Origin of the sequence: Actinocrispum wychmicini (genome assembly GCF_004345645.1) — a bacterium.
Classification (GTDB): Bacteria; Actinomycetota; Actinomycetes; order Mycobacteriales; family Pseudonocardiaceae; genus Kibdelosporangium; species Kibdelosporangium wychmicini.
In genome coordinates this window covers 57,672-115,342 of the sequence record NZ_SLWS01000021.1, presented here as the reverse complement: position 1 = coordinate 115,342, position 57,671 = coordinate 57,672, and the positions used below count along the sequence as shown (strand labels likewise).

At 69.0% G+C, this 57,671-nt stretch carries 38 protein-coding genes (2 of these 38 cut by a window edge); 20 read left to right on the top strand and 18 right to left on the bottom strand.

Going from position 1 to position 57,671, the window contains the following annotated elements; genetic code table 11:
• The 4 genes from EV192_RS51805 to EV192_RS51790 form a co-directional block, all read right to left on the bottom strand.
• Positions 1 to 439, bottom strand: partial view of an FtsX-like permease family protein gene (locus EV192_RS51805; protein WP_132126210.1) — the 5' end (the start) only. It extends 1,985 nt beyond the left edge of the window; only the first 439 of its 2,424 coding nucleotides appear in the window; the start codon lies at positions 437 to 439; the stop codon falls past the left edge of the window.
• Between the two features lie 208 nt (positions 440 to 647).
• Positions 648 to 1,292 (bottom strand): response regulator, encoded by a 645-nt coding sequence (locus tag EV192_RS51800; RefSeq protein WP_132126209.1) that lies wholly within the window; start codon positions 1,290 to 1,292, stop codon positions 648 to 650.
• The gene (locus EV192_RS51795) at positions 1,280 to 2,530 is read right to left on the bottom strand and encodes a sensor histidine kinase (protein WP_132126208.1); all 1,251 of its coding nucleotides are present in this window, start codon (positions 2,528 to 2,530) and stop codon (positions 1,280 to 1,282) included. Before EV192_RS51795 ends, EV192_RS51800 begins: the two co-directional genes overlap by 13 nt.
• A gap of 32 nt (positions 2,531 to 2,562) precedes the next feature.
• A complete protein-coding gene (locus EV192_RS51790; RefSeq protein WP_165961047.1) occupies positions 2,563 to 4,677 on the bottom strand; it encodes a non-ribosomal peptide synthetase in 2,115 nt (704 codons plus the stop codon).
• Between the two features lie 435 nt (positions 4,678 to 5,112).
• On the opposite strand from EV192_RS51790, the gene EV192_RS51785 reads away from it, so the two are divergent.
• The 12 genes from EV192_RS51785 (at position 5,113) to EV192_RS51730 (ending at position 29,187) form a co-directional block, all read left to right on the top strand.
• A complete protein-coding gene (locus EV192_RS51785) occupies positions 5,113 to 5,979 on the top strand; it encodes a hypothetical protein (protein WP_165961046.1) in 867 nt (288 codons plus the stop codon).
• Entirely contained in the window at positions 5,976 to 7,331 is a 1,356-nt protein-coding gene (locus EV192_RS51780; RefSeq protein ID WP_132126205.1) for a DUF6002 family protein, read from the top strand. Before EV192_RS51785 ends, EV192_RS51780 begins: the two co-directional genes overlap by 4 nt.
• Positions 7,331 to 8,869, top strand: a complete 1,539-nt coding sequence (locus EV192_RS51775; protein ID WP_132126204.1) for a beta-ketoacyl synthase N-terminal-like domain-containing protein — start codon at positions 7,331 to 7,333, stop codon at positions 8,867 to 8,869. The genes EV192_RS51780 and EV192_RS51775 overlap by 1 nt, the downstream gene beginning before the upstream one ends.
• A complete protein-coding gene (locus EV192_RS51770; RefSeq protein ID WP_132126203.1) occupies positions 8,866 to 11,136 on the top strand; it encodes a lantibiotic dehydratase in 2,271 nt (756 codons plus the stop codon). The genes EV192_RS51775 and EV192_RS51770 overlap by 4 nt, the downstream gene beginning before the upstream one ends.
• Entirely contained in the window at positions 11,133 to 13,397 is a 2,265-nt protein-coding gene (locus EV192_RS51765) for a lantibiotic dehydratase (RefSeq protein ID WP_132126202.1), read from the top strand. The genes EV192_RS51770 and EV192_RS51765 overlap by 4 nt, the downstream gene beginning before the upstream one ends.
• Positions 13,397 to 16,741, top strand: a complete 3,345-nt coding sequence (locus tag EV192_RS51760) for a non-ribosomal peptide synthetase (protein WP_132126201.1) — start codon at positions 13,397 to 13,399, stop codon at positions 16,739 to 16,741. The genes EV192_RS51765 and EV192_RS51760 overlap by 1 nt, the downstream gene beginning before the upstream one ends.
• A complete protein-coding gene (locus tag EV192_RS51755) occupies positions 16,738 to 22,068 on the top strand; it encodes a type I polyketide synthase (RefSeq protein ID WP_132126200.1) in 5,331 nt (1,776 codons plus the stop codon). Before EV192_RS51760 ends, EV192_RS51755 begins: the two co-directional genes overlap by 4 nt.
• Positions 22,068 to 22,253, top strand: a complete 186-nt coding sequence (locus EV192_RS51750; protein WP_132126199.1) for an MbtH family protein — start codon at positions 22,068 to 22,070, stop codon at positions 22,251 to 22,253. Before EV192_RS51755 ends, EV192_RS51750 begins: the two co-directional genes overlap by 1 nt.
• Before the next feature lie 3 nt (positions 22,254 to 22,256).
• Entirely contained in the window at positions 22,257 to 26,597 is a 4,341-nt protein-coding gene (locus EV192_RS51745; RefSeq protein WP_132126198.1) for a non-ribosomal peptide synthetase, read from the top strand.
• Complete coding sequence (locus EV192_RS51740; protein WP_132126197.1) at positions 26,587 to 27,864, top strand: MFS transporter; 1,278 nt, start codon at positions 26,587 to 26,589, stop codon at positions 27,862 to 27,864. Before EV192_RS51745 ends, EV192_RS51740 begins: the two co-directional genes overlap by 11 nt.
• Before the next feature lie 28 nt (positions 27,865 to 27,892).
• Positions 27,893 to 28,780, top strand: a complete 888-nt coding sequence (locus EV192_RS51735; RefSeq protein WP_165961045.1) for a TauD/TfdA family dioxygenase — start codon at positions 27,893 to 27,895, stop codon at positions 28,778 to 28,780.
• A 149-nt stretch (positions 28,781 to 28,929) separates the two neighbouring features.
• On the top strand, positions 28,930 to 29,187 hold the full coding sequence (locus EV192_RS51730; RefSeq protein ID WP_132126195.1) for a hypothetical protein: 258 nt from the start codon (positions 28,930 to 28,932) through the stop codon (positions 29,185 to 29,187).
• Between the two features lie 28 nt (positions 29,188 to 29,215).
• Here the strand turns inward: EV192_RS51730 and EV192_RS51725 are convergent, their stop codons facing one another.
• The 3 genes from EV192_RS51725 to EV192_RS51715 are packed head-to-tail and all read right to left on the bottom strand — an operon-like array spanning position 29,216 to position 39,412.
• The gene (locus EV192_RS51725; RefSeq protein ID WP_132126194.1) at positions 29,216 to 35,773 is read right to left on the bottom strand and encodes a non-ribosomal peptide synthetase; all 6,558 of its coding nucleotides are present in this window, start codon (positions 35,771 to 35,773) and stop codon (positions 29,216 to 29,218) included.
• The gene (locus EV192_RS51720) at positions 35,770 to 37,722 is read right to left on the bottom strand and encodes a beta-ketoacyl synthase N-terminal-like domain-containing protein (protein WP_132126193.1); all 1,953 of its coding nucleotides are present in this window, start codon (positions 37,720 to 37,722) and stop codon (positions 35,770 to 35,772) included. Before EV192_RS51720 ends, EV192_RS51725 begins: the two co-directional genes overlap by 4 nt.
• Positions 37,715 to 39,412: a non-ribosomal peptide synthetase gene (locus EV192_RS51715; protein ID WP_165961044.1), complete on the bottom strand. Its 1,698-nt coding sequence runs from the start codon at positions 39,410 to 39,412 to the stop codon at positions 37,715 to 37,717. The genes EV192_RS51720 and EV192_RS51715 overlap by 8 nt, the downstream gene beginning before the upstream one ends.
• 297 nt (positions 39,413 to 39,709) lie before the next feature.
• Here EV192_RS51715 and EV192_RS51710 point away from each other — a divergent pair, with 297 nt between their 5' ends.
• Both EV192_RS51710 and EV192_RS51705 read left to right on the top strand, forming a co-directional pair.
• Positions 39,710 to 40,729 carry a class I SAM-dependent methyltransferase gene (locus tag EV192_RS51710; protein ID WP_132126191.1) on the top strand — a complete coding sequence of 340 codons (1,020 nt, stop codon included), beginning with the start codon at positions 39,710 to 39,712 and terminating at the stop codon, positions 40,727 to 40,729.
• A 200-nt stretch (positions 40,730 to 40,929) separates the two neighbouring features.
• Entirely contained in the window at positions 40,930 to 42,573 is a 1,644-nt protein-coding gene (locus EV192_RS51705; protein WP_279496284.1) for a serine/threonine-protein kinase, read from the top strand.
• Here EV192_RS51705 and EV192_RS51700 read toward each other — a convergent pair.
• The 4 genes from EV192_RS51700 to EV192_RS51685 form a co-directional block, all read right to left on the bottom strand.
• Positions 42,458 to 42,895, bottom strand: coding sequence for an iron chaperone (locus EV192_RS51700; protein WP_132126190.1), 438 nt, complete (start codon positions 42,893 to 42,895; stop codon positions 42,458 to 42,460). The genes EV192_RS51705 and EV192_RS51700 overlap by 116 nt on opposite strands.
• Before the next feature lie 115 nt (positions 42,896 to 43,010).
• The gene (locus EV192_RS51695; protein ID WP_132126189.1) at positions 43,011 to 43,634 is read right to left on the bottom strand and encodes a VOC family protein; all 624 of its coding nucleotides are present in this window, start codon (positions 43,632 to 43,634) and stop codon (positions 43,011 to 43,013) included.
• Positions 43,635 to 43,724: 90 nt separating this feature from the next.
• Entirely contained in the window at positions 43,725 to 44,411 is a 687-nt protein-coding gene (locus EV192_RS51690; protein WP_132126188.1) for an SUKH-4 family immunity protein, read from the bottom strand.
• A 102-nt stretch (positions 44,412 to 44,513) separates the two neighbouring features.
• Positions 44,514 to 45,290 carry a hypothetical protein gene (locus EV192_RS51685; RefSeq protein ID WP_132126187.1) on the bottom strand — a complete coding sequence of 259 codons (777 nt, stop codon included), beginning with the start codon at positions 45,288 to 45,290 and terminating at the stop codon, positions 44,514 to 44,516.
• Positions 45,291 to 45,463: 173 nt separating this feature from the next.
• Here EV192_RS51685 and EV192_RS51680 point away from each other — a divergent pair, with 173 nt between their 5' ends.
• The gene (locus tag EV192_RS51680; RefSeq protein WP_132126186.1) at positions 45,464 to 46,372 is read left to right on the top strand and encodes a hypothetical protein; all 909 of its coding nucleotides are present in this window, start codon (positions 45,464 to 45,466) and stop codon (positions 46,370 to 46,372) included.
• Positions 46,373 to 46,374: 2 nt separating this feature from the next.
• Here EV192_RS51680 and EV192_RS51675 read toward each other — a convergent pair whose 3' ends face one another.
• Complete coding sequence (locus EV192_RS51675) at positions 46,375 to 47,337, bottom strand: LuxR C-terminal-related transcriptional regulator (protein WP_132126185.1); 963 nt, start codon at positions 47,335 to 47,337, stop codon at positions 46,375 to 46,377.
• Between the two features lie 140 nt (positions 47,338 to 47,477).
• Between EV192_RS51675 and EV192_RS51670 the strand changes: the two genes are divergently transcribed.
• Positions 47,478 to 48,506: a helix-turn-helix transcriptional regulator gene (locus EV192_RS51670; RefSeq protein WP_132126184.1), complete on the top strand. Its 1,029-nt coding sequence runs from the start codon at positions 47,478 to 47,480 to the stop codon at positions 48,504 to 48,506.
• A gap of 43 nt (positions 48,507 to 48,549) precedes the next feature.
• Here EV192_RS51670 and EV192_RS51665 read toward each other — a convergent pair whose 3' ends face one another.
• Positions 48,550 to 49,416 (bottom strand): carbohydrate-binding protein, encoded by an 867-nt coding sequence (locus EV192_RS51665; protein ID WP_132126183.1) that lies wholly within the window; start codon positions 49,414 to 49,416, stop codon positions 48,550 to 48,552.
• A gap of 517 nt (positions 49,417 to 49,933) precedes the next feature.
• Positions 49,934 to 50,899, bottom strand: a complete 966-nt coding sequence (locus EV192_RS51660; protein ID WP_132126182.1) for an Lrp/AsnC family transcriptional regulator — start codon at positions 50,897 to 50,899, stop codon at positions 49,934 to 49,936.
• A 117-nt stretch (positions 50,900 to 51,016) separates the two neighbouring features.
• On the opposite strand from EV192_RS51660, the gene EV192_RS51655 reads away from it, so the two are divergent.
• Together EV192_RS51655 and EV192_RS51650 are read left to right on the top strand one after the other, a co-directional pair.
• Positions 51,017 to 52,456 (top strand): FAD-dependent monooxygenase, encoded by a 1,440-nt coding sequence (locus EV192_RS51655; RefSeq protein WP_132126181.1) that lies wholly within the window; start codon positions 51,017 to 51,019, stop codon positions 52,454 to 52,456.
• 69 nt (positions 52,457 to 52,525) lie between these two features.
• On the top strand, positions 52,526 to 53,266 hold the full coding sequence (locus EV192_RS51650) for a hypothetical protein (protein WP_132126180.1): 741 nt from the start codon (positions 52,526 to 52,528) through the stop codon (positions 53,264 to 53,266).
• A 47-nt stretch (positions 53,267 to 53,313) separates the two neighbouring features.
• Here EV192_RS51650 and infA read toward each other — a convergent pair whose 3' ends face one another.
• The 3 genes from infA to EV192_RS51635 all read right to left on the bottom strand — a co-directional run bounded on the left by infA (position 53,314) and on the right by EV192_RS51635 (position 55,137).
• Positions 53,314 to 53,538 carry a translation initiation factor IF-1 gene (gene infA / locus EV192_RS51645; protein ID WP_132126179.1) on the bottom strand — a complete coding sequence of 75 codons (225 nt, stop codon included), beginning with the start codon at positions 53,536 to 53,538 and terminating at the stop codon, positions 53,314 to 53,316.
• 30 nt (positions 53,539 to 53,568) lie between these two features.
• Positions 53,569 to 54,348 carry a GNAT family N-acetyltransferase gene (locus EV192_RS51640; protein WP_132126178.1) on the bottom strand — a complete coding sequence of 260 codons (780 nt, stop codon included), beginning with the start codon at positions 54,346 to 54,348 and terminating at the stop codon, positions 53,569 to 53,571.
• Positions 54,349 to 54,522: 174 nt separating this feature from the next.
• The gene (locus EV192_RS51635; RefSeq protein WP_132126177.1) at positions 54,523 to 55,137 is read right to left on the bottom strand and encodes a TetR/AcrR family transcriptional regulator; all 615 of its coding nucleotides are present in this window, start codon (positions 55,135 to 55,137) and stop codon (positions 54,523 to 54,525) included.
• A 63-nt stretch (positions 55,138 to 55,200) separates the two neighbouring features.
• Between EV192_RS51635 and EV192_RS51630 the strand changes: the two genes are divergently transcribed.
• Positions 55,201 to 55,698, top strand: a complete 498-nt coding sequence (locus EV192_RS51630; protein ID WP_132126176.1) for a DUF1453 family protein — start codon at positions 55,201 to 55,203, stop codon at positions 55,696 to 55,698.
• Positions 55,699 to 55,702: 4 nt separating this feature from the next.
• Here EV192_RS51630 and EV192_RS51625 read toward each other — a convergent pair whose 3' ends face one another.
• Complete coding sequence (locus EV192_RS51625; RefSeq protein WP_243727624.1) at positions 55,703 to 56,830, bottom strand: alpha/beta hydrolase family protein; 1,128 nt, start codon at positions 56,828 to 56,830, stop codon at positions 55,703 to 55,705.
• Between the two features lie 132 nt (positions 56,831 to 56,962).
• Here EV192_RS51625 and EV192_RS51620 point away from each other — a divergent pair, with 132 nt between their 5' ends.
• Positions 56,963 to 57,671, top strand: the 5' portion of a protein-coding gene (locus tag EV192_RS51620) for a sensor histidine kinase (protein ID WP_132126175.1). Its footprint extends 347 nt past the window's final position; only the first 709 of its 1,056 coding nucleotides appear in the window; the start codon lies at positions 56,963 to 56,965; the stop codon falls past the right edge of the window.

The following is a 57,671-nucleotide window of genomic DNA, read 5'->3' as shown; positions in this document are numbered from 1 at the left end:
AGTCGTCGACCACGACCTGGTCCGGACCGGCCGGCGTCGTGCCCGTGACGAGCCGCGACGGGCCGAGTTGGGTCGCGGACCAGCCGTGGGCCACGACCGGGGTCCAGTTTCCCGCGAAACCCACCGCGACTCGGGCGGTCACGTCGGTGATCACGCGTGCGTCCGCGGGGACGTGGCGGCGGATCGTGTCCACGACCTCGGGCGGCACTGGGCGAGGTCCGGGCAGGTCGACTGTCTTGTCCTTGCCGGACCTGTGGACGACGGCCGAACTGTTGCCGCCCACCACGATCGGAGCGCCGGCGTACCGCTGCGGCGGGATTTCGTTGGCTCCCGCGGCCAGCAGGGAGCCGGACATCCCGAGCAGGACACTGGTCGCGATCAGGGCGACGAGCGTGGCGCCGTTGCCGCCGAGCCTGCGCAGGGCCAGCAGGAGCGTCATACGGTGAGCGCCACGTTGATCGCGATCCCCACCAGGAGCACCACCAGCAGAACCCACGGCCAGATCCGCCGCGGTTCCTCGTGTCGGTCGGCCATTGTTCGTCCCTCCATGTCGTGTGCGATCTCGACACTAGGAACGCCGGCCGCGCCGCACAGCGGTGTGCGAACGCTTGTCGGGGGTGTAGTTCAGTGCACCATGGTGGTGGTGCTCAGTCGTGCTGCCGCAGGTAGGCCAGTACGGCCCGGACCCGTCGATGCCCGGCGCCGGTGGGCGCCAGGTCGAGCTTGGTGAACACGTTCCCGACGTGCTTGAGCACCGCCCGTTCGGTGACCACGAGCCGCTCGGCGATCTCGACGTTGTCCAGTCCCTCGGCCATGAGTGCGAGCACTTCGCGTTCCCGAGGGGTCAACGCGGCCAACGGGTCCGGCCGGCTGCGCGCGACGAGTTGGGCCACGACCTCGGCGTCGATCGCGGTGCCGCCTTCGGCCACCCGCCGTACCGACCGGACGAACCCCGCGACGTCGCCGATCCGGTCTTTCAGCAGGTACCCGACACCGCCCTGACCGTCGGACAGGAGTTCCCGCGCGTACTCCTTCTCCACATAGGACGACAGCACCAGAATCGGCAGCCCCGGGTACTTCTGGCGGGCCGCGACCGCGGCCCGCAGGCCCTCGTCGCGAAATCCGGGCGGCAGCCGGACATCGGTGACCACCACGTCCGGACGTTCGTCGGCCAGCGCGGCGGTGAGCGCTTCCGCGTCCCCGACGGCGGCGACTTCGAACCCGTTGCCGCTGAGCAGCAACGACAGGCCGGCTCGCAGCAACGGCTCGTCCTCCGCGATCACCACACGCACGGCAGTTCCATCCTCACCTCGGTCGGGCCGCCGACCGGACTGACGACAGTGAACTTACCGTCGAACGCGCGCAGCCTGGTCTGGATCCCCGCCAGGCCGGTGCCGGTGGCGCCGTCGCGCAGCACGTCCTCCAGGCCGCCGATCCCGTCGTCGGCGACCCGCACGACCAGGACATCCGGGGACCGCTCGACGGTGATCCGGACCCGCGTCGGACGAGCGTGCCGCACCGCGTTGGTCAACGCCTCGCTGGCGCCGAAGTACGCCGCCGACTCGATGGCCGCCGGCAGGTCACCGACATCGTCGGCGACCAGCTCGCACGGCATCGCGCTGTCCGCCGCGATCGACCGCAACGCGCCGGTCAGCCCCCGGTCGGACAGGATCGGCGGGTAGATGCTGCGGACCACCGCCCGCAGGTCGGCGAGCGCGGCCTGGATCTGGCCGCGGGCCGGCCCGGCGAACTCCCGCGCCGGATGCCCCTGTTCCAGCGCCTGGTCGATGAGTCCCAGGTAGACGTTCGCATTGACCAGTTTGGACTGCAGCCCGTCGTGCAGATCCCGTTCGATCCGCCGCAACTCGGTGCCGTGCGCCTCCAACACCTCGGCACGGGTACGTGACAGGAAGTCCACTCGCTCCGCCAACTCCGTCGACGGCGCCGGGGACAACACGCGCGCGCCGAACCGCGCGTAGATGCCCGCCACCGGAGGCGTGTACAGCAGCAGAGCCAGATACGCGAACCCGACCAGCGGCACCGCTGCCGCCCGCCACCAGTTCGTCACCGCGACCCCCGGCAACGGCGTCACCGGATCCCCCGGCGCCAGCACCCACCACCACAGCGGCACCGTGATCGCGTTCACAGCACCCAACGCGAGATACGCCACCGCGGCCCCGAGCCCCACCCCCACAGTGGCCGCGACCAGCAACCAGCCGACATCCCGCCAGGTCGCCGAGTCACCCACAAGGGTCTTCACCCGCGCCACCACAGTCGCGTCCGGTGGTTCGCGATACCGCTGCGGCACCACCCGGCCCAGCACCCGCCCCAACCGCCGCCGCTCCCACCCGGTGACCCTCCTGGTCACCCCGGACACCGCCAGCAGCAGCGGAAGACCGATCCCCACCACACTCAACACAGCCGCCAGCACCCACGTCAGCACCAGGACCACCGCTCCCAGCCCGACGGCCAGCCCGGTCAGCAACGTGCCTGCTGCCCGGGCCGCCTCCCGGACCCTCTGGGTGATCACGTCACCAGTGTGCCCGCACCGCCGGGATGTGCTCAGGTGGGCCGGCGGTGGGCGTCCCGGGCGTTGCCTCGTTGGCGGCGGCGGGTCATTCGGTCGGTGATGGTGGCTGTGGCGGTGGTGGGGCCGCCGGTCCGGAGGTAGTCGGCCAGGGTGGCGATGGTGGGGTGGGCGTAGATCGCCGTGAGGGGGATGTCTCGGGTCAGGACCTTGGCCAGTCTGTGGTGGACGGTCGCGGCCAGCAGGGAGTGGCCGCCGACGTCGAAGAACCGGTCGTGCCGGCCGATTTCGGCGCGGCCCAGCACGTCGGACCAGACTTCGGCGATGACACTCTCGAGTCCGGCGGTGGGTGGCGGTGTGGTGTCGCTGGGGGGTTCGAGGGCGAGAAGAGCTGTGTGGTCGGCTTTCCCGGTTGGGGTCAGCGGGATGTGCGGAACCACGGTCACGGCGGTGGGCACAAGGTAGTCGGGCAGGGTGTGGGCCAGTGCGGCACGGACGTCGTCGCCTCGCAGTTCGTTGCCGGTGACGAACGCACGGAGTGTGTGTTCGACGCCGGTGACGACGGCTCGGGTGACGCCCGGGATCGCCTCGATGGCCAGCTCGACCTCGCTGGGTTCGACCCGGTGGCCACGGATCTTGACCTGGCGGTCGCGCCGTCCCAAGTAGACCAGTTGGCCGTCGGGCAGTCTGCGGGCGATGTCGCCGGTTCGATATCGGCGCCGACCCCGGTGATCGGTGTCGAACTTGGCCGAGTCAGGATCATCCGCATAGGACCCCAGATATGAACTGCTGACGGCGATCTCGCCCACCACGGCGGACGGCGAGCCGTCGGCGGCGAGCAGGCTCACGTGCATGCCGTTGAGCGGTCGGCCGATCGGCAGCACGCCGATGTCCTCCGCTGTCATGGGCATGTGGTTCTGCACGGCGAAACTGACCTCGGTCGCGCCGTAACCGTTGACGAGAACCCCTTGGGGCGGCATGTGTTCTCGGCACCGTTCCAGATCCGCGTGGGTCACTGGCTCGCCGCCGAGCACGACCACGCGCAGGTCGGGCAAAGGTGTGAGACAGTCCGTGAGGTAACGGAAAACCGTTGGTGTCGAATGGTAGATCGTGACCCGATGTCGGCGGAGCGCGTCCGCGAGTCCGGTGAGGCCCGCCGCGCGGACGTCGACCAGCACGCTGCAGGCGCCGGTCAGCAGCGCCGAGAACATGTCGGTGACCGCCAAGTCGAAGCTGAACGAGGACACCACGCTGACTCGGTCGGCCGGGGTGATCGCCAGGTTCGTCCGATGGAGACGGACCTGGTGCAGGACGTTGCGATGGTTCTGCACGACACCCTTGGGCGTGCCGGTCGAGCCGCTGGTGTACAGGATGTACGCGGGCGCGCCCGGTTCCAGCGCGCGAGGAATCGGACGATCGGCGCGGACTGGTGCGTCGGCGAAGTCCAGCACAGGGACGTCCGCCAATTGGCCCGCCAGATCCCGGTGGGCCGACTGGGTGACGATCACCGAAACCTTGGCCATCGCGGCCAACCGTGCCCGTGGATAGCGTGGATCCAACGGGACGTAGATCCCGCCGAGCGTCAACGTGGCCAGGATGGCGACGACGGTGTCCGGGCCGTGATCCAACAGCAGACCGACTCGCTGTCCCGGCTGGACATCGCGCAGCAGCGAGGCGCAGCACGCCACACGCGCACCGAGTTCGCCATAGGTGAGCGCGACATCGCCCGCGATCAGTGCCGGCCGCGAGGGATCAGAGTCCACTTGGGCCCAGAATGCCGCCGGAATGGACTGGTCTGCCTCAATGGGCAGCGATGGCCACCTGTTGGGCGGCCGTTCCGTTGCCGGTTCGGGCAGGATGTCGCCGCCGGTCAGGGCAGGGTTCACGCGCAGCCGGGCCAGCGCGACGGCGAGATCCTCGGCCATCCGGTCGGCGAACGGCACAGGTGTGGTGAACCGCAGCCTGAGCTGGCCGTTAACGGTCGCTAACGTCGCTTCCGGTGGGATTCCGCTGAACTGGGCGAAGGTGTCGTCGACGTCGGCCGAACTGGTCGAGACACGGCCGTAATGCCGCACCGAGACCTTGGACGAGCCGCTGTAGCAACGCAGAACAGCCAGTGCGGCGGCGATTTCCGACTCGCTCGAAGTCACCGTGCTCCCACCCGTCGCTCCCCAGCTCAAGCCAGCGTACACCGGTGGGGAAGTAACCAAAAGCGCAACAGTGTTGTCGTTCCCGGGGGTTTCGGGTGCCGCCGTTTCGTGGGTAGCATCGGGGAGCCAACGCCGACCAACCCCCTTCGTGTGGGGACGACTGGTGGCTCTGGCTGGGGGGAGTCCGCGGGTTGTTCGTGCGCTGATCCATGAATTCTGTTCGTAGGGGGAGGCGCACCCAGATGTCCCGTACCAGACTGAAACCGACCGTTGACCGCTAGGCACAGGCTCGCCGTGGTCGGCACAGGCCGATTGGCGCGTGCGGTGTGTTACTCGCTGGCAGTGCTGTGCGGCACGCCCGTCAAGGTGATCGTCATCGGTCGTGACGCGGGCAAAGCTGCACAACTGTGCTATATCGCGAACACACGCGCGGCCGTGAGCGGGAGGCCGCTGATCACGTTTGAGCCGTGGGACGACGACATTCCCGAAGTCGACGGCGTGCTGGTGTGCGCGTCCAGCCAGTCGCCGTGGGAGCATTCGGTGGCGCCGTCGGCATGGACTGCTCTGGTTCGCCGGGCCGGTTTCGGGATCACACTGCCGTTCCAGGCCGAGCCCGCGGTCCGGATCGGACGGTTGCTCGCCGGCCGTGACGACGGTGCCTGGCTGATCAACGCGTGTTTCCCGGACGCGGTCAACCCGCTGCTGGCGGCACTGGGTGTGCCTGTGCTGTGCGGCATCGGCAACATCGCGTTGCTGGCCGCGAGTGCCCAGGCCGGGCTGGGACTGCCCGACCAGAGCCGGTTGCGACTGCTGGCCCACCACCGGCACCTGCGTGAACCAGGACCGGACGAGCAGGAAGTGTTGGCATGGCAGGACGACCAGCCGATCGAGGATGTCCGCTCGCTGCTCGCCGCGCAACGTGCCACCGGCCGGGCCGAGCTGAACGACGTGACCGGGCACGCCGCTGCCTTGCTGGTGACCGGCATGCTCGCCGGGAAAGTGGTGGACACGAACTTGCCGGGCCCGCTCGGCATGCCTGGCGGATATCCGGTTCGGTTGCACGGCACCGAACTGACATTGCGCCTGCCGGCCGGGGTCAGTGAATCCGAGGCGGTGGCTTACAACCAGCGCGCGGCGGCGGCCGACGGGGTCGTGGTCGCCGACGGCGGAGTCACTTTCGGCGTCGAACTCGCCGGCTTGGCGCCCGAGCTGGCGGACGGCTTCGGCGTCGACGAACTGCCTGCGGCGACAGCCGCACTGTACGCACTTCGAGAGCGTCTACGTGGGGAGAAACCAGGGTGAAGGCGGACTTCGCGACGCTGGACCGGCCGGACGTCACCGGGAACCTGCTGGCCGACTTCTACGACCTGCTGCCACGGGCGGCCGAACCGTCGATGCTCGACCCGGCGGTGGCCGACCCGGCCGCCTTCTCGCCCGGCTTCGCCCTGCCGGAACTGGATTCCGACGTGCTCGGGTTCCTGTCGGTGGCGACGGCTCGCTGGCGGCCGTTGGGCGAGTACGCCGGCCACCGGATGACCATGCTGGACCTGACCGGCAACCCGGGCACGGGGACCACCAAGACGTTCGCGTCGCTGCTGATCGTGGCCAGGGCCGTGGCGTACATCCGGCGGACCGGCGAGCCGGTCGTGATCTTCTCACCGACGTCGGCCAACAAAGGCGTGGCCCTGCGCGACGCGGTGTTGCGGGCGATCGACGCCGGGCTGGTCACGCCGAGTCAGCTGCGGGTCGTCGTACTCGCACCGATGTCGTGCGCACACAAGATGCGCGCCAGCAGACTGTCCACGGACGAGTACCTGCGCGCGCTCAACCCGCTGTTGCTCTACAGTGGACCAAAGGCGGAGGACGTCAAGGCGCTCGGTCGTGAGTTCGTCGACCGGCACGCGGCGGCACTGCGCCGGGACCGCGGCATCAACCTCTGGTTCACGTTGGAGTTGCGCAACTACATCGTCGCGGACACCGCACGGGCGTTCTTCGAACACCAGGTCGCGCCGGTCGGCGACACACCGAGGGTGCATGCGCACGCCGTGTCCAGCGCGTTCGGCCTCCTCGGCTACCACCGCGGCCGGGAAGTGCTGGAGGACATGGGCTCGGTGGACCGGGCCAGCCGGCCGGCGAGCCTGCTGGTGCAGCATCTCGGCGCCCCGGACATGGTGGTCAACCTGCGGCACGGGGACTTCGCGGAGACCAGGCGGCCGGAGTACCGGCTGGACCCGGAGACCGGCTTGTACCGGCAGTCCGCGGACATCCGGTTCCCGCAGGTGACGTACGACCCGGCCGAAGTGCTGGACCCCACGTTCTACACCCGCGCACCGGCGACGTCGCCCGCGATGAACGACCTGATCACGAGGCACGGCGGGGACGGCGTCGTGGTCTCGCTCGCCGAATGCGTGGCCCGGTATCCCGCGCTGCGCCTGATGGTGGACCACCTGCCTGCGGACTTCCGGGAGCTGCGGGAATGGTCCCTAGTGATGGCGTTGACCGGTGTGCTCAACGCGATCGACCGCGGTCTGGTCGAAGCGGGCCGGGAGGTCGTCGTGCACGGTTCGGGGTGTTACACCGCGACCGACTACGAGCTGCCTGAGTCGACGGTCCCGGTCCGAACCGTCGACGACATCGCCGGGGTGCTGGCGTGATGACGGACTACAACGGCGACGAGATCGCAATCGTCGGTCTGGCGGGCCGGTTCCCGGGCGCGCCGGACGTGCCGTCGTTGTGGCGCAACCTACTTGACTGTGTCGACGCGGTCGATGGCCACATCGAAGTCGCCGATTTCGACGCCGAGTTCTTCGGCGTACCGGACGACGAAGCGCTGGACATGGACCCGCAGCACAGGATCTTTCTGGAGGAGTCCTGGGCGGCCTTGCAGGACACAGGTTTCGACCCCGACCGGGACCAACGCGCGGTCGGAGTGTTCGCAGGTGCCTCGATCAACCGGTACTTCCTGCACCGGCTGGCGCGGCGGGACTGGGCGGAGTGGCCGGCGAGCCGCTGGGCACCGGACTACCTGCCGGCGCAAGTGGCGTACCGATTGGGCCTGACCGGACCCGCCATCGCGGTGCAGACCGCCTGTTCCAGTTCGCTCGTGGCGGTGTGCACGGCCGCGCAGAGCCTGCTCGACTTCCGCTGCGACCTAGCGCTCGCGGGCGGTGTCGGGGTCACCGAGCCCCGGTCGCGATTTGTCCAAGGTGGACTCGTGTCGCCGGATGGCCGATGCCGGGCGTTCGACGCCGCCGGCCAGGGCAGCGGATACGGCAGCGGCGCCGCCGTGCTCGTGCTCGAACGGCTCGCTGACGCGGTTGAGCGCGGCGATCAGGTGTACGCGGTGCTGCGAGGATGGGCGGTCAACAACGATGGAGCCGCACGCGCGGGATTCGCCGCTCCGGGGCTGGCCGGCCAGGCGGCTGTCGTTGTGGAGGCGTTGGCAGGCGCGTCGCTCACCGGGGCGGACATCGGTTACGTCGAAGCGCACGGCAGCGGCACGCTGGTGGGCGACGCCATCGAGGTGGCCGCGCTGACCGAGGCGTTCGGCGCGCTGACGGAATGCGCGTTGGGTTCGGTGAAGACCAACCTCGGCAACCTGGACGCGGCCGCCGGCGCGGCTGGGCTGATCAAGGCCGTGCTCGCCGTGCGGGACGGCATGATCCCGGCTAACCTGCACTACCAGACGCCGAACCCGGAGATCGATTTCGGCCCGTTCTTCGTCCCGGTCAAGACCACGCAGTGGCGTCAGCCGGTCCGTCGCGCCGCGGTCAGTTCCTTCGGGCTAGGCGGCACGAACGCGCACGTCATCGTGGAGCAACCGCCGCCGCAGTCGCCTCGACCGGAGGCAGCCGGTCCGCACGTGCTGGCGCTTTCGGCTCGGACGCCGGAAGCGCTCCGCGAGTTCGCGGGCCGGCTCCGGCTGTCGGCGCTGCGGCTGGACGACGTCGCGTACACCCTGGCCATGGGCCGCCGGGCATATCCGCACCGAGCCGCGGTCGTCTGTGCCGATGAGACGGAAGCGCTTGCCGCCCTTGACCGGATAGCCGCGGGTGAGCCGTCCGGTCCGTCGGGGGACAGCCAGGCGGACGCGTGGGCCGCGGGTGCCGACTGGGCTGGCCGGTCCGCCGGTCGCGTGGTTTCCCTGCCGCCGCACCCGTTGCGGCCACGTCGGTATTGGACAGAGGCATGAGCGACCACCTCGTGCCCCTCGGCCGCACCGGCTGGTCGGTGTGGCGGGACGCCGTCCTCCGAAGCGCCGGGTTTCCGTTCGACGGCCTGGTGCGGTTCGCCGCGCAGGAATGTGCCAAGGCGGCGGACGCGTTCCTGGACGGCGAACACGACCGGTTCGAGGAGCTGTTCGAGCGGGCGCTGGCGGATGGCGCGGCCACGTGCCGGGAGTTGGCCGGCGATCCGCGGTTCCGGGAAGCCGTTACCTGGCAGAACCCGAACGCGCTGACCGCGCTGAACGGCTTGCGGTCGCGGGAAACGCGCCGCAACAGCAAATGGCGGCTGCGAGAGCGCCTGGTGGCCGCGTACTGGCAGCGGTACTGCGCCAAGAACGAGACGATTGGCTTCTTCGGCCCGACCGCCTGGATCACCGTCGACCCGCGGGCGTCCGCGATCACGTTCCAGCACGGCCGCGATGTCGTCCGCGACCGCGCGGTGGACTTCGAGTACTGGGCGTTGGCCGCGTTCTCCGGTGAGATGGCCGCAGACCCGCAGGTCCGCGCCTGGCTGCCGGCGTCGCTGCCGCCGCATCTCACGTTCGACGCGGCGGGCCGGCGGGTGTTCCGGCCGGCGCTGGCACCCTTGTCCGTGTCTGCGGTCGAAGCCGCCGCGCTGGCCCGTTGCGACGGCCGTGGACCGGCGAACGCCGTGGTGGCTGAGTTGGTCGCGACCGGCATGGTCCGCACTGAGTCCGACGGGTTCCTGGTGCTGGAGCGGCTCGCCGAACGGGAACTGTTGAACTGGAACGGCGAGCTGCCGATCGGGCTGCACGCCGAGCGGGCGCTGCATGGGCTGATCGCCGGGATCGGTGACCCGGCCGTGCGGGACCGGGTGTCCGGCCGGTTCGCCCGGCTGGCGTCCGCCCGGGACGACGTCGCCGGATCCGCCGGTGACCCGGACCGGCTCGGCGAGGCGTTGGGCCGGCTCGCCGACGAGTTCACCGCGGTCACCGGGTCACTGCCGACCCGACGCGCGGGCCAGGCGTACGCCGGGCGCGGGCTGTGTTTCGAGGAGACCAGCCGGGACGTCGACATGGTCGTCGGCGGCCGGCTGCTGACCGACCTCGCCGAGCCGTTGGCGCTGGTGCTGCGGGCCGCGCGCTGGTTCACCGCCGAGCTGGCGCACACGTATTCCGTGGCGTTGCGCGAGGTTTACGACGACCTCAGCGGCGGTGAGGTCCGGCTGGCCGACATGTGGTACCTCGCCCAGGGCCTGCTGTTCGGCACCGGGGAGCGGCCGGTGGACGGGGTGACCCGGGAGTTCGGCGCCCGGTGGGCGAAGCTGTTCGGACTGGACGGTGGCATGCCGGGGCGCTTCACGTCGGCCGAACTCGCCGAGACGGCCGTGGCCGTGTTCCCGGCCGAGCGCCCCGGGTGGTCCGCGGGCCGGTTGCACAGCCCGGACCTGATGATCTGCGCGGACAGCGCCGACGCCGTCGAGCGCGGCGACTACCTTGCGGTACTCGGGGAAATGCACACCGCCTGGCCGGCCTTGGACGGCGCCTTCCTGACCCGTTGGCACCCCCGGCCGGACACGTTGATCCGTGCGCTGGCCGAGGACATCGGCGACCGCCGGATCCGGCCGCTCTACCCGGCTGACTGGCCGCGTTACTCCGGCCGGCTCTCGCACACCCTGGACGGTCCGAGCGACCGGCAGCTCGGGTTCGCGGCCGCACCTGGAGCCGACCCGGACCGGCTGCTGCCCACCACGTCGGTCGTGGTGCGTGAGCATGCTGGCGAGCTTGTCGCCGTCGCGCCGGACGGGCAGAGCTGGCCGCTGTTGGAGATGTTCTCCGCGTTGCTCGCCATGCACACCGTCGACGGGTTCAAGCTCGGCCACTCCGGCCCGCACACTCCGCGCGTCACCGTGGACAACCTGGTTGTCGCCAGGGAAACCTGGCGGTCCACCGTGGACGTACCGGGGCTCGTTGAGGTGCGCGACGAGCGGGCCGGGTACCTGGCGGTCCGTGGCTGGCGGCGGGAACTGGGCCTGCCGGACCACGTCTTCGTCAAGTTCCACGCCGAAACCAAACCGGTCTACTTCGACCTCACCAGCCCGGTCTACGCCAGCCTGCTGTGCGTCATGGCCCGTGCCGCCCTGGAAGCCGGTGACGGGGCGATGACCGTCACCGAAGTGCTCCCGGTCCGGCATTGGCTCACCGACGCCGCCGGCCACCGGTACACCAGCGAACTGCGGATGCACGTCGTCGACCCGGAGGTGTGCCGATGAATCACCTTGTCCCGTTGGGGAACACCGGCTGGTCGGTGTGGCGGGATGTGGCCGTGCGCAGCACCGGGTTCCCGATCGACGGCCTCGCGCGGTTCGCCGCACCAGACTGCGCCAAGGCAGCCGATGCGTTCCTGGAAGGCGTCGCGGACGACTTCGAGCGGCAGTTTGAGCTCGCGGTGGCTGCGGGCGCGGAGACCTGCCGGGAACTGGCCGGCGACCCGTTGTTCCATGAAGCCGTGGCGTGGCAGAACCTTGCCGCGCTCGGCCCGTTGGACGGACTACGGTCCCAGGACATCCGCCGCACCAGCAAATGGCGTCGGCGGGAACGGATGGTCGCGAGCTACTGGCAGCGCTACTGCGCCAAGAACGAGACCATCGGGTTCTTCGGCCCGGCCGCGTGGGCCACGGTCGACCCGGCGGCCACAGGGATCAAAGTCACCGTGGGTGACGGCCTGCTGCGGACGCGGGCGGTGGACTTCGAGTACTGGCCGCTGGTGACGCTCGCCCGGCAGATGGCCGCTGACCCGGCGATCCGCCCCTGGCTGCCGCCGTCGCGGCCGGCCCATCTCACGCTCGACGGTCGGCAGGTCTCGCGGCCCGGGGCCCGGCCGGTGCCGCTGTCCGCCATCGAGGTCGCGGCCATCCAGCTGTGTGACGGTCGGGTCGCGGCCAACGCCGTTGTCGCCAGCTTGACGCGGGACGGTCTGGTCCGTACCGAACAGGACGGGTATCTGCTGCTGGACCGGCTCGCCGAACGCGGACTGCTGAGCTGGCAGGGCGATCTGCCGCAAAGCCTGGACGCGGAGAACGCGCTGCGGGCGCTCCTCGGCGGGATCGGTGACCCTGTGGCGCAGGCGAGGGCGGCGTCCTGGCTGGATCGGATGTCCGCCGCGAAGGACGAGGTCACCGCGTCGGTCGGCGATCCGGACCGGCTCGCGGCGGCGCTCCGTGGGCTTGCCGAGGAGTTCACGGCGGTCACCGGCGTCCCGGCCCATCGACGGGCGGGTGAGACGTACGCGGGCCGCAGTGTGTGCTTCGAGGACACCGCCCGGGACATCGACGTGGTCGTCGGCGGGCAGGTGCTCACGGACATCGCCGAGCCGATGGCGATCATGCTCGGCGCGGCCCGCTGGCTGACGGCGGAGCTGGGCAAGGCGTACACGGTGGCGTTGCGTGAGATCTACGACGATCTCGCCCCCGACGGCGGCGACGTGCCACTGTCCGACTTGCTGTTCTTCGGCATGGGGGTGCTGCTCGGCACCGATACGAGCCTGGTGGACGCGGTGGTCGGCGAGTTCAGCACGCGCTGGATGAACCTGTTCGGCCTCGGCGCGGGATCGGCGGACAAGTCGCTGTGCCTGACACCCTCGGGGCTCGTCGACGCCGCGGCCGCCGCGTTCCCGGCCGACCGTCCCGGTTGGACGGCGGCCCGGCTGCACAGCCCGGACCTCCTGCTCTGCGCCGAGGACACGGACGCCGTCGAGCGCGGCGACTACCTGGTCGTGCTCGGTGAACTGCACGTCGGAATCGGGACGTTCGCCAGCACGTTCCTCAACCGCTGGCACCCTTCGCCGGCCTCGCTCGTCCAGGCGATGGCCGAGGATACCGGTGAGCACCGGGTGCACGTGCTCTACCCATCGGACTGGCCTGGGTACTCCGCGCGTCTGGCCCAGAACCTGGACGGCCCCACCGACTACCAACTCGGCTTCGCCGAGGCGCCGGTGGCTGACCACGAACGACTGCTGCCGGCCACGTCGGTGTTGGTGGACAAGGACTTGGTCGCCCGCGCACCCGACGGGCGGCGGTGGCCGCTGCTGGACGTGGTCGGCGACATGATCTCGCTGCAGGCGATGAACGGGTTCAAGCTGGTCTCAGCCGTGCCGCACACACCTCGGATCACGATCGGAAAGCTCGTCGTGGCACGGGAAACGTGGCGTACCACGGTCGGCCGGACGAGTCTGGCCGGGGCCGCCGGGGAACAGGCCGAGTACGTCGCGGTGCGTCGCTGGCGGGCCGCGCTGGACCTGCCCGACCGGGTCTTCGTCAAGTTCCAGGGCGAGGCCAAACCGGTGTACCTCGACCTGACCAGTCCGATCTACGCCGGGGTGCTGTGCGCCATGGCACGGGCCAGTGGACCTGAGGAGACGATGACGATCACCGAACTACTGCCCGACACCGGCCAGCACTGGCTGCGGGACGCGGCCGGCCAGCGGTACTCCAGTGAGCTGCGGTTCCAGATCGTCGACCCGGTGGGGGCGTGATGACCCACAGGCATCAGTATCCACAAGCGACAGTCCACGAACTCGTCGTCGCGCAGGCTTGGCGCACGCCGGACGCGATCGCGGTACGGCAGTGGGACGAGACCCTCACGTATCGCGAACTCGTTGGCAGAGCGGGGAAACTGGCCGGTAGGCTCGATGCCCGGCGCGGTGAGCCGATCGGTGTCCACGTCGAGCGGCGGCCGTCGCTGATCGTCGCCATGCTCGGCGTTCTGATGGCCGGGGCCGCGTACGTCCCGCTGGACATGAACCTCCCACGTCGGCGGCTGACCGAGCTGGCCGACGACGCCGGGGTGACCAAGATCGTGACGGACGTGCCCACCGAGGAAGCGGAGTTCGAGCCGGTCGCGGTCACGCCGGACGACCTGGCGCACGTGATCTACACGTCCGGCTCGACCGGACGGCCGAAAGGCGCGCTGATCACGCATCGCAACGTGGTCGAGTTCGCCACCGTCTTCGCGGCCCGGACCGGGGTGGACGCGAACACCCGGACGTTCGGGTTCTCGTCGCCCGCGTTCGACGGCTTCACCATGGACGTGTTCATTCCGTTGCTGTCCGGCGGTTCCGTGCAGCTGGTGGCGGAGCGGGACCGGTCGGACACCGCACGGCTGGAGCGTTTCCTGCGGGAACACGACGTCACGTGGGCGCTCATCCCGCCCGTCCTGCTGCGGCTGCTCGATCCGACTCGGCTGCCGGCCGTCCAGACCGTGGTCGCGGGCGGTGACCTGGTCGAGCCGCATGAAGTGGCCCGCTGGAGCGACGGACGGCGGTTCTGGCACGTCTACGGCCAGACCGAGACCACGGTGATCATGACCGGCGCCGAGCTGAGCGGCGAGTGGAGCGACGTCCTGCCGGTCGGCGGGCCGCTGCCCAACCACCACTGTCACGTCGTGGACGAGAACCTCCTGCCCGTGCCGCCGGGGACGCCCGGCGAGCTGCTCGTCGGCGGTACCGGTGTCGCGCGGGGATATCTCGGCCGGCCAGGGTTGACCGCGGCGAAGTTCGTGCCAGACCCGTTCTCCGGTGAGGCAGGCGCCCGGCTCTACCGCACCGGCGACATCATGCGTGAGCTGCCGGACGGGCGGCTCGTGTTCGTCGGCCGGCGGGACGGGCAGGTGAAGATCCGCGGCCAGCGCGTCGAACTCGGCGAGATCGAAGCCGTGCTGCGTGACCACTCCAGGATCAGTCAGGTCGCCGTTGAGGTGATCGACGGCCCCGCCGGCAAGGAGTTGGTCGCGTTCGTCGACGGGCCTGACCTGCCGGCCGAGGACGAGATCCGTGCCTACTGCGCGGACCGGCTCGGTCAGGCGATGGTGCCGCGCCGGGTGCTGCGGTTCGACGTGCTGCCGACCAGCCCCACGTCCGGGAAAGTGGACCGGGGCAAGCTGCGCCTGCTGGCCGAGGACCAGCCCGTCGGTGATGCGTCGGACACCGATCTTTCGCTGATCTGGCAACGAGTTCTCGGCGCGGCGCCGCGGGACGGTGAGGACTTCTTCAGCGCGGGCGGGCATTCGGTCGCCGTGATGCGCATGGTCGCCGCGATCCGCACTGAGCTGGGCAAGGACGTCGGGGCCGAGGACATCTTCGACGGCCTGACGTTGGCGGGGATCGCCGAGCGGGTGGCGAAGGCCGGACCGGTCGTGGCCGATGTGCCGACCGGCAGTCCGCCGGCGTTGTCCCCGTCCCAGCGGCGGCTGTGGTTCCTCGACCAGCTCGCACCGGGCAGCTCCGCGTACAACGTGGCGTTCGCCGAACGCGTGCGCGGTCCGCTAGACGTCGACGTGTTGCGTGCCGCGCTGCGGACGTTGGCGGAACGCCACGAGGTTCTGCGGTGGCGGATCGTGGCATCCGGGGGAGTGCCGGAGGCGGTCTGCGACCCGATCGCCGACGTCCCTATGCCGGTGATCCCCGCAGGCGACCCGGACGTACAGCTGGCGGCCGACGCGGCGACCCCGTTCGACCTGGCCACCGGGCCGGTGTGGCGGGTGCGGGTATACCGGCTCGGCCCCGACGACCACGTCCTGAGCATCGTGCTGCATCACGCCGTGGCCGACGGCTGGTCGAAGGCGGTGCTCTACCGCGAGCTGGAAGCGGCGTACGCGGGCGCGGCCATGCCGCCGTTGCAGGCCGGATACGCGGACTACGCGGTCTGGCGGGCCGAACGCGACCAGCGGAGCGGCGACGCCGACCTGGCGTGGTGGACCGACCACCTGGCCGGCGCTCCGACCGTCATCGACCTGCCTCGGGACCACCCGCAGCCGCCCGTGCAGACGTACGCCGGGGCGGAGGCGTCGATCCGCTTCTCCTCCACACTGGACTCCGCAGTACGTCGCGTCGCCGCCGCCGCGAACGCCACGCCGTCGCTTGTCGTGCTGGCCGCGTTCGGCGAGGTGCTGCGGAGGGTGACCGGCCGGCCCGACAACGTCGTCGGGCTGGTCGTCGCCGACCGTACCGAGCCGGCGTTCGCCGACCTGGTTGGCTTCTTCGTCGACATCGTGCCGGTCCGCCTGCGGGTGGACACCGGCAAAGGGTTCGCCGAGGCGCTGCGCGCGTGTCGCGAGGAATTCCTTGCGGTCACTGCCCATCCGGCGGCCCCGCTGGAGCGGATCGTGACCGGCCTGAGTCTGCCCCGCGATCCGGCGCGGGCGCCGCTGGTGCAGGTGCTGTTCAACGTCCTCAACTTCACCGACCCGCCGCTGGCGTTGCCCGGTACGACTACCGAGCACGTGCCGGTGGCGATGCCGGGTTCACCATTCGACCTGACCGTGTACCTGGTCGAACGGGACGGCCTCGGCACCATCGAGGTGGTCTACAACCCGGACCTCTTCCAGGCCACCAGAATCGAGACGTTGCTCGCGGACACACTGCGGCTGCTCACCGAGTTGGTGACAGTGGACGCACCGATGGCGGACATCCTGCCGGACTGTATACAGAAGACAGTACAATCTACTGTGGAAGACATTGCTCCAAGACCAGCAACGTCCACAGCAGAGCCAAGCACGCCGACGGAGATCGCGGTCGCCCGCGTCTGGTGTGAGGTGCTTCAGATCGAGCGGGTCGGCACCGGCGACAACTTCTTCGAAGTTGGTGGGCACTCACTCACCCTGGTCACCATTCAGGCCAGGCTGGCCGAGCTGTTCGACCGGCCGATCAAGGTCGTCGACCTGTTCCGCTATCCCACGATCCGGGCGCTGGCCTGGTATCTGGACGGCGGCGCCACCGACAACCCCCAGCTGGCCAGGGCCGCGAACCGCGCGGCAGCCCGCTTGCAGCGCGCCCGGCGCCAACCGTCCTGGCGCACCACCCGACAGGAGGCCGAGACATGAGCCGTGACCCGAGCGCGGACAGGACCACAGGTGTCGAACCGATCGCGATCATCGGCATGGCCGCCCGGATACCAGGTGCGAACGACATCGGCCGGTTCTGGCGCAACCTGGTCGACGGGGTCGAGTCGATCACCTTCTACACCAAGGAGGAACAGCTCGCCCTCGGCGTCACCGCCGAGCAGTACGCGCACCCCTCGTTCGTGTCGGCCGCGTCGGTGATCGACAAGCCGGACCACTTCGACGCCGAGTTCTTCGGGATGAGCTCCCGGGAGGCCGAGGTGGCCGACCCGCAGCACCGGCTGTTCCTGGAGACCTCGCACACCGCGCTGGAGGACGCCGGCTACGACTCAGCGCGCTTCCAGGGCGAGATCGGTGTATACGCGGGCACAGGCGTACAGAACTACCAGTGGACGAACCTCACGCGTAACCCGAAAGTATGGCGGGCGATCAGCGCGAGCCTCACGATGTCCAGCACGAACTACTCCGACTACGTCGCCACCCTGACGTCGTACAAGCTCAACCTGCGCGGTCCCAGCGTGACCGTGCACACCGCCTGCTCGACGTCCGCGGTCGCGGTCCACCTGGCGGTGGAGTCCTTGCGGCACGGCGAATGCGACATGGCGCTCGGCGGTGGCGTGAACGTCGAGTTGCCGCTCGGCGCCGGCTACTACGGGCTGGAAGGCTTCACCTCGCCGGACGGCCACTGCCGCCCGTTCGACGCGCGCGCCAACGGCACGGTCTGGGGCAGCGGGGTCGGCGTGGTGGTGCTCAAGCGCCTGTCCGACGCGGTCGCCGACGGTGACCACATCCGGGCCGTGATCCTCGGCAACGCGATCAACAACGACGGCGCGGACAAGGTCGGCTTCTCCGCACCCAGTGTGCCCGGCCAGATCGAGTGCATCGCGCAGGCGTTGGGCGTGGCGGATGTCGACCCACGGACGGTGTCCTATGTGGAGGCACATGGCACCGGCACGGCGTTGGGCGACCCGATCGAGGTCGAAGCGTTGTCTACAGCGTACACACAACGGACCGACGACCGGCAGTGGTGCGGGATCGGCTCGGTGAAGTCCAACATCGGCCACCTCAGCCAGGCGTCCGGGGTGATCGGCCTGATCAAGACCACGCTGTCGCTGGAACACCGGCTGATTACGGCGACCATCAACTTCGACGACGTCAACCCGCGGATCGACCTCGCCGACAGCCCGTTCTACATCGCCAACACACTGTCCAAATGGGAGGCGAACGGCACCCCGCGCCGCGCCGGGGTCAGCTCGTTCGGCATCGGCGGCACCAACGCGCACATGATCCTCCAGGAGGCGCCCGCCCCGGACATCCGGCCCACGTCCGCGCGGCCGGCCCATCAACTGCAGGTCTCGGCGGCCACCCGGGAGGCGTTGTCGGAGGTGGCCGAGCGGATCGCCGGCCACTTCGACCGGCATCCGGACATCGACCTGGCCGACGTGGCGTACACGCTGACAAACGGCCGCGCCGCGCATCCTCATCGCGCGTTCGTCGTCGCTGCCGACGCCGAAGCCGCTGCGGAAGCGTTGCGGGACCGCAAACTGCGTACCGGTCATGTTGACGGCGCCGTGCCACGGGTGGCGTTCCTGTTCACCGGCCAAGGTGGACAGTACGCCGGGATGGGCCGGGAACTGTACGAGTCCGAGCCAGTGTTCGCGGCGGCCGTCGACGAGTGCGCGGAGATCCTGGAACTGGGGCTGGACATTCGCGACCTGATGTTCCAAGCCAACACCGATATCGGGCAGACCCGGTACACCCAGCCCGCGTTGTTCGTGCTGGAGTACGCGCTCGCGACACTGTGGCGGGAGCACGGCGTCGAGCCGGAGGCGATGATCGGCCATTCCATCGGTGAGTACGTCGCCGCCACCGTCGCCGGGGTGTTCGCGCTGCCGGACGCCCTGCGCCTGGTCACCGATCGAGGCAGGCTGATGCAGTCGATGCCGCCCGGGGCGATGCTCGCGGTGCAACGCGACGCGTCCGATGTGGAGGGTCGACTGGCCGGTACCGGCTGCACTGTGGCGACGGTCAACGCTCCGGGCACGTGTGTCGTCGCCGGACCAACTGAGGCCGTCGACGCCGTCGCGGAGGACTTCGCGGCGCATGGGATCTCCTGCCGCAAACTACACACCTCGCACGCATTCCACACTTCGATGATGGATCCGGTGGTGGACGAGTTCACCGCCGCGGTGGCGGCCGTGCCGCGCAACGCGCCCAAGATGCGTTTCCTGTCCAATGTGACCGGTGACTGGATCACCGACGAGCAGGCGACTGACCCGGGCTACTGGGGGACGCATCTGCGCCAGCCGGTGCGGTTCGGCGACTGCGTGACGACTTTGCTTGCCACAGAAGGAGAATGGGCCGCTGTCGAGTGCGGTCCGGGCCGCCAGCTGGCCGGGCTCGTCCGCAAGCAGCTGACGCGGGAGGCGTTCGGTCCGGTGCCGAGCCTGCCCGGACCGAACGACCGGACGGGCGACGTGGCCACTGTGTCCGCCGCCGCTGGACAGCTGTTCCTCGCCGGGGTGCCGGTGACGGCGTTCGGCCCGGCCGGCCGCCGGGTGCCGCTGCCCACGTACCCGTACCAGCGCAAGCGGTACTGGGTGGACCCCGATCCGCAGGCCGAAACGGCGACGCCGGCCCCGCACACCGGCCCGCTGCCGTTCGAGGACTGGTTCGCCGTGCCGACCTGGCGACAGCTGCCGCCGGCTCCAGCCACGTTCGGGTTCGACGGCGGCTGCCTGATGTTCGTGGCGGGCGAACGCGGCGCCGCACTCGCCGCTGCCCTGCGGGCCGACGGTGTCGACGTCACCGAGGTGCGGCCGGACCGGCTCAGGACCAGGGACGACTACGTGACGCTGGTCAGCGGCGGCATCCCGGCCAGGGTCGTGCACGCCTGGGCGTTGGACGCCGAACCCGCCGGGCACGGGATCGACGCTGTGCGGCAGGCCCAGGACACCGGCTTCTTCAGCCTGCTGCTCCTGGTGCAGGCGTTGGCCGAGCGCGACCGGCTCACCGAGGTGCACGTGGACATCCTGTCGGCGGGGACCGCGGACGTGGTCGGCGGCGACCTCACCCAGCCTGAGCAGGCCACGCTCGACGGCATCGCCCGGGTGGTTCCGCTGGAGGCCAGCGAGGTGACCATGCGCCGGCTGGACGTGGACGGCTCGACCACGGCCGCCCGGCTCGTCGCGGAACTGAAGTCCGGCCTGGAGCCCGACAGCGGGCTGCGGACAGTCGCCCTGCGGTCGGGTCGGCGGTGGGCACTGGACTTCCAGCAGGTGCCGCCGCCGGCCGACGTGGTGGAACCACGGACAAACGGCCGGTACCTGATCACGGGCGGGCTCGGCGGCATCGGTGTGACGCTCGCCGAAGACCTGGCAACGCGCTACCAGGCACGACTGGTCCTGGTGTCCCGGTCCGGGCTGCCCCCACGGTCCACTTGGGACGCACATGTGGCCGTCCACGGCGCGGAATCCACCACGGGTCGCGCCATCGAGGCCATCCGCAGGATGGAACGCGCCGGGTCGAGCGTGCTCGTCACCGTCGCGGACGTGACCGACCCGGCCGTCCTGCGCACGGTCCGTGAGCAGGTGGTGGCCGAGCTGGGCGGCCTGGACGGGATCGTGCACGCCGCCGGTGTGCCCGGTGGTGGGGTCGCCCAGTTCAAGGCGCGTGACGTGGTGGAGAGCGTGTTCGCCGCCAAGATCAGCGGCACGCTGGCGTTGCGGGCGACGTTCGCCGATCTGCCGCTGGACTTCGTCGTGCTCTGCTCGTCGGTCAGCGCCCTCGGCGGTGGGTTCGGTCAGGTCGACTACTGCGCGGCCAACAGTTTCCTGGACGCGTACGCCCGCGGTGACCACGGCTGGCCGTGCCCGGTGACCTCGGTGAACTGGGGAATGTGGCTCGAAGTCGGGATGGCGCAGGACGGGCTGGCCGGCGCGGCGGCGCGGGAGGCCGCGCGGGTGGCGACGCCGGCCCACCACCCGATGATCCAGTCCCACACCGACACCGAGGCGTGGGGCGTGATCGCCGCGGGCACGCACTGGGTCCTGGACCACCACCGGATCGCTGGCGTTCCGACGCTGCCGGGCACTGGGTACCTGGAGCTTGCGCACGCGGCCGTGACGGAGTGTCTGCCCGCGCCGGACGAGGACGCGGTGGTCGAACTGACCGACGTGGCGTTCGTCGAACCGCTGTCCGTGCCGGACTCCGCTGCCGCCGAGGTGCGGGTGCGGTTCGACGCGTCCGGCTCGTTCGTCGGGACGAGCCTGCGCGACGGCGTGCGCCGGGAACACGTCCGCGGCACCGGTCGCTGGGTCCGGCCTGAGCCGGCCCAACGGCTGGATCTCGCCGCTGTCAAAGCGCGCAGCCGGCGGACCGAGATCGCGTTCGGCGACGAGTCGAGCCAGGTGGTCTCCGTCGGCGGGCACTGGGACGGGCTACGTGAGATCTACGAAGGCGATAACGAGGAACTGGCGTTGATCGAGGCGCCGCAGGAGGCCATCGACGACCTGGTGCGCTGGACGCTGCAGCCGGCACTGCTCGACCAGGCGACCTCGTTCGGCACCCGGGACGGCATCTCCACGTTGCCGCTCGGGTATGGCCGGCTGGTGATCCGCGGGCCGCTGCCGGCGAGGTTCTACAGCTACCGCCGCTTCACCGCCGAGGGACCGCAGGTGCTCACCGCCGACCTCCTGCTGGTCGACGAGGACGGTGTGGAACTGGTCGGCATCACCGACTTCACCAGGCGACGGGTGGACGTCGCCGCGGTGGCCGCGGCCGTGTCCGGCGAGGGGAAGCGTGCCGACCCCCTCGACGTGCCGGACGACCGGCGAGGCATCCGTCCGATGGACGGCGCCAGGGCGTTCCGCCGGATCCTGGCGGGCGACCTCGGCCCGCAGGTCGTCGTGAACGCCGAGTCGGTCACGGAGATGCTGGTCAACATCCGGCGGCCGCCTGTCGAACTGGCCGGTGAGTCCCTTGTGGACACTGACACGACGACCGGCGCGGTCGAGACCATGACGGACCTCGAAGCGAAGCTCGTCGCGATGTGGATGGAGTCGCTCGGCATCGACCGGGTCGGCGTCGACGACGACTTCTTCGAACTCGGCGGCAACTCGTTGGTGGCGGTCCAGCTGATCGCCGCGGCCAGCAAGCTCGCCGGGGTGCGGCTGCCCATGCGGATCCTGTTCGAGACCCCGACCATCAGCGGGTTCGCGGCCCGGATCGAGGAACTCAGGGCGGCGGCCCAACCGGAACCACCGCGGCCGACGATTCCGCGGCTGGCCAGGCGAGAAGGGAGTCAGTGATGTTCAAGGTCGTGGTCAACGACGAGGAGCAGTACTCGATCTGGCCGGCGGACCGGCCGGAACCAGCCGGCTGGCACACCGAAGGGTTCACCGGCGACCGCGAGGAATGCATGGCCCACATCGACGAGGTGTGGACCGACATGCGTCCCCGCAGTCTGCGTGTGGCCATGGCGGAACAGGAGTAACCGATGCCCGGCAGTCCGCAGGAGTTCCCGGCGTCGTTCGCACAGGAACGGCTGTGGTTCGTCACCCAGCTCGCCCCCGACGTCGGCACGTACAACGTCCTGTGCGCGACGATGATGCCGCACGGGACCGACCCCGGGCGGTTCGCCGACGGGTTGGCGAAGCTCGTCGACCGGCACGAGCCGCTCCGGACCTCGTTCACCGTCCACGACGGACACCTCATGCAGGTGATCCACCCGCGGGTGCCGATCGAGATCGTCACGACGGACCTGCGCGACCTGCCGTACGACGACATCGAACCGCGCATCGACCAGATCGTCGCCCAGGACAACAGCGACGTGTTCGACCTCGAACGCGCACCACTGTGGCGGGTACGCGCCATGCACCTGACCGACAGCAGCTGGGCGGTTGCCTTCGTTCTGCACCACACGGTGTGCGACGGACAGTCGGGTGCGATCCTGCTGGAGGACTTCGTCGCGCTGTGCCGCGGCGAAGATCTGCCCGCGTTGCCCATCCAGTACGTCGATTTCGCGGCGTGGCAACGTGATCAGTACGACGCCGGGGCCATGGCCGGCCAGCTCGGGTACTGGCGGCAACGACTGGCGGGTATCCCGCCGGAGATCGCGCTGCCGACCGACCGGGCCCGTCCGCAGGCACCCAGCCATCGTGGCGGGCAGGTGGAAACCGAACTGCCCGAGGCTGACTTCGCAGCCGTCAAGCGGCTGGCCAGAGCCGAGGGAACCACGACGTACGCGGTGCTGTTGGCTGCCTTCGCGGCCGTGCTGTACCGGCTGTCCGGGCAGTCGGACGTCGTCGTCGGTTGCCCGGTGGCCGGCCGAGAGCTGCCTGAGCTGGAACGGCTGGTCGGCATGTTCGTCAACAGCGTGGCGTTGCGGGTCGACTGCGATGGCACGCCGACGTTCCGTGAGCTGATCGGCCGGGCGACCGAAACTGTCCAGTACGCTTTGGACAACTCGTCGGTCCCGTTCGACCGGGTGGTCGAGGAGGTGGCACCGGACCGCGACCCGTCCGTGCCACCGCTGTACCAGGTCGTGCTCAACCTGCTGCCGGTGGACATGGGCCCACGGCCGCCGCTGAGCAACGGCACGTCCAAAGTCGACCTCCTGGTGGACATGTCGGAGTACCAGAAGAGCGTGCTGCACGGTCGTTGGGAGTACAGCACGGACCTGTTCGACCCGGCCACCGTGCGGGCGATCGCCGACCGCTATGTCCAGCTTCTGAGTGCCGCAGTGGCTGCGCCGGACACACCGCTGAACCGGTTGCCACTGCTGCTCGAAGACGAACGTGACCGGCTGCTCGCCGCCCCCATCACACTGTCCGTTGAGGACACTGTGCTGTCCCGGTTCGGCCGGTTCGCCGAAGGTGTTGCGGTCTGTGACTCCGCGGGCGGCCGGTTGACCTATCCGGAGTTGCGGGCGCGGGCGGGCGCGCTGGCGCATCGACTGGTGGCCGCCGGGGTGCGGCCGGGCCAGCCGGTGGCCGTGATCTTCGGCAACACCGTGGACCTGGCCGTCGCGGTGTTCGGCGTGCTCATGGCCGGCGGGGCGTACCTGCCGCTGGACGTCGAGCATCCGCCAGACCGGATTCGGTTCCTGCTGAAGGACTCCGGCGCCGCCGCCGTGGTCGCCGCGGAGCCGATCGAATGTGCTGTGCCGGTGCTGACGCTGGGTCCGGACGATCGCGCAGCGCCGCCGGACGTCCTGGTCTGGTCGGACTCGTTGGCCTACGTGGTCTACACGTCCGGCTCGACCGGTCGGCCCAAAGGCGTCGGCGTGACCCACGGGAACGTGACGGCCTATCTCGACGGCCTGGCCGGGTTGGTTGACCTGGATCGTCCAGTGTGGACGATGCTGCAACCGCTGACGTTCGACTTCGCGGTCACCGCGTTCTTCGGCGCCCTGCTCACCGGGGGCACGCTGCACCTGGTGAGCAAGGACCTGGCGACGGACGCGGACTGGATCGCCGGGCATCTGAGAGACGTCGACTATCTCAAGATCACCCCGTCGCATCTGGCGGCACTTGAGTCGGCTGACATCGTCCCCCGAAAGGCGCTGATCCTCGGCGGCGAGGCGTCGCAAGTGGACGATGTGCGGCTGCTGCGCAAGCGTGGAAACGTGGTGAACCACTACGGTCCCACTGAGACGACAGTCGGTGTGCTGGCGCTGCCGGCCGATCGCGATTCCCAACCGCGTGGTGAAGTCACTCCGCTCGGCTGGCCAATGGCGCACGCTGAGGCATACATTGTGGACGATTGGGGCGAGCTGGTGCCGGAGGGTGTCGCCGGCGAACTGGTCATCGGTGGCGCCACGGTCACGAGGGGATACCTGGGCCAGCCCGGACTGACCGCGGAGAAGTTCGTGCCGGACCAGTTCTCCGGCCGACCCGGTGCCCGGCTGTACCGCACCGGCGACCTGGCCCGCCGGCTGCCCGACGGGGCGATCGAGTTCCTCGGCCGGGCCGACGACCAGGTGAAGGTCCGGGGCTACCGGGTCGAACCGGGGGAGGTGCGGGCGGTTCTCGCCGCGTACCCCGGCGTCACCGGCTGTGCCGTGATCGGGGTGGACGGCGAGTTGGTCGCTTACGTCACCCCAGAGGGACTGGACTTGGCGGCGCTGCGCCGGCACGCCGAGGCCACGCTCCCGGGGTACATGGTGCCTGGTTTGCTCGCGTTGGACTCGCTTCCGTTGACACCGCACGGAAAGCTGGACCGTTCGCGGCTGCCCGCGGTCGACCGGCCACAGACCGTGGCCGAGGGCCCGCGAGGTGAGTTCGAGGAGATCATCGCCGGACTGTTCGCCGCCCTGCTCGGCCGGGACCAGGTCGGCCGCACCGACGACTTCATCGCCTTGGGCGGGCATTCCCTGCTGGCGATCCAGCTGGCCAACCGGATCCGCAAGGCGTTCGGCGTGACCCTGCCGCTGCCGGTGGTGTTCTCCGAACCCACGGTCGCCCATCTGGCCGCTGCCGTCACAGCCAGGCTCAACGCCGGGCAGTTGCCGCCGATCGAGCCGGCCCCGGCCGGCGAGCCGCGGCTGGCCTCGTACGGTGAGCAGCGGCTGTGGTTCGTCGACCAGCTCAACCCGGGCGCGACACTCCACAATGTCCAGTTCCGGCGCCGGCTGACCGGCGAGCTCGACCCGAAGGCGTTGCGGCTGGCGCTGCTGGAAATCGTGCGACGGCACGAAGTGTGGCGCAGCAGGTTCGTGGCGACACCGAGCGGCCTGGTCCGGGTCGTGCAGCCGGAACCCGAGCTGCCGTTCGACACGGTCGACCTGTCCGGCGCGGACGAGGCCCGCCGCTGGGAGGTGCTGGCTGAGTCCGGCGGCGCCCGGTTCGACTTGGCCGCGCAGCCGCCGCTGCGGGCCTTGCTGATCCGGCTCGGACCGGCTGTGCACGAGCTTCTGCTGACCGTGCACCACGCCGTGTTCGACGGGCCGTCGGTCGAAGTCCTGACCGACGAGCTGGCGCGGCTCTACCCCGCGCTGAGGGACGGCCGGGAACCGGACCTGCCTGACCTGCCGGTGCGGTACTCGGACTTCGCGGCGTGGCAGCGCAAGGTGGTCACCGAGGTCGGCGGCGAGCAGCTCGGGTACTGGCGGCGCCGGCTTGAGGGGACGCGGACGTTGGCGCTGCCGACCGACCGTCCACGGCCGTCCCAGCTCGGCGTGGAGGGTGCGCACGAGCTGTTCGAGGTGCCGGCGGCCGTGGTGGACGCGTTGCGGGCGGCGGGCGCGAGCGAGGGCGGCTCGCTGTTCATGGCGTCGCTGGCGTGTTACGCCGAGTGGTTGCGTCGCCGGACCGGACAGCGGGACATCGCCGTCGGCGTGCCGGTGATCACCCGGCAGCGGCCGGAACTGGAGCCACTGATCGGGTTCTTCGTCAACACGCTCGTCATCCGGGTCGATGTGACCGGCCAGGAATCGTTCCGTGAGCTGACCCGGCAGGTGCGTCAGCTGACCATCGACGCGTACACCCACGCGGACGTGCCGTTCGAGGCCCTGGTCGACGAACTCACGACAGTGCGTGATCCGGCGCAGACACCGTTGGTGCAGACCATGTTCATGCTCGCCGACGACCGTCGCGCACTCCCGGTGGACATGGGCGGGGTCAGCATGGAGTTCGAGCCGTGGGGAACGCTTGAGGCGAAGTACGACGTGTCGATGTACCTGTGGCGGCGCCCGGACGGCCTGATGTGCGTGGCGGAGTACCGGCCCGAGCTGTTCGACAAGTCGACCATGCGCGAGTTCGTCACCGGTTACACCGCGCTGCTGGCGGGCGCGGCGGCGCAGCCGGACGTCGCGTTGGGGGACATCGATGCGGGCTGAGCTGTGGCGGCACCGGGACTTCCTGAAGCTGTGGGGCGGCCAGACCCTGGCGATGTTCGGCACCGCGGTCGGCCGGACCGCCCTGCCACTGGTCGCGGTCGTCATGCTGAACGCGTCCGCCACCCAAATGGGCTTCATGAACGCGTTGTCCCAGTTGCCGTTCCTGCTTTTCCTGTTCGCCGGCGTGTGGGTGGACCGGGTCCGCCGCAGGTACGCGATGGTCTGGACCGACATCGGCCGGTTCGTGCTGCTGGCACTCGTCCCATCGCTGTACGCGGTCGGCTGGCTGCGGATCGAGGCGCTGTACGTGATCGTGTTCTGCACGGGTGTCCTCGGCGTGATGTTCGAGATCGCCTACCACGCCTACCTGCCGACCCTCACCGGCCGGGAACTCGTCGCGGAGGGCAACCAGAAACTGGAGCTGAGCAGGTCGGCGGCGGGCCTGCTGGGCCCGGCCGCGACGGGCGTGGCGATCTCCGCGGTCGCGTCGGCGATGGTGCTGGTGGTCAGCGCGGCGACCCACCTGATCTCCGCGGCGATGCTCCTGCTGATCCGCAAGCCCGACACCATGCCGTCGGCGACGCACACCGACGGTGTCCTGCGGGCCATCCGAGAGGGACTGCATTGGGTGGTCCGGCATCCGGTGCTGCGTACGATCGCGTCGGCGTCCGCCATTTTCTACGGGTTCACCAGCGCGTTGCAGACACTGTACGTGCTCTATCTGATCCGGGTGCTCAACGTGCCGCCCGGGTGGGTCGCCGCGATCTTCGCGGCGGCCGGGCCGGGCGCGCTGGCCGGCTCATGGCTCTCGGTGCGGCTGATGCGGAAGGTCGGCGTCGGCACGGCGGTGATGTGGGCGGTCGGCTGCGCGAACGGGATCCTGCTGCTGATCCCCGCCGCGTCCCTGGTGAGTCCATTGTGGCTGGTCGTGGCCCTGCTCGTGACATCCCAGTTCGGCTACGGACTGTCCACCCAGGTCGGCACGATCATCCAGACCACCCTGCGCCAACTGCTCACCCCGGACGAGATGCAGGGCCGTGTGGTGGCCACGCTCAGGGCGTTGTCGATGGCGACCGTCCCGGTCGGCGCGCTCGCGGCCGGAGTGCTCGCGGACGCGATCGGCATCCAGCCACTGGTGTGGATCGGCTCGATCGGCCTGCTCGGCTCGTTCGTGATCTACGTGTTCTCGCCCATCCCCAGGATGCGCGCGATGCCGACCGAAGAAGAGGCGGCCGCGATGGCGCCGGAGATGAGGGCTCATGCTTGAGAAGACAGTGAGCGGCCGTACAACGCTGGTGACGTTCGACATCCGCGAGGTCACACCGACCTTGATGTCCGAAGTAGACGAAATCCTCACCACCACCGGCGTGGTTCTCCTGCGTGGCCTGGGAATTTCCTCGCCTGCGCATTTCCACGAGACCGTGGCAAAGTTCGGCGAACCCCTAGGCGGCTATCGCGGCGGGAACACTCCTCGAACGAAGGTCGCGGACGGAATCTTCACGTCAACCGAGTACCCAGCGGAGTACGAGATCTCGTTGCACAACGAACTCTCCTACGCACAAACCTGGCCGGACCGCCTGTTCTTCTGCTGCCTGACCGAACCAACAACCGGCGGCGCCACCCCAGTGTGCGACGGCCGCGCCCTACTCTCCGATTTGGACCCCGACGTCCGCGACCGCTTCACCACCAAGGGAATTGTGTACCGCCAACACCTCCACGGCGGCTACGGCCCAGGAAAATCCTGGCAGCGAACATTCGAGACCGACAACCCGGCCGAGGCCGAAAAGTTCCTCCACGCGGCCGGTCTGACCTTCAACTGGACCCCCGACAACGGCCTACGCACATCCGCCCCCCGCCCCGCAATCCGCACCCACCCGAAAACCGGCACCCCAGTATGGTTCAACCAAGCCGACCAATGGCACCCAACAAACCTCCCCCCAACCGAACGCGAAGCCCTCCTCGACCTCTTCGACAACGAATCCGACCTCCCCCACTCAGTCACCTACGGCGACGGCTCACCGATCCCCTCGTCCGATGTGGACGCGATCAGGACCGCCGCCAAGCGCAACGAACTGTCCTTCCCCTGGCAACGCGGCGACATCATGATCGTGGAGAACATGCTGGCCCTCCACGGCCGCCACCCCTACACCGGCCCCCGCAAGATCCTCGTCGCCATGATCTGAATCCCGGCCCCAGGCGAAGGATTACGGTCTCACATGGCATGATGCGCGTCTACGTCCACGGCGGGAGGTGTGATCTGATGCCTGCGGAGTTTCGATGGTCTCGAAGAAGTGGTGGGCTCTGTTGATGTCTGCGGGACGGATGATCTGAATTGGCTGGACCTGAATCGACGACGGATCTCAAGCTTGTTGCGGCTGGCGGACCTGTGCGTATCACCTTCGAGCCGCTCGGGATTGCCTTCGAGTTGGCCGTTGATGAATTCATCTTCCTGCGGGTCGAGCAGCACGTCGTTACTTCCATTGAGATTCATGTTTGGCCGAATGGGATAGCTGTGTGGCTGCCCTACCCTGGTGATTCTGACTATGTCATTCTTGATTCGGGTGGTAATGAGTTGAATCGACTGTGGTGATCTGCCGCCCGGTGACGAATTCTGGCGGTCAGCCGGCGGAGATGTCGGGGGACTGGCCGTAGGACGAGAAGAATGCCAGTTGGGCCTCCCTGGGCAGGACTGTGATGTCGGGTGGGGTTGCCATCGCGGAGAGTACGTCGTGGACGGTGCCGTTGAGGGGGCCGGTCATTGCCATGAGGGCGGCGCAGAGTTTGCGTAGCAATGTTTCCATGGTTGTGTCGGCGAAGGTGCCTTGGTTGTAGACGAGGGTCAGGGCTATTTCGTCGATGGGGCCTACTACGAAGCGGATCAGGTGCTCGGTGTTTGTTCCGCCGATTACTCGGCGCCATGACTCTGAGGGTGGTGCTGCGCGGAGGGGGCCGTCCATGAAGAACATGCACGACTCGTAGAGGTCGGTGTCTGGGGGCACTTCGCTGACTTCTTTGATTCGGCGTAGTGGGGCCCATTGGTTGGCTCGGTCGTCCAGTTGGGTTGCTTGCAGTTCACGCAGCCAATGCAGGAGGGGTTTGGTTGGGTCGACAGTGACGCGGGCTGGCATTTGTAGGTTGCAGTAGCCGATCAGTTTGTCGCCGCCGGGGATTTCGTCTGGGCGGCCGGCGGTTACGTTGCCGTACAGGACATCGGTGTCGCCGGTTACGTTGTGCAGCACCAGGGACCAGGCTGCGGACACCAGGCCGAAGAGGGTCAGGCGGTGTTTTCGGGCGTTGACTCGTAGGGATGTGCTGTCTTTGCGGGACAGCATGGTGAACCGGCCTGTCCGTTGTGGACGTTGGGGTGCGGTCAGGTCGGCGCCGAGTCGCAAGGCCAGGGGTGTTCGCGCTGTGAAGCCGTGGAGTCGTTCTCGCCAGTAGGACAGGGTGGGGGTGAGGTCCTGGTGTTCGAACCATTCGACGTATCGGGAGTGTGGCACGACTTCGGGCAGGGAGGCGGTGGTTCCTTCTTTGATGGCCCGGTATGCCAGTTCGGCTTCGTGCATCGACCGGTAGAATGAGATGCCGTCGAACAGCATGTAGCTGACGAACCACGTCCATCGGTATGACCGGTCGCCGGTCCGGAACAGGACGTGCCGCGAATGTCCGGGTTCGCTCAGCTCGAATCCACCCGCGTACAACTTGTCCACGCACTCCGCCCAGCGCCGCTCCCGCTCTTCGGGATCGAGCCCGCGCAGGTCCTCCATGTGGAACTTGAGTGGCACGTCTCGGTGCACCACCAGAAGTGGTCGCGGCACCCCGTTGGTGAGTACGGCTGTCCGCAGGTTTGGTTGACGTTGGGTCACCACTTGCCACGCTTCGGCCCATGCGTCGGCGTCGAGATCGTCGGTGACCCAGGTCAGGTCGAATCCGTAGAGGCTGGTGTCGTCCTGGGCGCGATAGCGATGGACCATCCAGTCCTGCTGTGGCCCGACCGGGTAGACGTCCTCGATGTCCCTGCCGTCGCCGAACAACCGGCTCAGCGTGGGCTGGTCCAGACCGGCCAACGGGAAGTCCGACGGTGTGCACGTGCCGGTGTGCTTGGTGGTGGCCAGCTCGGCCAGGCCGTGCTCCACCGCCGCGGCCACGGTCGCCGCCGCCGGACCCGTCACGAGGATCTGGACGTTGACGCCATCCCAGCGCAACACCACATCGGCATCGCTGGCCAGCTGATCGATCGGGTCGACATGGTCACCTACAGTGATCAAACTGTCGTCAAGGTTGACGACGTCAACGCAGTGCACGGCCACTTTCGCCCGGCCAAGAGCCGGCGCAGCGGTACGTAGGTCTTCCTTGAGCGAAGACACGGATTCGTCTGTCGCGGGCGGCACGGCCACGAGCACGTCGAAGCGGCCCACGCCGTCAACAACGTCCCGGCGGCGCACCCATAGACCCTCGCCGCGGATACGCAGTGTGACCGCGGCGAGCAGGGCCTCCGTCGGCGACATCCGGTAGGCCGCTGCGAAGTCACCTGTCAGGACGGCCACCTGGGCGGCCGTCGGCCTGATCTCGATCACGTCCGAGAACCCGTGACTGACCCGGGAGACCTGCTGTGACGGCTGGGTAGCCGCCCATGCCAAGAAACTGATCGCCTCGCCAGGCACGCGAATGGCCGACCCGGAGGCGAGTTGGCGGTACGCGACGTCCAGTTCGCTGACCACGACACCGATGGAGTGTTCGTCCAGCGCCAGCCGGTTCACGGTCAGGACGGGACGGTCACCATGAATCGTTGGGGTGTCGCCGATCGTCCACTCGTCCCCGTCCATAGTCAGGCGCAACGCGTCATGCCGGCGCGCGACGAACGACATCGCCGCCTGGAGCAGCTCAGGATCCAGGGGAGTGGCCGAGACCAGCGGTATCCGCTCGACGAACCGATCGGCCGACAGCAGCCGTTGGACCGGCGTCAACGGCACCCGGGTGGGCGCGGCGACGATCGGCACCGCGACCGCCGCCAGTTCGGTGATTGTCGGATGCTCGAACAGTCGCCGTGCGGTCAGCGTCAGGCCCGCCTGCCTGGCTTTGCCGACCACCTGCACGCTCCGCAGCGAGTCGCCGCCGACCTCGAAGAAGTCGTCCGTGGCGCCGACCCGTTCGAGCCCGAGCACCTCGGCCCAGATGCTGGCCAACAGCCGTTCAGTCTCGGTGCGGGGAGCTACGAACGAGTCGTCCGCACGGGTCACACGGGGCTCAGGCAGCGCGCCATGGTCGACCTTGCCGCTGCGGTTGAGGGGCATCCGGTCCAGCACCACGAACCGCGACGGCACCATGTGACCAGGCAGGCGCTCGCCAAGATGCGACCGGAGCGCCGGCACCATCTCCGTCTCCCACCGGTCACGCAGGCAGAAGTTGGTGAACACGGTCCAGTCGACCCGCTCACCGATCACCCCGGGCTCACCTGGTATATCCACGGTGGATATATCGAGGCCGAACCGGACCGGGTCGTCGGCGAACCGCAGCCGGACCTGGTAGCCGCGGTCTTCGGCCACCGCCGCCAACGCCTCGGGATCCACGCCATCGCTGAGGATCCGCCCGTTGGGAACGTGTCTCGCCGCCGCCGTCACCGGATGATGAGCGTCCAGCCAGCGCCCGAACTCCGCCGGCGTCGAACCCTGCCACGCCAGAACGTCAGACGAGACCGGTGGCGGTCCGTCCACAGTGAGCACGACGTCGTAGCGGAACCGTTCCATCTCAGTGCCGAACGAGCCGCGTTTCATCCGGATGTCCACGGCACTGATCCGACTCAACCGACCCGGCAACCGCCGGAACAACTCCGGGTCCACCAGCAGCTCGTTCTCCGCGTCCACCCGCGTTCGCAGGTCGCCGTCGTCGTCCCGGAACTGTGCGACGGACCTGTGGAACGCCTCCAACAATCCCAGGTGCCGGACGTCGCCGACGAACAAGGCCCCACCGGGGGCGACCAGGCCGACCAGCCCGTCGAGCACCTCCAGCAGGTAGTCCACGGACGGGAAGTACTGGACGACCGAGTCGAGCAGCACCACGTCGAACCGTTCGCCGGTCAGGCCGGTCAGGTCGTGCGCGGCCTGCTGGCGCAGCTCCGCCTGGACGCCGGCCAGTTCCGCCTGCTTGCGCGCGGCGGTGATGGCCGAAGCGGAGACGTCCGTGCCGACGTAACGTTCGCAGCCGGGGCCGAGCCGTCGCAGGAACAGGCCCATGCCGCAGCCCACATCCAGGATCCGCCGCGGCTGCAGGGCCTCGACCTGCCTGGCGGCCTGTTCCAGCCAGCCGGCCATGGCCTCGCGGGCGATCGGCTCGCCGGTGTAGCTGGAGTCCCAGCTGGCGAACGGGTCGGTCTGGTGGCCGTACGCCAGGTCGAAGACCTCACCCCAACCGTCCACAGTGGCCGATATGGACCGTTCGACCAGGTCGTCACCACTTTTGGCGGAGACATAGGCGACCAACTGGCCCGCTCGGGGCAGCACGACGGCCTGGCCGACCATCGGGTGCTCCAGCAGGGCCGCCTCGATCTCGCCGGGTTCGATCCGGTAGCCCCGGATCTTGACCTGCCGGTCGGTCCGGCCGAGGAACTCCAGATTCCCGTCCGGCAGCCACTTCACCAGGTCGCCGGTGCGGTACATCCGTTCCCCTGGCCGGCCGCTGAACGGCTCCGGGACGAACCGGTACCCGGTCAGGCCGGGCCGGTTGAGGTAGCCCCGGGCGAGGCCTGGACCGGCGACGAACAACTCGCCGGCCACCCCGACGGGCACCGGCTCCAGCCGTTCGTCCAGGACGTACCCACGGAGGTCGGGCAGTGGCCGGCCGATCGGCGACGACGGCGCCGCGGCCAGGTCGGCGTCCTGGACGAGCTTGTAGGTGACGTGCACGGTGGTCTCGGTGATCCCGTACATGTTCACCATCGCCGGCCGCACGTCACCGTGCTCGTCGAACCACTGGTCCAGTTCGCGCGCGTGCAGGGTGTCACCACCGAACACGATCGTCCGCATGGCCGTGTCCCGGAACGAACGGCCGAGCGCCGTCAAAGTCGTCCGCAGCGCGCGGAACGCGGGCGGCGTCTGGGTGAGCACGGTGACCTGCTCGGCGCGCAGCAGATCGGACAGCGCTTCCTGGTCGCGGGCGGTGTCGGCCGGGACGATCACCACCCGGCCGCCCTTGGTGAACGCGCCCCACATCTCCCACACCGACAGGTCGAACGCGTGGGAGTGGGTCAACGCCCACACGTCGGTGGCGTCAAACCGGAAGTGCTCGTCCGACGCGGTCATCAGCCGGATGACCTGCCGGTGGGCGATCATCACGCCCTTGGGCCGGCCGGTGGACCCGGACGTGTAGATCACGTACGCGAGGTTGTCCGGTCCACACTGGGCCGGCAGGTTGTCCTCAGGACGGTCCGGCAGGTCGTCCAGGAGCAGGATCTCGCCGTGGTACGCGCCGAACCGGTCGAGCAGCCCTTCGTGGGTCAGCACTATGTGCGCGTCGGTGTCCGCGAGGACGAACTTGAGTCGTTCCGGCGGGTTGGTGGGGTCGAGCGGCACGTACGCGCCGCCGGCCTTGAGCACCGCCAGCGTCGAGACGATCAGCCCGAGATCCCGCTGCGCGCAGATGCCGACCAGCACCTCCGGCCCGACGCCGAGATCCCGCAGCTTGTGCGCCAGCCTGTTCGCGGCCCGGTTGAGCTGCGAATAGGTGAGCTGCCGGTCCCCGCACGTGACCGCGACCGCGTCGGGTGTGCGTTCCGCCTGCTCTTCGAAGATCGCCGAAAGTGTTGTCCGGACGTCGGAATCGAGCGGCGCGGCGCCGAAGACGTCGACCAGCCGCGTGCGTTCGGCGTCGGTCAACAAAGTGAGCTCGGACAGCCGCGCCGCCGGCTGGGCGGTGACCTGGCCGAGCACGGTCAGGAACTGGTCGGCCAGCCGGGCGACCGCCGCCGGGGTGAACAGGTCGGACTTGTACACGAACCGGGCGAGCGCGTCGGAGTCCGATGTGGACGGTGGACGGCCTTCCAGCCACAGGTCGACGAAGGCGGCTTCGAGATCCATCGGGAACGGCTCGATCCCCAGCCCACCCGAGGCGGCTTCGCGGGACGCGGTGTTCTGCAACGTGAGCATCACCTGGACAAGCGGGTTGTGACTGAGCACACGGTCCGGCCGCAGCTCGTCCACGAGCTTCTCGAACGGCAGGTCGGGACGCGCGAACGCGGCCAGCGACGTGGCCTTGGCCCGGCCGATCAGCTCCGCCGCCGACGGGTCGCCGCTCGCGTCGACCCGCAGCGGCAACGTGTTGGCGAACATGCCGATCAACTGCTCGTGCTCGGCCCGGCCGCGGCCGGCGACCGGGCTGCCGATCACCAGGTCGGTCGCGCCGGTGACCCGGCTGAGCAGCCCGGCGAAAGCCGCGTACAGCACCATGAACGGTGTCGCCTTGTGCGCGCGGGCGCAGCCGGCGATCGCGTTCCAGAGCTCACGTGACAGCGGGATCTGGTGCGTGGCACCGGCGAACGTCTGGACGGTCGGCCGGGGCAGGTCGTTCGGCAGCTCCAGCACGGTCGGCGCGCCGCTGAGCGCCTCGCGCCACCAGTCAAGGGTCTTCGCCAGACGATCTCCGGTGAGCTGGTCACGTTGCCAGCGCGCGAACTCGCGGTACTGCATGGGCAACGGAGCCAACGGATCCGGTTCTTCGGCGACCCGCGCGGCATACAGCCGCCCCAGTTCGCCGAAGAACACCCCGGCCGACCAGCCGTCCACCAGGATGTGGTGCACGATCACCGAAAGGACGTGTTCGTCGGCGTTCAGCCGGTACAGCGTCATCCGGATCGGCGGGGTGTCCGTCATCGTGAACGGAGTCGCGAGGTCTTCGGCGATCGCCCGGCGGACCGCGTCGTCGCCGCTCATGTCGTTGGCGGGCAACGGGATCTCGCCGACCGGCCGGACCATCTGGACCGGTTCGCCCGACTCCGCCGGGAAACTGGTGCGAAGGACCTCGTGCCGTTCGACCACCCGCCGCAGGCTCCAGCGCAACGCGGCCAGGTCCAGCGGCCCGGACAGCCGCACCGACCAGCTGATGTGGTACGCGGTGCTGCCGGGCAGCAGCTGGTCGAGGAACCAGAGCCGCTGCTGGGCGAAGGACAGGAAAGCGCTCGTCATGCGTTGTCCTCCAACAGGTCTTGGACGGCGTGCGCGACACCGGCCGGCGTCGGGTGGTCGAACAGCATGGCCAGTTCCGGGGTCACGCCGAAGGTGTCCTCGATTCGGGCGATCAGCCCGACGGCGGTCAGCGAGTCGCCGCCGAGCTCGAAGAAGTCGTCGTCGTCAGCCACTTCCGGGGTCTGCAGTACCTCCGCGAACAGCATCGCGACGGTCTCCGCCGCGTCATGGCCGGCCGGCGCGGCCACCATCTGGGGCCGTTGAGTCTCGACTGGTTCGACGATGTACCGCCCCCGCTGGAACGGATAAGTGGGCAGCGGCACTTTCCGCCGCCGCCCGGCGGGCAGGTCGTGCCACGGGATCACCGCACCGGACAGCCATTCCTCGCCGACCTGGGCCAGGTCCGTGGCACCGCTGAACTCGCCACGCCGGTGTACCGGCGGGACAACTGGACCATCGGTCAACTTACTTGCCGCGTCGGAATGTCCCGTCACGACAGCGTACCTGCGATACGGGAACTCCACCCGGCCCGTCTGCAAGGTGTAGGCGATGTCGTCCATGTCCTGGTCCGGATGTGCGGCAAGGTGGTCGGCGAGATCTCTGGTGGCCTGGTCGAGTGCGGCGGCGGTCTTCGCCGAGATCACCAGCAACCGTTGCGGCATCGGCACGCCAGCCGCCCGAGCCGGTGCTTCTTCCACCACGACGTGAGCGTTCGTCGCACCGATCCCGAACGAGCTGACCCCCGCGATCCGGTCGTGTCCCGACCAGTCCTTGGGCTGGGTGATCACGGTGAACCGGCCGAAGTCGACTGTCGGGTTCGGACTGGCGAAGTGGATGCTTGGCGGCAGCACGCGGTGGCGCAGCGCGAGAATCACCTTGAGCAGGCCGGCGATCCCGGAGGCGGCGTCGGTGTGGCCGATGTTCGGCTTGAGCGTGCCCAGTACGGTCGAGCCGGTGGAACCCATGGCCTGGTTCAGCGCGGTGACCTCGATCGGGTCGCCCACTTGCGTTCCAGTGCCGTGCGACTCCACATAGTCGACCATGTCGGCGGTGACTTCGGCCGCGGCCATGGCGGACTTGATGACCGCGACCTGCCCCGACACACCCGGCGCGCCGTACCCGATCCGGTCCTGGCCGTCGTTGTTCACCGCGGACCCACGGATCACCGCGTGGATGTGGTCACCGTCGGCAACGGCGTCGTCGAACCGTTTCAGGACGACCACACCGGCGCCGTCGCCGAACACTGTGCCGTTGGCCTCGGCGTCGAACGCGCGGCACACCCCGTCGGGGGACAACACGTTGCCGGTTCTCGCCATCGAGCCCCACGCCGGCGTCCGGACCGCCACACCGCCCGCGAGCGCCATGTCACAGTCGCCGACCAGCAGTGCCTGGCATGCCTGATGGGCGGCCACCAGTGAGGACGAACACGTCGTCAGCACTGTCATGCTCGGTCCGGTCAGCCCGAGTTTGTGGGACACGCGCAGGCACAGGTGGTCCGCGCCGGTGACCATCCCCAGCCGGACGTCGTCCAGCCCAGGGAAGCGGTGCAGCTGCGGGCCGACGAGCGTCCAGTACCGTGACTGCCCACACCCGGCGTACACCCCAACGACGCTGTCCGTCGCGGTGGGCGGGTAGCCCGCGTCCTCCATCGCCTGCCAGCAGCATTCGAGGAAGATCCGTTGCTGTGGATCGGTGAGCATCGCGTCAACCGGCGCGTAGCCGAAGAAGTCGGCGTCGAACCACTCGGCGCGGTCGAGCTTCCCGAACCGGCGCACGTATGCCGGATCTGCCATGCGCGCTGGGTCCTCGCCGAGCAACTCGTCCGGCGCCAGCTCCCGCACGGTCGAGATGCCGTTGACGATGGTGTGCCAGAACGTGTCCAGGTCCGGCGCGCCCGCGAACCGGCCGGCCATGCCGATCACCGCGATGTGCGTGTCCCGGTCAGCCACGGCTTTCCTCCAGCCGCGTACGACGCAGTCGGGCCCGATTGTCGCGGTTGCGTTGCGGCGCCTGCGCTTCCGTTGTCGCCTCCAGGTGCTCGGCGAACCCGGCGATGGTCGGGAACTGGTACAGCTCGACCAGCGTGACCTCGTGCGACGCGATCGTCGTCAGGTGGCCGAAGACACGGACCAGGGACATCGAGTTGCCGCCGATGTCGAAGAAGCTGTCGTGGACGCTGACCCGGTCGACGCCGAGCACGTCCTGCCAGATCCGCGCCAGCTGCCGTTGCAGCGGGGTGCTCGGTGGTTCGAACGGGGCCGACGAGGTGCGGCCTTTGGGCGCCGGCAGGCCCATCCGGTCGATTTTGCCGGTCGGGGTGAGCGGAAACCGCTCCAGGACAACGAAGTCGTCGGGAACCATGTATCTCGGCAGCTGGTCGGCCACGTGCGCGCGCAACTCGTCCACGTCGACCTCGCCCGTGACGTATCCGACGATCCGTCCTTCGTGGACGGTGACGGCTGCCTGGCCGACGGCGGGATACGTGACCAGCGCGGCCTCGATCTCGCCAAGTTCGATCCGGACGCCGCCGCTGCCCTGGACCTGGTGGTCGGTTCGGCCGGTGAACTCCAGCTCGCCGCCAGGTCCCCACGCGGCCCGGTCACCGGTGCGGTACAGCCGCGCGCCGGGCACCGACGGATGCGGAACGAACCGGTCGGCCGTCAACCCAGGCCGGCCAAGGTACCCACGGGCGACCCCGACGCCTCCCAGGAACACTTCGCCGTCCAGGACAAGCACTTCGGCCCCGTCGACCGGCCGGCCGACCGACGGCGTGCCGGTCAGGCCCGGTTCGACGAGCCCACCGGTGCTCCAGACACCTACTTCCGTGACGCCGTACAGGTTCAGTACCTGGAACGGCACCGCATCGCGCGGATGCCGGTGCAGAACCGCGCCGCCGACTTGGAGCAGCCGCAACGGGCAGTCCGGTTCCCAGTCCACTTCGAGCAGGGGCTCGGCCACCGGTGTCGGCAGGAATGTGACGGTGATCTCCTTGTCCCGCAGCCAGTTCCGCAGATCCGCGGGCGACGTGAGCAGGGCGCCGTCCGGGGCGTGCACGCTGGCGCCGGCAGTCAGGGCGGTGAACGTGTCCAGGACGCTCACGTCGAACCCCGGTGAGGCCGTCATTCCGTTTCGGTCGGCCGGCTGGAGCCCGAGGAGATCGCGGGACCACGCCACGGTGGCGGTGAGCGACCGATGGGTGATCATCACTCCCTTCGGCTCACCGGTGGAGCCGGAAGTGTAGGTCACGTAGGCCAACTGGTCCGGATGGACCGGAACGGGTTCGAGGGTTTCCCCCGGCGGCCAGTCCGCCGTCAGCACGCGTGTGTCCGTTGTGGGCAATCGGTCCGGGTGGCCGGTGATGATCGCCCGAGGGGCCGCCCGATCGAGCATCCGACCCAGCCGGGCCGGGGGATTCACCGGGTCCAACGGCACGATCGTCGCGCCCGCCCGCAGGATGGCCACCTGGGCGACGACCAGGTCGACGCCGCGGTCGAGCACGACGGCGACCATGTCGCCGTGGTCGACTCCTTCGGCACGCAGGCGGGCGGCGAGCCGGCCGGCGGCCACGTCGAGCTCGCGGTAGCTGAGCTGGCCGGAATCGTCCGCCGCGGCAAGGGTTTCTGGTCGTTCGGCGGCCACTCGGTGCACTGTGTGGGCAACCGTATGGGCAACCGTTTGGGCAACGGAGGATACGCGCACGCTGTCCCCTCTGTTCGCGTGCCTACATCCCCAGCTCCGCTTCCGAGTGTATCGCCGAACACGGCCGGTTTGGCAAGCGCGGAAGCGCGCTTGCCGGTCCAACTCGGGCTGTGGTACGAAAGAAACAAGCGCTGGGGGGTGCCCAGGGAATCACGACGACGTTACCTGTCGTCCCCTTTCGGCTCGCGGTATCCGGATGGAAGCACGTGGGCTGGGGGGAATTGGGGAAATGGTGTGATGACACCCAAGAACGGCATCGCGCACGACTTCGAAGCGGAATGCGCGGCCGGCGGTGACGCGCCGCGGCTCGCCGCCGCCGTCGCCCTGCTCGAGATCGGTGACCAGGCCGGGCTGCTCGCGCCGATCGAGTCCGGCGACGAGTTCACGGCCGGCTCGCTCGCGGCAGCCGCCGGCCTGCCCGAGGTCAGCGTCGCCGGCTACCTCGAGGCACTGGAGTCGGCGGACATCATCCAACCGGTCGGCGCGGGCTCCTTCCGCGCCGCCGACGACTTCGACGTGATCCAGCACCAGGCCGGGTTCATCTCGTGGACCATGAACGCCAACCGGCCGTTCATCGACAACGCCCGCGAGTTCCTCACCGACCTGGACCGCGGCTCCGGCATCGACCTGCGGGACGGCCGCAAGGTCGCGGTCAGCTCGGCGTGGATGGGCTCGAAGGCGTTCTACCCGGCGATTCTGTCCACAATGGTCGAGATGAAGCCCGCGCTGGCGGTGGATCTCGGCGCGGGCACCTGCCGGCTGCTCATCGAGGTGCTCCAGAACGTGCCCGGCGTCAGGGCGGTCGGCCTGGACATGGACCCGTACGCGTGCCGTGAGGCGGAGCGTTGCGCGGACCGGGCCGGCGTCGGCGACCGGCTGGACGTCGTCGAACGCTCGATCCAGTCGGTCGCGGACGACCCGGCCATGCTGGCCGGGGCCGACGTGATCCACGCCGGATACGTCTTCCACGACATGTTCCCCACCGAGGCGGACATCGCCCACAAAGTGCTGGAGAACTGCCGGGAAGCACTGCGGGACAACGGCCTGATGGCGATCACCGAGATCGTGCCGTATCTGCGCAACGAGCGCGAACGCCGGTTCAGCGCGATTGTCACCTACTACCACCGGCAGTTCATGAAACGCCGCCCGCTGACCGAGGAAGAATGGATCGGCAAACTCCGTGCCGCCGGTTTCTCCTCGGTGCGCGCGGTCGAACTGGCATTTCCGACCGGACGGCTGTTCCTGGCCACGAAGTAACCCGGCCCTGGGGTCCGCCGCACTAGTGTCCCGCGCCGGAAGTCCGATACCTTTCTCGACGGCCCAGCTTCCCGCTGGCCGCACGGCCGAAAGGCACTGGTACAACCCGGTACAAGCCCCTTCCGGCCGCGCCCAGCGGAAACCCGGATCCGCCGAACAAAGGCACCGGACTTCCGGCGCGGGACACTAGAGTGACCATCGTGACTGGTGCGCGGGTGGTCGCTGGCAGGTATGCCATTGTCGGGGAGTTGGGCCGTGGTGGCATGGGTGTGGTGTGGCGGGCCCAGGACGGGGTGATCGGCCGCCAGGTCGCGGTGAAGGAGGTCCGGTTTCCCGGTGGGCTGTCCGATGACGAACGGGCGGTGGTCACCGAGCGGGTGCTGCGCGAGGCGCGTACCGCCGGACGGCTGAACGACCCGGGGATCGTGACAGTGCACGACGTGCTGCCCCACCCGGACGCCATCTTCATCGTGATGGAGCTGGTGGAGGCACCGACACTGGCCGGGTTGGTGGCCCGCGACGGTCCGTTGCCGGCGGCGCGGGTCGCGGACATCGGGCGGCAGGCCCTGTCCGCGTTGGGGAAGGCGCACGCCGCCGGGATCGTGCACCGCGATGTCAAGCCCAGCAACATCATGGTGCTTCCGGGCGACCGGGTGAAGCTGGCCGACTTCGGCATCGCGCACGCCACCGACGATCCCCGGCTGACCCAGAGCGGGACAATGGGGACGCCCGGGTACATGGCACCGGAGCTGTTCCTGGGCGGCCGTCCGTCGCCGGCCTCGGACCTGTGGTCGCTGGGCGCGACCCTGTACTTCGCCATCGAAGGGCAGGCGCCCTTCGAGCGGCCGAGCTCAGGCCAGACACTGCACGCGGTGCTGTACGAGAACCCCCAGTTCAGACTCTGCACGGGCGCGCTGGCGGCGACGATCAGCGGGTTGCTGACCCGCGAGGGCGGTGTGGCAGGTCGGCTCACCGCGTCGGACGCTTTCCGGCAGCTGGACGCCCAGGTCGAGCTCGCGAGGCAGAACGTCCCAGGGCCGACAACGCCGGTCACTCGCGTATCTCGACCGCCGGCGCCTCGGGGTCGTGCCGTGGTGTGGACGGCGGTCGTCTTCGTGGTGGTCGCCGCGCTCGGGGTCGGCGGCTACCTGCTGTTGCGTCCCCGCGAGGGCACCGGTGCGAGTCTTCCCTGCCCGACCACCCCGCCGGCGAATGTGGCTCTGGTGGATCGGGCCTTGACCACCGAGGTGACCGGGCTGACCACCAAGGCAGTCGAGCGACTGTTCACCTACGACGCCAAGAATCTGGCCGCCACGGACGCGGCGGCCCAGGAACTGCTCACCGGTCAGGCGCGTACCCAGTACGAGTCGCTGATGAAGGCCGTGAAGGAGCAGGCTCCGCAGCGGCAAGGCGGGGTGACCAGCCGGGTGACGGCGATGGCGCCGGCCGAGGTCAGCGCCACCGAGGCGAAGGTCCTGGCCGCGGTCAGCCAGACCGCCGTGCGAGCGAACAACGACGCTCCCAGCGGGACCCTCGGCGAAGTACTGATCACCGTGGGACGCGCCGACGGAACCTGGAAGATCACCGACATCAGCTTGACCCCCAGCCTGCGCAGCGCCGCAGCGCCGCAGGACACCCCACCCGAGGCGTGCCCGAAGGCGAGCGAGTACCAGCTCGCGTCGCTCCGTGACGGCGTCCGAGAAGCTGGATCCCACGCCGCGGAAGTGCTCACCACCATTGCCGCACGAGGGCGGCGAGGCGCTCCTCCACCTCGGCGGTCACCTCGGTCAGGGCGAAGCTGGTCGCCCACATCGTGCCTTCGTCCAGCTCCGCCAGGTCGTTGAAGCCGAAGGTGGCGTAGCGCGCCTTGAACTTGTCCGCGTTCTGGAAGAAGCAGACGATCTTGCCGTCCAGGGCGTAGGCGGGCATGCCGTACCAGAGCTTCGGCGCCAGCATCGGGGCGTTGGCGGTGACGACGGCGTGGACGCGCTCGGCCATGATCCGGTCGGAGGTGGGCATCTCGGCGATCTTCGCCAGGACGTCCCGCACCGCCTCGGCCGCTTTGTCCGCACGCGAGCCGGCGCGGGCTTCCTTCCGTACCTCTGCGGCGTGGGTCTTCATCGCGGCCCGCTCTTCGGCCGTGAATCCTTCGTATGTGCGGCTCATCGCCGGCTCCCCTCAAGGATCTTGGTTTCGTCGACGTCGGGTGGTGGGTCGGCCGGGGGCTCGGTGTTGCGTCGGGTGAGCTCGGCGACCATGTCGGGTGGGTAGCGGTGGCACATCAGGACAGCGCCGCCTTCGAGGTGTTCTCCCAGGCGAACCCGTCCGGGTCGGTGAACGGTTCGGTCCCGCCGCCGACCGCGATCCGGTGCGACCCGGTGCCGTCGGGGGAGACGCCGGCGTCCTTGGCGAGAGCCTTGCGCCGGTACAGGGCCAGGGTGACCGCGCCGGACCCGGCGAACTCCACGTACACCCGGCCGAAGCTCTTGCCCACAGCCAGGCCCCGGTCAACGTAGAACTGCTTGCTCGCGGCCACGTTGGCGACGCCGAGCAGGAGCACGATCCGGTCGATCCGCCGGGTGGCCGGGCCGGTGTCCTTCTTCGCCGAGGTGGCGACCTTCCAGATGGTCCCGTCCGGGGCCCGCACAACCCCGCCGTAGCCCCACAACGACTTCGTGACGGGCTTGACCGAGGTCGCCCCGGCTTGGAGAGCCGCGTCGATCAGGGCGTTGACGTCCGCCGGCTGGGACACCGTGAGCGACATGGTGAATCCCCGGAAGCCGGTGGTCGGCTCCTGCGAGGCCCGCACCCGCAGCTGGGCGTCCAGCCCGAAGGCCTCGGTGTAGAAGCGTTCGGCGGCTGCGAGGTCGGCCACCTCGAGGGTGATGGTGTCGATTGAGGTCATGTCGGTAACGCTAGGCGCGGCCCGCTGACCAGCGCTTCTTGATTCCTGACCGGTCTCGTGCAGCACCCGGGTTCCGTCATCTGGCCAGGTTCAGACGAGTTCGTCGAGCACGGTCTCGCCCCATATCGTTGCCGGTCCATCGATCCCTGGATCGATCTGCCTGAATTGGTCCATCACGATCTGCTTCCCGGATTCGTGCAGGTCACAGTGTGCGAGAGCGGCTTCCGTCGGCCATGTCGGATCGTAGGCTTCGAGATCGGCCACCAGGACCTCGACCGCGGCCCGCCACCGCCAACAGCACTCGACGAACTGGGCGACCGACGAGTTGACGAACTCCACCGCGGGCCGGTAGAGGTCCCGATAGTGCTCAGCCAAATCGGGATGCACATCGTCGACCGCGAGCGGCGAGTCCCAGAGAGCCAGTACGCGACCATCGCCGGCCACAGCACCGATCTTGGCAGCCGACTCATGCCTGCCCCACCGGCCGATGACGTACAGCCGCTGGTGTGGGGCGATCACCCGGCGTTCGTTCTCCCCGGCCACGTTCGGCACGAGGATTGGGTGCGTTTCCGACTGAAACCCGGGGACCAGCAACTGATCCACCGGCAACCCCCAGCGCGACAACGCGATCTGGCCATGACCGGGAATATCCCATCGCCGCGCCGCCTGCGTCGGCAGCCGTATCCGGTGATCGTCGGCGACGAGTTCGTCCAGCCCGGCGGCCATCACCGCGGTCAGCCGTTCGGTCACCACTGGCACGGATTCATCGCCGGACACCAGGGCGATGATAGGCCCTGGCGTACCAGCGGACCGTGGGTGGGAGCGAGCGTTGGGAGGAGGACCGTGCTGCCAACGCCCGCTCCCGGCCTGGACGATTGCTCAGCTGAGCAGCGGTAACACGGGCAGCACCGCTTTCGCTACCAGCCAACTCGTCCGGTAGGCGGCTTCATCGATGACAGTGTCGTGGGGCAGGCGGAGTGGCATGTCGGAATAGTCTCCGTTGTAGGCGGTGCACGCCCAGACGGGGGAAGTGGGGTTGCCGGGTTCCCGGAACGAGCCGCAGACCGGCTTGATCTGGTTGTAGACGACCTGGTTGGAATGGGTGAGAATCGGCGGGATGCCGGCGTTGGTGAAATGGACCCAGCTGCGGGTGATGAGCGCGATGGGGCCGACCGCGTTGAGCGCGAATCCGAGCTGGTCGATGGCGCCCTTGTCGACAAGCGTGTTGAGGAGGGTGTCCCCGAGGATCACGCAGGACGTGGCGTTGAGTGCGAACGTCTGTTTGTTGTCCGGTGTGAGGATCTGGAAGTTCGGAAAGTCGACGACCGCACTTCGCGCGCAGGCTTGGACGTTCGCGGCGGCGACGGCGTCGATGTGGTGGATGATGGCGTCCCTGGCCTGTTGAATGGCGGCCAGGATCCGGTGGGTCGCGTCCTCCAGGGTGAGCCCGCCGCCGGCGAACATCTTGTACAGGTCGTAGGCGGCTTTGGCCGCCTCGGCGATTGTCATCGGGTCGACGGCGATCGTCTGGGTCGCCGCCGGTCTCGCCCCTGCTGTTCGGTCGGTTTGCGGCGCCGCCATCGCCGGCGTCGCGGTCGACGCGATGATCGTCGCACCGAGCACCAGGGAAACGGTCAGCTTTCGTAATCGAGACATGGAGGTCCACCGATCGTTTTGTGGATTTGCGAACATTCACGGTGACGCTTCGCTATTTTGCACAGTTCGGGCGGCACGGGCGTGACCGGATCAGGCCAGTGGCCACATTCGGTCGGCCGGCGCGGCGCGTTGGTCCCTAATGTGGGCGCGTGACTCGTCGAAAGGGATCCGGAATGATCAGATGGGGCCGTATCCGGAAGATTGTCGCTGGATATGTGGCGGTGCTCGCATTGGGCGGAATCGCGTCACCGCCGGCGGCGGCCACCGTTCCCCCATGTGCCGGCAGCGCACGGGTGTTCGCGGTCGATGCCGGAACCGGGCACCTGGTGCAGATCCAGTCCTGCCCGGGGGAAACACCCTCGCTCGGTGCGACCGCCGAGGTCGACACCGCGGATTGGCGGGTGTATTCCAAGATCTTCGGAATGTACGACCACAACGCGGTCATCCTGTACGCGGTGTCTGCGACCGGCGAGCTGTGGTGGCGACGGCAGAACGCTCCTGGCGCGGCGCTGAGCCGACCGGTGCGCGTCGCCGCCTCGATCGACTGGCGGCACGACGTGGTGTTCGCCGGTGCCCCGGGCTACCTGGAACTCGGTGACTTCCACGGACCGGTCCGCACCTTGCGGCACACCGGCTGGACCACGGGCGGCACCGGGGTTTCCGAGATGGGGAACCTGTTCAGGATGTTCGAAGGACCGGACATCATCGCGGTGACACAGGACGGCTACGCCATCGGAATCGAGCGCGGCATGGCCTTCGGGGTTTGGCGCGACCCGAGTTCGTCCGGTACCCGGTACGACGACGTGTGGCTCGCCACCGGGAGACTGCCCGACCTGCAGAGCTTCGCCCGTGACCGACAAACGTTGCTCGGGGTGGTTCCCGGTGGGGACGTTCTGCAGTTCTTGCCGGGAGACTGCGCCGGCCGGCCGGGCAAGCTGACCGGGCAGGTGTCCGGGCACTTCAGCAGCGTGCTCGTGCCGGTCGACGGCGACGCCACGAGGCCGCCTCAGATCCGCCCGATCGATGCGATCTCATCAGGGCATTCGTTCCCCCGATGCAGTCCGTGGGAGTGGCAGGAGTGAGTTCAGTCGGCCCAGCCTTCGCGGATGGCGGCGACGGCGAGGGTGATCCGGTTGGTCACGCCGAGTGCCGCGAGGAGGGCCTGGATATGTCGGCGTACGGTGCGTTCGCTCACTCCGAGGTGACGTGCGATGGCGGTGTCCGTCATGCCGGTCAGCACCAGCCGCAGGACCTGGTCCTGTTCCGGGGAGACCTTGGCCGGGTTGACGTCCAGGGATATCGCGCGGTTCCAGAGCAGCTCGAAGTAGGTCCGCAATGCCGCGGTGATCACGGGGGCGCGGACGAGCAGGGCGCCTTCCACGCCGGTGCGTGCGAGGGGCAGCAACGCCGCGCGTTCGTCGACGAGCACCATTCTCATGGGTAGCCGCGGGTATACCCGGCACTGCCAGCCGGCCTCCCGCGATATCCGGAGCATGTCGGCCGCGCCGGGGACCTCCAGCGCGGCCTGGGCGTAGATGTTGCGGAACCGCACACCGCGCTCCAGCACCTCCGCCGGCACTCCTCGCGCGGACCGCGGATCCGGTGGCCGGCTGAAATAGCCGGTCTCCAGGCTGGCCACCTCGTGCTGGGCGGACAGGCACAGCTCCACCGACAACGCCCCGATCTCGTCCGGATCGGTGAGGATCCGGACCAGGTCCCGCGGCTCTTCGGCGACCGTTGCCGACAGGTAGATCCGTTGCAGTGCCTGCATCTCGTCCCGCAGCCGCAACAACGCCTGGTACTGGTCGAGAATCTGCCACTGCTTGGTCAGAATCGCGTTGTCCACGGCACTGATCGGCTCCACCGGCACGATCTTCGGCCGATCCACGTAGCGTTCCCGGGCGAACCCCTTGTCGATCAGTTCCCGGGCCGCGGCGCTGCCAGGCAGGTCCGGATGGTCACTCAGGGACAGCCCACCGCTGGCGATCAGGCGTTCGTAGAGTTCGGCGGCCGACTCAGAGAGCACACTGGTCAAGCCCGTTCTCATGAATCCTCCCCGTGGGCAGCGCAGCGACCCAGTGTAGCCGGGAGGGCGTCGCCCGACCGTCCACAAGAGACGATTGAGCGCCCGCTGAACGGTTATCTGTGGACGCGGACTTGATCGGTCAGGTAGCGGATAGTGGTGACATGCGGGCGACGGATGGTGACGAGCCGGGGTATTCAAGACTCGACCTGCTCGCGCGCCTGGGGATGACCACGGTTCAGCTCGATGTCTACCGGCAGCTGTGCCAGTGGGGACGGGCGGAGCCGAGTGGGTTGGCCGACGCCTGTGGGTTGACCACCGCCGTTGTGCTGCGGGCGCTCGGTGCGCTGCAGGCGCACGGCCTCGCGGTGCCGTCGTGTGGTCCGGCTTTGGCGTGGGTCGCGGTGGCGCCGGACGCGATGCTGCAGAACCTGCTGCTGGATCAGGAGGAGCAGATCAGGGACCTGCGTGCGCAGGTCAACGAGATCATGGCCGCCTACCACCACGCCACGGCCGCCCGCGGCGACACCTCGGTGGTGGAGGTGATCTGGGGGACGCAGGCGATCCGGGAGCGCTGGCAGCGGCTACAGGCAGGCACCCAGGAGCGGCTGCTCCTGCTGGACAAGCCGCCGCACGTGCAGCGCTACGACCCGGACACCGAGATCCCGATGCTGTTGCGCGGGGTGTCCGTGCGGGTCATCTACGAGCATTCGTCGGTGCTGCCGATCGAGGTGTTCACCGAGGTGCAGCACCTGGTGCGGGCGGGTGAGCAGGCTCGGATCAGCCCGTCCGTGCCGTTCAAGCTGGCCATCGCCGACAACCGCTGGGGACTGATGCCGGTCGTGTCCGGCGGCGAGTTGGACAGCGCGCTGTCGATCAGGCCGTCCACGCTGCTCGACGGCCTCGTCGCCAACTTCGAGTTGCAGTGGTCGCGCGCGGTGCCGTTACCCGACACGGCCGCGGTCACGTCGTGGACCGAACGCCCCGATCATGGGCCGATCGTCACACTGCTCGCGGCCGGGCTGACCGACAACGCGATCGCCCGCCAGCTTGGTGTCTCGCCAAGAACGGTGCAGCGCCGGGTGAGCGAGCTGATGGACCGGCTGGGTGCGCAGAACCGGTTCCAGGCCGGCATGCAACTGGCCCGCCGCGCTCCAGGCTGGCCGACCTCGGACGAGCTCACCGGCACCTGATTCGCTTGGGGCCGGGCGGCACGGCCCCAAGCGGATCAGTCGATCAGGGGGTCTGGTTGACCACCCAGTCGGCGTTGTTGTTCACGATGTGGAAGGCGAGCGGCGTACAGCCGTAGCTCCTCGGGTCCGGTGCCGCCGAGGGCATCCACTTGGAGTTGCCGCCGGTCGCCGCCGTCCACGTGCCGTTCAGCTGGACCTGGATGCTGCTGCTCTCGAAGCTGAGACGGGCGATGTCGCGGCACAGCGCGACCTGGCCGGACGACGTCACGTCCGAGTAGAACTCGAACATGCTCCAGCCGTAGGCGAGCTTGGACTGGTCGGTGCCGGAACTGGTGAACAGCGTGTCCCAGCTGTTGGTCGTGACGTTGAACAGCGACGCGGTCCACGTGTTGTTCGACGCGCCCGTCTTGACGTTGCGCACTGTGTACGCGGGCAAGCCGTGCACCGTGGTGGTGTACTTGCTCAAGAACGACGAGGTGACGTCGAGTTCGACGGCCGGCCCGACCGTGCGGCACCAGTCCCACGCCCACACCTGCGGGGTGCCGGACGTGTGCACGGTGACGACTTCGATGCAGGAACCGTTGGCGGGCTTCATGGTTGGCGTGTAGAGGAAGTCGTTGCGGCTGGTCAGCCGCAGGCTCGGGTCGACGCTCTGGGTGGCCATCAGGCCCGTGCTGACGCGGTCGCCGTTGGGAAAAGTGCCCCACCAGTTGTGGATCTGCCGCGCCAGCTGGGGCTGGGCGTCCGTGATCGAGTCGACCATACGCTGGTGCGACGTCCGGAAATGGTCGGCGGCCGTGTCGGCGCGGCGCGCGGCCGCGTCTCCGTAGACCGCACCGGCCACGCTGTGCCCACTGTCCGGGGCGGTTGCCGGGTCGACGCCACGGCCGGTCGTCGCGGATGCGGACACCGCGGTGGCGATGCTCAGACAGGCGACCAGCAACCCGAGGCCAAAGCGACGGGTAGCGCGGAAACGACTGGTATGACTCGAAATTCTCATGGTGAGGTGCCCTCCAGGTGGCGAACTTTCAGCAGGGGTGGGTACGCCGGTGGTTCCCTGGGCGACGAACGTGGGGCCGTCCCCGCAGGGACGCGCTGGTCAGAGCCGACTGTCGGCCCTGGTCCGAGCTGCGGGGAAGACGGACGGTGAAGTCGGGTTGCGCCCGGTACATCGCATACCGGAGGACGTCCCGCCGCCCTTGTCAGGCAACGTCATGCTGCTCATGCTGAGGGCGGACTCAGCGCGGCCGGAAGCTCCACAACCAGGCGGAAACCCGACATGTCTGAAGGTGGCCAACCCGGCGCGGTCGCCGAGCAAGGCGCATATGGCGCTACGACGTTGGCGCTGAACGCGCCTTCGTGTACTGGTTGATAGCGTCGACGCTGCTACGCTGTGGATCAGCGGCTGCGGGTGATGACGTTCGTCGCTATGTTTGGTTCGCGGCTTGTTTGACGGTTCTGATCACCGGTGCCGTCTCGATGTGCGTGATCGCGGGCAGCGCCGCGATGCGGGTGGTCAGGTAGTGGTACAGCTCTCTTTGGTTCGCGCAGACCACGCTCGCGTACAGGTTGGTCGGGCCGGTTGTGGCGGCGGCGAACGCGATCTCGGGGTGTTCGGCCAGGGCCGCGCCGGTCTGCTCCAGGTGCGCGGGAGCGACCGAGAGCCAGAGCAGGGTTCGGGTGCCGAGGCCGAACAGGTTTCCGTCGACGTCGATGTCCAGGTACAGCACGCCGTGTTCGCGCAGCTGTGTCATCCGGCGCCGGACCGTTGTCGGCGACCAGCCGGTCATCGCGGCCAGCTGCTCGATCTCGGTGCGACCGTCGGTGGCCAGGGCGGCGAGTAGTTTGCGGTCGCCGTCGTCGAGTCGCACCGGGCCTGGTCGGTGTGGGATTGGGGGTGGGCGCAGCCGTTCGATCGCTGCTTCGTCCAGTGAGCCGAGTTTGGCGATGAGACTGTCGGATCCGCCGTAGAAGGCGTGCAGTACGGAGTGTGCGGTCACCCCTTCGACGCGTGGGGTGCGGGGCAGCTTGGCCAACAGCAGGGCCTCGCTGTCGGCCTCGTTCTCGGTGCGGACCGTGCAGGTGATCTCGGTGCCGCCGGAGGTGAGGCTCACCCAGGACGTGTCCGGGCGGCGGGCCAGCGCCTCGGCGACCGGGACCGAAACGGTGGGCGCGCAGCGCACCCGCAGGAACCACCGCACCGCGCCCAACGCCGTCGGGTCGACCCCACCGATCACTCGCACCGCACCGGTGGACCTCAACTTGGCGTACCGGCGGGCAATGGTGCGATCCGACACCCCCAGCACCTGGGCAATCGTGCTGAACGGGGCCCGGCCGTCGATCTGCAGGGCGCGCACGAGCCGACGATCCAGCTCGTCGTAGTCGGATTCCACCCGTTCAAGCGTAGCCGGTGTCGGATACCGACGCGATCAGTTCTGTGCGCCCTCTAGTCGCGTCGACAGGCGCAGCGTTGCTCTCGTCCCGATCGACACAAACCCAGGGGAGAGAACATGGACACCGACGTGCTCATCGTCGGCGCGGGCCCGACCGGGCTGACGTTGGCCAACGAACTGCTGGTGGCGGGGGGGTCGACCGTGCTGGTCGACAGGTTGCCGCGGCGCAGCGAACTGTCCAGGGCCGGCGGCATGCAGTCCCGCACGCTGGAAGCCCTTGACCAGCGCGGCCTGCTGCAACCGTTGCTGGCCACGGGGGAGTATCCCGTCACCAACGGCCACTTCGCCGGTATCCCGCTGCCGTTCGACCCCACCCGCCACCGCCTGCCGTGGCGGTCCGTGCCGCAGGTGACAATCGAGGGCTTCCTCGAACAACACCTTGCCGCACAAGGCATCCACGTCCGCCGAGACCACGAACTGGTCGGCCTGGACCAGGACGGCGACGGAGTCACCGCGACCTTCGCCAACGGCACCACCGTCCGGACCCGCTACCTCGTCGCCGCCGACGGCGCGCACAGCACGGTGCGCAAGCTGCTGCGGGTGGATTTCCCAGGCCGTCCGGGCACGATGACCGCGGTCGCCGCCGACGTCCGGTTGAGCACCGACGAAAAGGTGAACACCCACACCAAGGGCGCGGACGGGTGCTGGGCGCACGTGTTCCCGCTCGGCACCGATCCGCAGGGCCGCCCGCTGCGTCGGCTCGCCCTCGGCGGACGAGGCCGGTCGCTGTCCAGGGACGCCCCGGTGACCGAGGACGAGATCCGCGACGGCCTGCGCGCCGTGTTCGGGTCGCGGGTGGAACTGCTCGAACTGCGCTACGCCCGCCGGATCACCAACGCGGCACGGCAAGTCGCGCACTACCGGCACGGACAAGTATTCCTGGCCGGTGACGCCGCCCACATCCACCTTCCCCTTGGCGCGCAAGGCATGAACACCGGGATGCAGGACGCGCTCAATCTCGGCTGGAAACTCGGCGCCGCCGTGCACGGCTGGGCCCCCGAGAACCTGCTCGACACGTACCACACCGAACGGCACCCGGCCGGCGCCGCCGTGCTGCGCAACGTCCAGGCGCAGAGCCTGCTGATGGACTGGGCGGGCACCCGCGACCCCGACGTGACGGCCGCCAGGGAACTCTTCGCGGCCATGGCACAACTGCCGGACGTTCAACGTCATCTCGCCGACATGATGTCCGGGATGGCCATCCGCTACGCGATGCCAGGCACCGAGGCGCATCCACTCGTCGGCCGTCCTTCGCCGGATCGGGATCTCGGCTCGGCCCGGGTGCACGAACTGCTGCGGTCCGGACGCGGTGTGCTGATCGACCCGGCGGACAGGTTCGCCAAGGTCGCCGACCTCTGGTCGGACCGGGTGGACCGCATCGGCGCGGGCGCTGACACCGAGCCGATGCTCATCCGGCCGGACGGCTACGTGTGCTGGGCCGGCAGTCCGAACGACCTGGAACCGGCACTCGGCCGCTGGTTCGGCGAACCCCGCTGAACTTTGTTGTCGTGTAACCCGAACACGTATCACCGGAGGAGGTGTGTGCGTCCATCAGAGAGGAACAAGGTGAAGCGGAAACTCATCGGTGTCGCAATGGCGTTCGCGGTGGCTGTCACGGCCGTGGCCGGTGCGGGTTCGGCCCAGGCAGCCACCCCTAGACCGGCGGGCTCCACGGTCCACCCCAACGTCGACCCCGTCACTGTCGCTGAGGCGATCAAGGCCGCGTACGACGCGTACAAGACCTTCTTCGGTGGTGGCTCGTCGGCGAACGCCACCGCCCAGATCATCGCCGCGATCAAGGCCGCCGAGCGCGAGATCATCAACCACATCGACGCCATCGCGGCCGCCGACGCGCGCGCCTGCGCGCAGAGCGCCGTTCTCAACTTCCCTGACTTCGACAACCTGACCACGGACAACAAGCAGAACTTCGCGCTGACCGCCACTTCCTGTATCACCGAGATCGACAGCCTGCTGTCCGCCGTCACCGACAAAGCCGCCAAGGACCAGCTCGGCTTCTCGCTCAACGCGGTCGGTCCGATCGCTCTGATGGCCCGTAGCAAGGCCGGCCTGCACAACGACACCCTCGTGCCGGTTCTCCGCGAGTCCAACCAGAAGGTGCTGACCGGCCTGACTCCCAGGTGTGTCAACCTCTTCGATCCCGACTCGCACGGCAAGCGGTGGTTCTGCACGGCCTACAACGGTTTCCGGGCCGACGACGTCACCCAGCCGGACGCGCAGGACGACGCGATGGTGAACACGAGTTGGGAGATCGCCAAGAACACGCTGCCCCAACTCGCGAGCCTGTGACGTAGACAGCTGGTCCGGGGTCGGACCCCGGACCAGCTCGTTGCGGGCTACGTCCGGTACCGGAAGAGGATCCGGCCGCGGTTGAGGTCGTACGGGCTGAGCTCCACCAGTACCCGGTCGTACGGCAGGATCTTGATGTAGTTCTTCCGGATCTTCCCGCTGATGTGCGCCAGCACCTTGTGGCCGTTCTCGAGTTCCACCCTGAAGGTGGCGTTGCGCAGGCACTCGACGACGAGGCCCTCGACTTCGATGCCGTTCGCTGTTTTTGCCATGTTCTCGCTCTCTTCTCAGGTCGGTGGGGGTTAGCGGAGCACCAACTCCAGGTTGCTGCCCGCACGCCAGGCGCCGACACCGTTGACCAGTGCGGTGGCCGCCTTGTTGGATTCGTTCACGTCGGCCGACGCCGTTTCGACGCCGGCGTGGTGCAGTGTGCCCAGCACGTGGGCGAGCAGTGCCCGAGCGACACCGCGGCGGTGCTGGTCGGCCCGGACCGCGATCAGTCCGATCCGTGGCTGCCTGGTCACCGGTGCCACCCGGACCAGACCCACGTACTGGTCGGATCGCGCTGCCACCGCGTACTTCGGCAGGTCCACCGCGGTCGGGCCGTCCGGACGGGGCAGAACCTCGGCCGGCATCTCCTGCCATCCGACGCTTGCCTCGACCTCGTCGCGGATCAGGCGGTCCAACTCGCGCAGCCGGTCCTCCCGCGCTTCGCCGAGGGGCACGATCGTCACGCCCGGCGGCGGTAGTGCCGAGCCGAGTCCGGTGACCTGGGGATCGGTGGGGACGACGTACTCCCACTCACGGCGTCGGGTCGTGAAGCCGGCTCGCTGCCAGTGGGACGTCAAGTCGAGGTCGGCCTCGTCGACCACGGTGTACAGCGGCTTCGGCAGGTCCGCCAGGATGGCGTCGGCGAGTTGGTCGAAGACCGCGCCGTGCCACGCGTCGACGCTGAGGAAGACCCGTCCGTCGGGCCTGCGCCAGGTCTCGCCGCGGCCGACCACCAGGTCGTCTTCCAGAGCGTGCCAATGCCGCTCCGCGACCCGCGTGATCACCACGCCCGTGTCTTGAACAGAGTCCATAGGGTGTCGCCTTTCGGGAGTGCCTTGTCGCGGCGCTCCGGCGACCCCTAAGTCAGTCGCTCGACCGTGACGACGAGGGGAGCACCCACATCGATACATCGTTCATGGGTCTCACCTCCTCAAGCCGTGCCACGGTCGGCGGCACGCTATCAGCCCGCACGTCATCCCGGCCAATCATTTTCCGCCAGCGAGTTCGTCGATGTGCCTGTGCAGTGCGGCGCGCATGTCGTCGGGCCGCATCCGGTCCGGGTGCAGCACGGCGGCCATCGCCAGGCCGTCCAGCAGGGCGTGTAGTCGGGCGGCCTCGGCGTCGACGTCTGTCTGGTCGGTCAGGCCGCCCATCTGCTGTGCCTCGGCGAGCACACGCGTGAGCAGGGCGCGGGTGTCCTCGTACTGCTCGCGGGCGACCGCGCGCAGCTCAGGCCTGGTGCGAGCGGCGGCGGCGAAGTCGAGCCACAGAACTGCTTCCTGCATCCGGCCGGCGTCCAGGGGCAGCAGTTCGGCGAGCAACCGCTCGGTGGCCGCGCGCCGATTGATGGTGGGGTCGTCAAGGATCTCGGCGGCGTGCTCGAGTACGCGCAGGAACACCCGGTCACGGATCTCCCTCATCGCGAACGCTGTCATCTCGGCGGCGCTGGTGAAGTAGTGCCGGACCGAGCCGATCGCCAAGCCGGCCGCCACGGCGACGTTACGCAGCGAGGCCTGCTCGACGCCGTCCCTGGCCACCACCTGGAACACGGCTTCGGCGACGGCCTGGCGGCGCTGGTCGGGATCCACGATCTTCGGCACGTTGCCTTTATAGCACGGCCATGCTAATTTATTTGGCATGACCGTGCTATTTAGAGGGGTGTCATGAGTACCTGGCTGGTGGTCGCGATCGTCGTGGCTGTGGTCGCCGTGGTCGTCAAGCGCCTGATCGGGGAGCCGGTGAACGTGCGTGACCTGTTCGCGCCTCCCGTCGTCCTGCTGGCCATCGGCGTCGTCGGCCTCGTCAAGGCGGAGCACGTCACCGGCGTGGACATCGCGTGGATCGTGGCCGGCTCGGCGGTCGGCCTCGGCATGGGCGCGTTACGCGGTGCCACGCCCAAGCTGTTCACCAAGGACGGCGTGCTGTGGCACCGCTACACCGGCTGGACCTTCGGCGTCTGGGTGCTGTCCGTCGCGGTGAACGGTGGACTGGACCTGGTGGCCACCGCCAACGGGCTGCACCACGACGTCAAGCCCGTCCAGTTGGCCATCGGCGTCAGCCTGCTCGGCGAGGCGGTCGTCATCGGCCTACGGTCGATGCGCGCCGGCGTGCCCTTCGCGCCGGACCGGCCGTCCCTCGTCGACCGACTCATCAAGCGTTGACCGCCTAAGGGATGAAGTGCACCTCCGGGAACAGCGGGGACGGCCGGTCGAGCAGGTGACCGCGGTGCCGCAGGTGCAGGTCGAAGAACGCCAACGGATAGGCCCGCTGAACGGCGATGGCGCGAGCGGGGACCACGGCGCCGATCTGCTGCTCGACCTGAGCGGGCGTCAGCCCCAGCAGGCCGGCGGCCTGCGGGATCAGGGTCACGAAGTCGCTGTACGTCAGGTGTTTCGCGCCTTGCATACCGATGTTGAGCCGCCAGTTCGTGAGGTGCTCCCAGAAGGTCTGCAACTCCGGGATGGTCGCCCGGGAGGCTCTGGCGTCGACGAGCATGTAGGGACGGTCCAGGCCCTTGTCGATCACCGGGCCGAAGACCGGGCCGTCCAGGCTGAGGCCGGCCTTGACCCGACCGTCGACGTCCATTGTGGACGCTGTGGTGGGGCCGCCCGCGGAGTAGCCGAACATCCCGACGTCGCCGAGGTCCAGCGCGCCGGTCAGGCCGTCCGGCAAGCTGCTGTCGGAAGGGTTCCCGCCAGAGTTCAGCACCGCCAGCTTGTCCAGGACGAATCGGACGTCCGCCACTCGGGCCGCCTGGATGGCGGCGGCGTTCGCCGGGCTGTTCACCCGGTCCGGGACGCGGCCGTCGGGGAACTCGGTCACCGAGTCGCCGGTGTGGTCGACGGTGACCACGAAGTACCCACGGCTGGCCAGTTCCTCGACCACGATCGTGCTGTCCGAACGGGACCCGCCGTTGCCGTGCGAGTACACCACGACCGGAAGCCCACCGCCGCAACCGGACACGGGTGCGCCGGTGTGTCCGTGGGTCACCGGCACCCGGACGGCGTCCGGCCGCAGTCCGTTGTCCCGGGCGAACTGGGCGGCGGCGGCCGGCGGCAGCCAGGGCGCACGCGGAAACCCGGTCGTCGACCGCGTCGGGTACCACAGACTGATCATCAGCTCACGGGGCGCGCCGGACGGATCCCACGGGTCGTGCCGCGCCGGATCGATCAGATGCAACGGCACGGTTCCGACCGCGTACGGCCCGGTCGGCCCCGGCAGCGTGAGCTGCAACGGTTGTTGCGGCGCGACCATGGCGCCGGCCGCGACAGCGGCTACGAGAAACGATTTCATGGCACGGAACAGTGCCGGGGATACGTCCCCGAGTCGCCTCCCCGCGGGCTGAGATCAGGCCGTGCCCTCTCCCCACGGGCATAGGCCTTCAGGTGGACGTGCCGCGTCAACCGCTCCTCTAGGCTTGATCGTATGCGTTTTCCGCTGCACAAACGGCATTGGGTCGCGTGGGACTGTGTCGTCGCCGCCGGGTACGGCCTGATCGCGTTGTTCGGCGCGTACTCGGGCCTCCGGCTGAGCCCGTCGGGGCTCGTGGCCGTGCTCGCGGAGCCACGCTGGGGTGGGATCGCGGTGACCTCCCTGGCCATCGCGCTGCGCCGCCGCTATCCCGTGCCCGCGGCCGCCGCGCTTCTGATCGCCGCCACCACGGCACCGCCGGTTTGGCTGAGCCTGTTCTCGTGGTCGTACGTCCTGTACACCGTGGCCGCCACGTGCCGGCTCCCGATCGCCTTGGCCGCGTTGGGCGCCGCGTTGACCGCGATGGTGCTTTCGTACCACGACATGTCAGCGCCGTTGGCGGTCGCGGTCGTGTGGACCGTCGGCTACACCGTGGGTCGCCACCGTGCTCATGAGCAGCGCGCCAGACAAGCCGAAGTCACCGAGGAACGCCTGCGCATCGCCAGGGAACTGCATGATGTGGTCGCGCACAGCATCAGTGTGATCACCGTCCAGGCCGGCTACGGCAACGTCGTGCTGGAGAAACAGCCCGAACAGGCTCGGGACGCGCTCGCCGCGATCGAGGCCACCGGCCGGGAGACGCTCACCGAGATGCGGCGACTGCTGGGTGTGCTGCGCGACGGTGATGGGCCGGCGCGCACGCCCGCGCCCGGACTCGCCGGAC

What these genes read in the sequence shown, in the direction of transcription:
- EV192_RS51775 (WP_132126204.1), top strand. Translation starts at nt 7,331, where the DNA reads ATGACGGACTACAACGGCGACGAGATCGCAATCGTCGGTCTGGCGGGC.
- EV192_RS51770 (WP_132126203.1), top strand. Translation starts at nt 8,866, where the DNA reads ATGAGCGACCACCTCGTGCCCCTCGGCCGCACCGGCTGGTCGGTGTGG.
- EV192_RS51765 (WP_132126202.1), top strand. Translation starts at nt 11,133, where the DNA reads ATGAATCACCTTGTCCCGTTGGGGAACACCGGCTGGTCGGTGTGGCGG.
- EV192_RS51760 (WP_132126201.1), top strand. Translation starts at nt 13,397, where the DNA reads ATGACCCACAGGCATCAGTATCCACAAGCGACAGTCCACGAACTCGTC.
- EV192_RS51755 (WP_132126200.1), top strand. Translation starts at nt 16,738, where the DNA reads ATGAGCCGTGACCCGAGCGCGGACAGGACCACAGGTGTCGAACCGATC.
- EV192_RS51750 (WP_132126199.1), top strand. Translation starts at nt 22,068, where the DNA reads ATGTTCAAGGTCGTGGTCAACGACGAGGAGCAGTACTCGATCTGGCCG.
- EV192_RS51745 (WP_132126198.1), top strand. Translation starts at nt 22,257, where the DNA reads ATGCCCGGCAGTCCGCAGGAGTTCCCGGCGTCGTTCGCACAGGAACGG.
- EV192_RS51740 (WP_132126197.1), top strand. Translation starts at nt 26,587, where the DNA reads ATGCGGGCTGAGCTGTGGCGGCACCGGGACTTCCTGAAGCTGTGGGGC.
- EV192_RS51725 (WP_132126194.1), bottom strand. Translation starts at nt 35,773, where the DNA reads ATGACGAGCGCTTTCCTGTCCTTCGCCCAGCAGCGGCTCTGGTTCCTC.
- EV192_RS51710 (WP_132126191.1), top strand. Translation starts at nt 39,710, where the DNA reads ATGACACCCAAGAACGGCATCGCGCACGACTTCGAAGCGGAATGCGCG.
- EV192_RS51700 (WP_132126190.1), bottom strand. Translation starts at nt 42,895, where the DNA reads ATGAGCCGCACATACGAAGGATTCACGGCCGAAGAGCGGGCCGCGATG.
- EV192_RS51695 (WP_132126189.1), bottom strand. Translation starts at nt 43,634, where the DNA reads ATGACCTCAATCGACACCATCACCCTCGAGGTGGCCGACCTCGCAGCC.
- EV192_RS51685 (WP_132126187.1), bottom strand. Translation starts at nt 45,290, where the DNA reads ATGTCTCGATTACGAAAGCTGACCGTTTCCCTGGTGCTCGGTGCGACG.
- EV192_RS51680 (WP_132126186.1), top strand. Translation starts at nt 45,464, where the DNA reads ATGATCAGATGGGGCCGTATCCGGAAGATTGTCGCTGGATATGTGGCG.
- EV192_RS51675 (WP_132126185.1), bottom strand. Translation starts at nt 47,337, where the DNA reads ATGAGAACGGGCTTGACCAGTGTGCTCTCTGAGTCGGCCGCCGAACTC.
- EV192_RS51670 (WP_132126184.1), top strand. Translation starts at nt 47,478, where the DNA reads ATGCGGGCGACGGATGGTGACGAGCCGGGGTATTCAAGACTCGACCTG.
- EV192_RS51655 (WP_132126181.1), top strand. Translation starts at nt 51,017, where the DNA reads ATGGACACCGACGTGCTCATCGTCGGCGCGGGCCCGACCGGGCTGACG.
- infA (WP_132126179.1), bottom strand. Translation starts at nt 53,538, where the DNA reads ATGGCAAAAACAGCGAACGGCATCGAAGTCGAGGGCCTCGTCGTCGAG.
- EV192_RS51640 (WP_132126178.1), bottom strand. Translation starts at nt 54,348, where the DNA reads ATGGACTCTGTTCAAGACACGGGCGTGGTGATCACGCGGGTCGCGGAG.
- EV192_RS51630 (WP_132126176.1), top strand. Translation starts at nt 55,201, where the DNA reads ATGAGTACCTGGCTGGTGGTCGCGATCGTCGTGGCTGTGGTCGCCGTG.
- EV192_RS51625 (WP_243727624.1), bottom strand. Translation starts at nt 56,830, where the DNA reads ATGAAATCGTTTCTCGTAGCCGCTGTCGCGGCCGGCGCCATGGTCGCG.